The sequence below is a fragment of the Tenuibacillus multivorans genome (assembly GCF_900103915.1).
GTDB lineage: Bacteria > Bacillota > Bacilli > Bacillales > Alkalibacillaceae > Tenuibacillus > Tenuibacillus multivorans.
Genome location: NZ_FNIG01000001.1, coordinates 460,381 through 518,051, shown reverse-complemented (window position 1 = coordinate 518,051; position 57,671 = coordinate 460,381). Strand labels below are relative to the sequence as shown.

Annotated in this window: 54 protein-coding genes and 1 pseudogene (2 of these 55 only partly in view); 20 read left to right on the top strand and 35 right to left on the bottom strand. The window is 40.3% G+C overall.

Going from position 1 to position 57,671, the window contains the following annotated elements; translation table 11 throughout:
- From BLP77_RS02625 to BLP77_RS02595, 7 genes are all read right to left on the bottom strand, one after another.
- Nucleotides 1–193, bottom strand: partial view of a tyrosine-type recombinase/integrase gene (locus BLP77_RS02625; RefSeq protein WP_093855539.1) — the beginning only. Its footprint begins 647 nt before the window's first position; only the first 193 of its 840 coding nucleotides appear in the window; its start codon is at nt 191–193; the stop codon falls past the left edge of the window.
- Nucleotides 194–207: 14 nt separating this feature from the next.
- Nucleotides 208–1,089 carry a tyrosine-type recombinase/integrase gene (locus BLP77_RS02620; RefSeq protein WP_093855538.1) on the bottom strand — a complete coding sequence of 294 codons (882 nt, stop codon included), beginning with the start codon at nt 1,087–1,089 and terminating at the stop codon, nt 208–210.
- A 16-nt stretch (nt 1,090–1,105) separates the two neighbouring features.
- A complete protein-coding gene (gene xerA / locus BLP77_RS02615; RefSeq protein ID WP_093855537.1) occupies nt 1,106–1,939 on the bottom strand; it encodes a site-specific tyrosine recombinase/integron integrase in 834 nt (277 codons plus the stop codon).
- A gap of 6 nt (nt 1,940–1,945) precedes the next feature.
- Nucleotides 1,946–2,776 carry a site-specific tyrosine recombinase/integron integrase gene (gene xerA / locus BLP77_RS02610; protein ID WP_261753385.1) on the bottom strand — a complete coding sequence of 277 codons (831 nt, stop codon included), beginning with the start codon at nt 2,774–2,776 and terminating at the stop codon, nt 1,946–1,948.
- Nucleotides 2,777–3,113: 337 nt separating this feature from the next.
- Entirely contained in the window at nt 3,114–3,872 is a 759-nt protein-coding gene (locus tag BLP77_RS02605) for a hypothetical protein (protein ID WP_093855535.1), read from the bottom strand.
- A gap of 200 nt (nt 3,873–4,072) precedes the next feature.
- Complete coding sequence (locus BLP77_RS02600) at nt 4,073–4,432, bottom strand: hypothetical protein (RefSeq protein ID WP_093855534.1); 360 nt, start codon at nt 4,430–4,432, stop codon at nt 4,073–4,075.
- A 264-nt stretch (nt 4,433–4,696) separates the two neighbouring features.
- Complete coding sequence (locus tag BLP77_RS02595) at nt 4,697–4,996, bottom strand: hypothetical protein (RefSeq protein ID WP_093855533.1); 300 nt, start codon at nt 4,994–4,996, stop codon at nt 4,697–4,699.
- Between the two features lie 461 nt (nt 4,997–5,457).
- Between BLP77_RS02595 and BLP77_RS02590 the strand changes: the two genes are divergently transcribed.
- Together BLP77_RS02590 and BLP77_RS02585 are read left to right on the top strand one after the other, a co-directional pair.
- Nucleotides 5,458–7,095 carry an S-layer homology domain-containing protein gene (locus BLP77_RS02590; RefSeq protein WP_093855532.1) on the top strand — a complete coding sequence of 546 codons (1,638 nt, stop codon included), beginning with the start codon at nt 5,458–5,460 and terminating at the stop codon, nt 7,093–7,095.
- 5 nt (nt 7,096–7,100) lie between these two features.
- Nucleotides 7,101–7,355: a DUF3006 domain-containing protein gene (locus BLP77_RS02585; RefSeq protein WP_093855531.1), complete on the top strand. Its 255-nt coding sequence runs from the start codon at nt 7,101–7,103 to the stop codon at nt 7,353–7,355.
- 53 nt (nt 7,356–7,408) lie between these two features.
- Here BLP77_RS02585 and BLP77_RS02580 read toward each other — a convergent pair whose 3' ends face one another.
- Both BLP77_RS02580 and BLP77_RS02575 read right to left on the bottom strand, forming a co-directional pair.
- Nucleotides 7,409–7,708, bottom strand: a complete 300-nt coding sequence (locus BLP77_RS02580) for a hypothetical protein (protein ID WP_093855530.1) — start codon at nt 7,706–7,708, stop codon at nt 7,409–7,411.
- A gap of 161 nt (nt 7,709–7,869) precedes the next feature.
- Nucleotides 7,870–8,094 (bottom strand): hypothetical protein, encoded by a 225-nt coding sequence (locus BLP77_RS02575; protein WP_093855529.1) that lies wholly within the window; start codon nt 8,092–8,094, stop codon nt 7,870–7,872.
- Between the two features lie 214 nt (nt 8,095–8,308).
- On the opposite strand from BLP77_RS02575, the gene BLP77_RS02570 reads away from it, so the two are divergent.
- On the top strand, nt 8,309–9,049 hold the full coding sequence (locus BLP77_RS02570; RefSeq protein ID WP_093855528.1) for a hypothetical protein: 741 nt from the start codon (nt 8,309–8,311) through the stop codon (nt 9,047–9,049).
- Nucleotides 9,050–9,554: 505 nt separating this feature from the next.
- Here BLP77_RS02570 and BLP77_RS02565 read toward each other — a convergent pair.
- The 3 genes and pseudogenes from BLP77_RS02565 to BLP77_RS16215 form a co-directional block, all read right to left on the bottom strand.
- Nucleotides 9,555–10,163 (bottom strand): hypothetical protein, encoded by a 609-nt coding sequence (locus BLP77_RS02565; RefSeq protein WP_176752937.1) that lies wholly within the window; start codon nt 10,161–10,163, stop codon nt 9,555–9,557.
- 502 nt (nt 10,164–10,665) lie between these two features.
- Nucleotides 10,666–11,019 (bottom strand): hypothetical protein, encoded by a 354-nt coding sequence (locus tag BLP77_RS02560; protein ID WP_093855527.1) that lies wholly within the window; start codon nt 11,017–11,019, stop codon nt 10,666–10,668.
- Nucleotides 11,020–11,441: 422 nt separating this feature from the next.
- A pseudogene (locus BLP77_RS16215) lies at nt 11,442–11,744 on the bottom strand (SwmB domain-containing protein); the annotation flags it as partial.
- Between the two features lie 70 nt (nt 11,745–11,814).
- Here BLP77_RS16215 and BLP77_RS15580 point away from each other — a divergent pair.
- Nucleotides 11,815–12,171 carry a hypothetical protein gene (locus tag BLP77_RS15580; RefSeq protein ID WP_143001387.1) on the top strand — a complete coding sequence of 119 codons (357 nt, stop codon included), beginning with the start codon at nt 11,815–11,817 and terminating at the stop codon, nt 12,169–12,171.
- A 693-nt stretch (nt 12,172–12,864) separates the two neighbouring features.
- Here the strand turns inward: BLP77_RS15580 and BLP77_RS02550 are convergent.
- Complete coding sequence (locus BLP77_RS02550) at nt 12,865–15,861, bottom strand: S-layer homology domain-containing protein (RefSeq protein WP_093855525.1); 2,997 nt, start codon at nt 15,859–15,861, stop codon at nt 12,865–12,867.
- Nucleotides 15,862–16,341: 480 nt separating this feature from the next.
- Between BLP77_RS02550 and BLP77_RS02545 the strand changes: the two genes are divergently transcribed.
- From BLP77_RS02545 to BLP77_RS02510, 7 genes are all read left to right on the top strand, one after another.
- Nucleotides 16,342–18,291 carry an S-layer homology domain-containing protein gene (locus BLP77_RS02545; RefSeq protein WP_176752936.1) on the top strand — a complete coding sequence of 650 codons (1,950 nt, stop codon included), beginning with the start codon at nt 16,342–16,344 and terminating at the stop codon, nt 18,289–18,291.
- Between the two features lie 370 nt (nt 18,292–18,661).
- Nucleotides 18,662–19,393, top strand: coding sequence for a WecB/TagA/CpsF family glycosyltransferase (locus BLP77_RS02540; RefSeq protein ID WP_093855523.1), 732 nt, complete (start codon nt 18,662–18,664; stop codon nt 19,391–19,393).
- Nucleotides 19,390–20,949 carry a putative polysaccharide biosynthesis protein gene (locus tag BLP77_RS02535; protein ID WP_093855522.1) on the top strand — a complete coding sequence of 520 codons (1,560 nt, stop codon included), beginning with the start codon at nt 19,390–19,392 and terminating at the stop codon, nt 20,947–20,949. The genes BLP77_RS02540 and BLP77_RS02535 overlap by 4 nt, the downstream gene beginning before the upstream one ends.
- A 187-nt stretch (nt 20,950–21,136) precedes the next feature.
- Nucleotides 21,137–22,993, top strand: coding sequence for a DUF5693 family protein (locus BLP77_RS02530; RefSeq protein ID WP_093855521.1), 1,857 nt, complete (start codon nt 21,137–21,139; stop codon nt 22,991–22,993).
- 1 nt (nt 22,994) lies between these two features.
- Nucleotides 22,995–24,065: a polysaccharide pyruvyl transferase CsaB gene (gene csaB, locus BLP77_RS02525; RefSeq protein ID WP_093855520.1), complete on the top strand. Its 1,071-nt coding sequence runs from the start codon at nt 22,995–22,997 to the stop codon at nt 24,063–24,065.
- Between the two features lie 131 nt (nt 24,066–24,196).
- Nucleotides 24,197–26,062 (top strand): FAD-dependent oxidoreductase, encoded by a 1,866-nt coding sequence (locus tag BLP77_RS02520; protein ID WP_093855519.1) that lies wholly within the window; start codon nt 24,197–24,199, stop codon nt 26,060–26,062.
- A 493-nt stretch (nt 26,063–26,555) separates the two neighbouring features.
- Nucleotides 26,556–26,930 (top strand): hypothetical protein, encoded by a 375-nt coding sequence (locus BLP77_RS02510; RefSeq protein ID WP_093855517.1) that lies wholly within the window; start codon nt 26,556–26,558, stop codon nt 26,928–26,930.
- Between the two features lie 365 nt (nt 26,931–27,295).
- On the opposite strand, the gene BLP77_RS02505 is transcribed toward BLP77_RS02510, so the two are convergent.
- Nucleotides 27,296–29,203, bottom strand: a complete 1,908-nt coding sequence (locus BLP77_RS02505; RefSeq protein WP_093855516.1) for an LTA synthase family protein — start codon at nt 29,201–29,203, stop codon at nt 27,296–27,298.
- 280 nt (nt 29,204–29,483) lie between these two features.
- Between BLP77_RS02505 and BLP77_RS02500 the strand changes: the two genes are divergently transcribed.
- The 3 genes from BLP77_RS02500 to BLP77_RS02490 all read left to right on the top strand — a co-directional run bounded on the left by BLP77_RS02500 (nt 29,484) and on the right by BLP77_RS02490 (nt 33,266).
- Nucleotides 29,484–30,530: a Fic family protein gene (locus BLP77_RS02500; protein ID WP_093855515.1), complete on the top strand. Its 1,047-nt coding sequence runs from the start codon at nt 29,484–29,486 to the stop codon at nt 30,528–30,530.
- A gap of 243 nt (nt 30,531–30,773) precedes the next feature.
- On the top strand, nt 30,774–32,210 hold the full coding sequence (locus BLP77_RS02495) for an MBOAT family O-acyltransferase (RefSeq protein WP_093855514.1): 1,437 nt from the start codon (nt 30,774–30,776) through the stop codon (nt 32,208–32,210).
- Nucleotides 32,211–32,222: 12 nt separating this feature from the next.
- Nucleotides 32,223–33,266, top strand: a complete 1,044-nt coding sequence (locus BLP77_RS02490) for a hypothetical protein (RefSeq protein WP_093855513.1) — start codon at nt 32,223–32,225, stop codon at nt 33,264–33,266.
- 177 nt (nt 33,267–33,443) lie between these two features.
- On the opposite strand, the gene BLP77_RS02485 is transcribed toward BLP77_RS02490, so the two are convergent.
- The 9 genes from BLP77_RS02485 to BLP77_RS02440 form a co-directional block, all read right to left on the bottom strand.
- Entirely contained in the window at nt 33,444–34,013 is a 570-nt protein-coding gene (locus tag BLP77_RS02485; protein WP_245686784.1) for a DinB family protein, read from the bottom strand.
- 307 nt (nt 34,014–34,320) lie between these two features.
- The gene (locus BLP77_RS02480; protein WP_093855512.1) at nt 34,321–35,490 is read right to left on the bottom strand and encodes an acyltransferase; all 1,170 of its coding nucleotides are present in this window, start codon (nt 35,488–35,490) and stop codon (nt 34,321–34,323) included.
- A gap of 103 nt (nt 35,491–35,593) precedes the next feature.
- The gene (locus BLP77_RS02475) at nt 35,594–36,520 is read right to left on the bottom strand and encodes an LCP family glycopolymer transferase (protein WP_093855511.1); all 927 of its coding nucleotides are present in this window, start codon (nt 36,518–36,520) and stop codon (nt 35,594–35,596) included.
- 519 nt (nt 36,521–37,039) lie between these two features.
- The gene (locus tag BLP77_RS02470) at nt 37,040–38,059 is read right to left on the bottom strand and encodes a nuclease-related domain-containing protein (protein ID WP_093855510.1); all 1,020 of its coding nucleotides are present in this window, start codon (nt 38,057–38,059) and stop codon (nt 37,040–37,042) included.
- A gap of 914 nt (nt 38,060–38,973) precedes the next feature.
- Nucleotides 38,974–42,027 carry an efflux RND transporter permease subunit gene (locus BLP77_RS02460; RefSeq protein WP_093855508.1) on the bottom strand — a complete coding sequence of 1,018 codons (3,054 nt, stop codon included), beginning with the start codon at nt 42,025–42,027 and terminating at the stop codon, nt 38,974–38,976.
- Complete coding sequence (locus tag BLP77_RS02455; RefSeq protein WP_093855507.1) at nt 42,027–42,905, bottom strand: efflux RND transporter periplasmic adaptor subunit; 879 nt, start codon at nt 42,903–42,905, stop codon at nt 42,027–42,029. Before BLP77_RS02455 ends, BLP77_RS02460 begins: the two co-directional genes overlap by 1 nt.
- Complete coding sequence (locus BLP77_RS02450) at nt 42,902–43,738, bottom strand: TetR/AcrR family transcriptional regulator (protein WP_093855506.1); 837 nt, start codon at nt 43,736–43,738, stop codon at nt 42,902–42,904. Before BLP77_RS02450 ends, BLP77_RS02455 begins: the two co-directional genes overlap by 4 nt.
- A 43-nt stretch (nt 43,739–43,781) precedes the next feature.
- On the bottom strand, nt 43,782–44,216 hold the full coding sequence (locus tag BLP77_RS02445; RefSeq protein WP_093855505.1) for a hypothetical protein: 435 nt from the start codon (nt 44,214–44,216) through the stop codon (nt 43,782–43,784).
- A 53-nt stretch (nt 44,217–44,269) separates the two neighbouring features.
- Nucleotides 44,270–44,755 carry a competence protein ComK gene (locus BLP77_RS02440; protein ID WP_093855504.1) on the bottom strand — a complete coding sequence of 162 codons (486 nt, stop codon included), beginning with the start codon at nt 44,753–44,755 and terminating at the stop codon, nt 44,270–44,272.
- Nucleotides 44,756–44,954: 199 nt separating this feature from the next.
- Between BLP77_RS02440 and BLP77_RS02435 the strand changes: the two genes are divergently transcribed.
- Complete coding sequence (locus tag BLP77_RS02435) at nt 44,955–45,143, top strand: YjfB family protein (RefSeq protein WP_186807126.1); 189 nt, start codon at nt 44,955–44,957, stop codon at nt 45,141–45,143.
- Nucleotides 45,144–45,188: 45 nt separating this feature from the next.
- Here BLP77_RS02435 and BLP77_RS15575 read toward each other — a convergent pair whose 3' ends face one another.
- The 7 genes from BLP77_RS15575 to mreB all read right to left on the bottom strand — a co-directional run bounded on the left by BLP77_RS15575 (nt 45,189) and on the right by mreB (nt 49,728).
- On the bottom strand, nt 45,189–45,476 hold the full coding sequence (locus tag BLP77_RS15575; protein WP_143001386.1) for a hypothetical protein: 288 nt from the start codon (nt 45,474–45,476) through the stop codon (nt 45,189–45,191).
- Nucleotides 45,477–45,560: 84 nt separating this feature from the next.
- Nucleotides 45,561–45,710 carry a hypothetical protein gene (locus tag BLP77_RS15745; RefSeq protein ID WP_176752934.1) on the bottom strand — a complete coding sequence of 50 codons (150 nt, stop codon included), beginning with the start codon at nt 45,708–45,710 and terminating at the stop codon, nt 45,561–45,563.
- Between the two features lie 104 nt (nt 45,711–45,814).
- Nucleotides 45,815–46,255, bottom strand: coding sequence for a 3-hydroxyacyl-ACP dehydratase FabZ (gene fabZ, locus BLP77_RS02430; RefSeq protein ID WP_093855502.1), 441 nt, complete (start codon nt 46,253–46,255; stop codon nt 45,815–45,817).
- Nucleotides 46,256–46,274: 19 nt separating this feature from the next.
- Entirely contained in the window at nt 46,275–46,619 is a 345-nt protein-coding gene (locus BLP77_RS02425) for a DNA-directed RNA polymerase subunit beta (protein WP_093855501.1), read from the bottom strand.
- Nucleotides 46,620–46,661: 42 nt separating this feature from the next.
- The gene (locus BLP77_RS02420; protein ID WP_093855500.1) at nt 46,662–47,492 is read right to left on the bottom strand and encodes a flagellar hook-basal body protein; all 831 of its coding nucleotides are present in this window, start codon (nt 47,490–47,492) and stop codon (nt 46,662–46,664) included.
- Nucleotides 47,493–47,773: 281 nt separating this feature from the next.
- Nucleotides 47,774–48,595 (bottom strand): flagellar hook-basal body protein, encoded by an 822-nt coding sequence (locus tag BLP77_RS02415; RefSeq protein ID WP_093855499.1) that lies wholly within the window; start codon nt 48,593–48,595, stop codon nt 47,774–47,776.
- Between the two features lie 137 nt (nt 48,596–48,732).
- Complete coding sequence (gene mreB, locus BLP77_RS02410) at nt 48,733–49,728, bottom strand: rod shape-determining protein (protein WP_093855498.1); 996 nt, start codon at nt 49,726–49,728, stop codon at nt 48,733–48,735.
- Nucleotides 49,729–50,075: 347 nt separating this feature from the next.
- Here mreB and BLP77_RS02405 point away from each other — a divergent pair, with 347 nt between their 5' ends.
- Nucleotides 50,076–51,677 (top strand): acyl-CoA synthetase, encoded by a 1,602-nt coding sequence (locus BLP77_RS02405; RefSeq protein WP_245686783.1) that lies wholly within the window; start codon nt 50,076–50,078, stop codon nt 51,675–51,677.
- A 131-nt stretch (nt 51,678–51,808) separates the two neighbouring features.
- Here BLP77_RS02405 and BLP77_RS02400 read toward each other — a convergent pair whose 3' ends face one another.
- Nucleotides 51,809–52,366 (bottom strand): hypothetical protein, encoded by a 558-nt coding sequence (locus BLP77_RS02400; protein ID WP_093855497.1) that lies wholly within the window; start codon nt 52,364–52,366, stop codon nt 51,809–51,811.
- 112 nt (nt 52,367–52,478) lie between these two features.
- On the opposite strand from BLP77_RS02400, the gene BLP77_RS02395 reads away from it, so the two are divergent.
- The 3 genes from BLP77_RS02395 to BLP77_RS02380 all read left to right on the top strand — a co-directional run bounded on the left by BLP77_RS02395 (nt 52,479) and on the right by BLP77_RS02380 (nt 54,644).
- Nucleotides 52,479–52,688: a hypothetical protein gene (locus BLP77_RS02395; RefSeq protein ID WP_093855496.1), complete on the top strand. Its 210-nt coding sequence runs from the start codon at nt 52,479–52,481 to the stop codon at nt 52,686–52,688.
- Between the two features lie 545 nt (nt 52,689–53,233).
- Nucleotides 53,234–53,506, top strand: a complete 273-nt coding sequence (locus tag BLP77_RS02385; RefSeq protein WP_245686782.1) for a zincin-like metallopeptidase domain-containing protein — start codon at nt 53,234–53,236, stop codon at nt 53,504–53,506.
- A gap of 658 nt (nt 53,507–54,164) precedes the next feature.
- Nucleotides 54,165–54,644: a hypothetical protein gene (locus BLP77_RS02380; protein WP_093855494.1), complete on the top strand. Its 480-nt coding sequence runs from the start codon at nt 54,165–54,167 to the stop codon at nt 54,642–54,644.
- A gap of 76 nt (nt 54,645–54,720) precedes the next feature.
- Here BLP77_RS02380 and spoIIID read toward each other — a convergent pair whose 3' ends face one another.
- The 3 genes from spoIIID to spoIID all read right to left on the bottom strand — a co-directional run bounded on the left by spoIIID (nt 54,721) and on the right by spoIID (nt 56,952).
- Nucleotides 54,721–54,978: a sporulation transcriptional regulator SpoIIID gene (gene spoIIID, locus BLP77_RS02375; protein ID WP_143001385.1), complete on the bottom strand. Its 258-nt coding sequence runs from the start codon at nt 54,976–54,978 to the stop codon at nt 54,721–54,723.
- A gap of 175 nt (nt 54,979–55,153) precedes the next feature.
- Nucleotides 55,154–55,801, bottom strand: a complete 648-nt coding sequence (locus BLP77_RS02370; protein WP_176752933.1) for a M23 family metallopeptidase — start codon at nt 55,799–55,801, stop codon at nt 55,154–55,156.
- Nucleotides 55,802–55,959: 158 nt separating this feature from the next.
- The gene (gene spoIID / locus BLP77_RS02365; RefSeq protein ID WP_093855491.1) at nt 55,960–56,952 is read right to left on the bottom strand and encodes a stage II sporulation protein D; all 993 of its coding nucleotides are present in this window, start codon (nt 56,950–56,952) and stop codon (nt 55,960–55,962) included.
- Nucleotides 56,953–57,177: 225 nt separating this feature from the next.
- Between spoIID and BLP77_RS15570 the strand changes: the two genes are divergently transcribed.
- Nucleotides 57,178–57,537 (top strand): hypothetical protein, encoded by a 360-nt coding sequence (locus BLP77_RS15570; RefSeq protein WP_143001384.1) that lies wholly within the window; start codon nt 57,178–57,180, stop codon nt 57,535–57,537.
- A 72-nt stretch (nt 57,538–57,609) separates the two neighbouring features.
- Here BLP77_RS15570 and murA read toward each other — a convergent pair whose 3' ends face one another.
- Nucleotides 57,610–57,671, bottom strand: the final stretch of a protein-coding gene (gene murA, locus BLP77_RS02355; protein WP_093855489.1) for a UDP-N-acetylglucosamine 1-carboxyvinyltransferase. Its footprint extends 1,249 nt past the window's final position; only the last 62 of its 1,311 coding nucleotides appear in the window; its start codon lies off the right edge, out of view — the gene reads right to left on this strand; it ends in the stop codon at nt 57,610–57,612.

Genomic DNA, 57,671 nt, shown 5'->3' with positions numbered 1-57,671 from the left:
TTATTTTATATGCTCGACTCTCTAAATATTGCATCCAGTTTCGAATATCTCGTGTTTTTATTTTATCAAACGCCTTGTCACTATAAGAGAGAAATTGTCTGATTGCGATTTCATAATATTCAATTGTCGTTAGAGCTAATCGGTTACGATACTCATCTATAAATCTCTGAACGATTTCGTTTATTGCTTTCATAACTCACCTCTTATTTATCCCATAAATTTCCGGTAAAGAGCAACAATCTCCCGTTGTGGGAGTCTGGCATAAATCTGTGTGGTTCCGATATCAGCATGCCCTAATTCATCTCCAATAAATGATAGCTCAGCTCCTTTGCTTAAGAGTTCAGTTGCGAATGTATGGCGAAAACGGTGGGGGTACAGTTTTGTTGACAAGCCAGCTTTTTTACCTATTTTATAAATGGTTTCTTGAATCCCACGAATACTTAACCGATTGCCTTTCTTTAAGGTCACAAATAAGGCAGGTGACTGTTTAGGACAAGTATCCATATACCTTCCCAGGAGTAAGGCACACTTAGCTGTAAAATGAACGTAACGAATCTTTCTCCCTTTTCCCCTAACACAGGCTGTACGACTTTCCAAATCTACATCCTCTCGGTTTAGTTCATGGACTTCTCGAACTCGGCAGCCAGTGGTGAGGAAGAATTCCACTAGCACTTGATTTCTTAGTGTATTCTCACTTTCTTGACGAATTCTAGCAATATCTTCTTTATCTAAATATTTAGGTATGGATTTAGGTAAACGGGGAAACCATCGTCTTTTAATGGGGGATTGTTCAAGATATTCTTCTTGAATACAGAAATTATAAAATGAAGATAGAATGTCCAATTTATGTCTATAACTTGATTCTTTTAAATGGCTAACATGTGTTGTGAACCATTTTAAGATGGGCTCGGGTTGTAGTTGAGTAAAGGATTCTTCTTGTACACTAAAGAAACGTTCTAAAAATCTTCGGTAATATAGTATAGTATGCTTACTACAATTCGCTAATTTGAGACTGAGCAAAAAATCTTGGATCACCTCTTGGTTGAATGCATTTGGTAATGCCTGAGTCAGTTCCCAATACTTCTCCAATCATTTCATCTCCTTTTTATTGATAGCGATCATATTGTTTTTTTCGCGCATGTTCCATGAGTCTTGTATAAATTCGTGTGCTATTGATATTGACATGACCAAGTAATTCTTGAATGTAACTTTGAGGCATTTGTTTTTCAGCTAAATGGGCTGCAAAGGTATGGCGCATCGTGTGGGGCGTGACTTTAAATCCCAATTCTTTTGCAAATTCTTGAAAACGACGTTCAGTGGTCACCGAACTTAACGACCCACCTCGTCCATTAGTGAATAAATAAATACTCTCATCTTGGCGATGGTGTAGATAGGTTTTTAGGCGCTCCGCGCAGTCATGGGTAAACAACACAAAACGTTCTTTATTTCCTTTTCCCTTTCGAATCCATATTTGTCTCGTTTCCCACTTCACATCATCTAACCTAATATTCAATAGTTCACTGATTCGGACTCCCGTGGCATATAAGGCTTCAACAATTGCCCGGTCTCTCACATTCTTCTTTGTTAACTCTTGTAGGAGCGCAACCTGTCGTCTACTCAAATAATAGGGAAGAACATCGTCTTTTTTAGGTGTATGGACCGTCATAGTGGGATCTTTTTTTAATCGATTTTCTTCCTTGCAGTACTGATAGAAGGATTTTAGACCAACTAGTTTCGTATGAATGGTTCTCGGTTTTAATCCTTGTTCCTCCATCGAAGCGAGCCAAGATCGAATATCAGATGCTTTGACCGCATCATAATCCTTTGAGCAATTTGCAAAGAATTGTTTTAGGGATAATTGATAGCTCCGACTCGTTTCACGACTAAAACGAGCATGATGATCATCCAAAAACCTCTGTATGATTGTTTGATTTGTCATTGACATCTACCCCATTATATTTTGATAAACCATCTTCATATCTTCTGTGGGTATCCGGGCATAAACTCGGGTGGTATTTAAGTCGGCATGCCCCATCTCATCGGCAATAAATTCAAGTTCAGCTCCCCTGGCTAACATATTGGTTGCAAAGGTATGACGACAAATATGCGGATGTAAAGATTGACTGAGTTCAGCCATTTTCCCTAATTTTGTCGTTATATTATAGATGCCTGAGGATTTTAGGCTTTTACCAAACTTGTTCATAAACAGTGGATCGGTTGCCTCCCCTTTCCGTGTTTGTAAATAATCTTTTAAGACGATGGCACTTTCTTCTGAAAAATGAACATGGCGTATCTTATTGTTTTTTCCCATTACCTTTGCTGTTCTTTGCTCCAAATCGACATCTTGGATGTTTAAATTTGATACTTCTGACTTTCGGCATCCTGACGAGAATAAAAACATAACTAGGGCTCGATCACGTAGAGGTAGTTTCTCCGATTCCAATAACACACGTGCATATTCTTGTTCATTAAGGTATTTAGGTAATGCGTGAGGAATTTTCGGTCGCCACCGATTTTTAATAATAACATTGTCGACATAATCTTCGGCCAAACAGAAATGAAAGAACGAGGATAATGTAGATAAATACAAGTCCATTGTTCTAGGTTTCTTTCCCTTAGAACATGTATTCAGCCAATTCAATATATCATCAGAAGTTAACGTATCTATTGGTACTGGACATCCACTTAAAAAACACTCTAAGACTGATCGGTACTTTTTGATTGTAGATTCAGCTTTATTCGCTAGTTTTAAGCTTAATAGATATTCATTTAAAATTAACCGATTCTCCTTAGGTATTTTTTCATAGGTGCTTTCCCAAAATTTCCTCTTTACCCCAAACTAATTACCTCATTTCTGAAATTTTAGTGTTAGTAGCATTGTTAACTTTTTTTCCTTTTTTAAACCATAAATATTTATTTGTATAATAAAAATAGAGCTATCACTAATTAGTGATAGCTCAAAATATAATGCCGTATATATTCGACAGTCCTAAATCATGTGAAATATGAGATTGACTTTTATATATTCTATATTTCTTGGTAACTTGTTCTCTGTACATTTTGAAAATCTCAAAGTATAGGCACTTATATATGTCTTCCTTGTAATCTAAATATTAACCAACTTTTTGCACTTCCCAAGGACCATCAACAAATTTTTTACTATCCTCAATATGAAACTCAGCCTTGAAATAGAGTGTATTGCCAAATTGATCCTCACACTGAAAACTCCATATTATCGTTAAATCTAATAAGCTTTCATTTATTTTTCTTCCGGATTCAACTTTTTTAGATCTAAGTTCATCATTATGAAATTCTATAATTGCCTTATCACCTGGTGAAAGTGAAGATTCCTTGCTTCTGACTTCATGTGAAGTAGTTACAATAGCACTAGTATTATCATATACATCTAGCGAAACTGATTTTATCCCAGATACAATAATATTTGATACATTTTTTAATTCTGCCTGCAAATTCATATAATGTCCATTGCTGCTTTTATTTTTTATTTCAAATTTTGGAGTGTTTTTCTTGACTTCATTTAGCTTTTCCTTTTCATATCTCTGCTCTGCCATTGCCATACTCTTTTTTTGTAATTCAAGAGTTAATTTATTTATTTCATTTGTTTTTTGGTGTGACACATAATTTTGATATACCGTTATAATACCTAAACTTACTGTACCTATGAATGTCAATACAGCACCATAGTAGCCAAGTATAGATGATATTTTATACCCTACGTCATAAAAATCAGAAGGTGCTCTCAAATAATATATCCAGTTAAGTACAAAAGGCATTATTATTATAAAAAACAATAGGAAAAGTGTGATGACACCTATGCTCAATTTCCTATGATTTCTCATCCACTCAAACACATAAATCCCCCTTAAAGATAATGCTTTTTTATGCCATCAATTACAATATTGCAGACCACTTGTATAATTTTTTGTTCCATCAGAAGCAACTGCTGTTATAACAGTCATATTATAATTTGCGTCATCAATGATTACTGTACATTGACTTATTTAAAATTACTTCATCCTTCTTTGTTTGTAACAGAATCTAATTTCATTTATTATGGTTCTAAAACATAATCAAACTCATGTTCAAGGGTATTTAAATCAATTTCCAACTGATCTAATAATGTTATTTCATAACCATTAATGACTCTTTCATCTACGATAGGAACCCCATGCATCAACGTCCAGCCACTTGGTACAACTGCTACTTTGGAGAAAGATTCAATCATAAATTGTTGTATCGGAATAGATTTTGTTAGTGTAAACTTCCGATTTAAATAACGGCAAAAACCTTTAATTTTATTCTCTTGTACCGGAAATGCATTATTCTTTCTTAAAACGTAGTTTTCATTATTGTATCCAGATTTAACAGCAAAGAAGCATATTCCATCATAATATGCTGTTTCTTTCTCCACTGTAAAAGAAATTGTGGAATAATATACTCTTCCAAAAAGTGAGCTTGTTTATTTACAGTTATAATAGAACAAGCTGCAATAAGTGGCCAACATAAAAATATATGCTTTACTAATATTTATGAGATGATCTTCATTTGTAGCAGATAATATTGCTTTTCTATTCGGTTCCGATAGTATTTGGGGTGGATATCCAAAATGGAGTCTATTAAGACCATCCACTTTTTTGAAAGCAGAAGTATGAATACTATATAAATCTAACAATTGTTAATACATCTTCTCACCATTTAAAAAAGCTTCAATAATTTTATGGTCTCCAATATCTCTATTATCTCTATGATTTGTCCATCCCCTTCCTTTTTCTTGTTCATACAGAAAGTTAATTCTTTTATTTACAAATTTCCATTTCACCTTTCCGTCTTTAAAGGCCAAAAAGGCATCTACAATATTGCCTGGTGCCCTACGGAGATATATTCCTTTAGCAATAAACCAATCCTCTTCGGTTTCAATTACGGAATTTCCTCTATTAATTTGTAATAAAGTACTAAATAATTCTTCAAGTTTCATGCTATTATCACCATCCTTCACTTTTTTTAGTTTTTATAGATCAAGATGTATACAAAGTTAGTCCTTTCTTCTAAAAATACCGAGTAACAAGAATATTTATTTAGAGCATTATCAATGATTAACTTTATTTGGTCAGAAAAGTAAATTTTATTTTCCTTCAACAAATGCTCCATGTACACCTACTTAATAATTTTAGAACACTTCTATCTTTTTTATAAATGGGAAATTTCAGTGTTTCATGGTTTATAATTCCATTATTTTTCTATTCCCTTTCGTACCCACCTTCTCCGTTAATCATAATAACTGCATTGATAGATTCAGCGTTTAAATCTAGCTTTACGGTTAAATATTACCATAATAAAAGGGAAAATATAACTGTTTTATATTAGTCTAGTTTATTACAATTCTCCTGAGTTTCTGTTATAATTATTACATATTTTGTAAAGGAGGAGGAACTATAAATGAAGAAAATGATATCATTTTTGATAATGGTAGTTGTCAGTCTATCCATGGTTACGTCAGCTTCTGCTGCTAGTTATCCGGATGTCCCTGAAGACTATCAATTTAGTAAAGAGATTAACTATCTATCAGATGAAGGCATTATTAGTGGTTTCCCTGATGGAACGTTTCGTTATAATGCGACAGTAACGCGAGCACAAGCTGCTGTTATGCTTGGTAAAGTACTAGAGTTAGATGGAGAACTACAATCTACTGATTTTCCTGATGTTAGTCAAGATCACTATGCTTTTGGATATATTAAGGGAATGGCAGAATTAGATGTGATTACTGGTTTTCCTGACGGTACCTTTAGACCTGATGATCCGGTCACACGGGGTCAAATGGCTAAAATGTTAGCTGATACACTCAATTTAGAAGAAACATCAACTATTACATTTAGTGATGTTCCATCAGATCATTGGACCTATGAATATGTCCAAAAAATTTATACCGCTCAAATCACTGCTGGTTATCCAGACAACACTTATCAACCGAATAAAGAGCTCAATCGGGGTGAATTTTCAGCCTTTGTTTATCGCTCAGTGACGGATGACAAACCGGATGTGGTTAAACAAGGTGATTTAGAAGTTCATTTCTTAGATGTTGGTCAGGGTGATAGTTCATTAATCATTACACCAGATGGTTCTACAATTCTAGTTGATGCAAGTACGTCAACACATGGCGAAAAGATTGTTTCTTACCTTAAAAAGGCTGGTATCACAACGATAGACCATGTGGTAGCGACACATGCACATGCGGATCATATTGGCGGTATGGTTGACGTTTTACAAAACTTTGATATTGGTACTGTCTACGATAGCGGTGTATCACACACGTCTCAAACATACCTAGATTACTTAGAATATATTGATCAACAAAACATTAATTTTGTTGTACCAGAAGAAGGCGATTCTTTAATAAGTAATGACGATTATAATTTAAGTGGTGAGTTTATCAATGTTGGAGATGTTGATGAGGACTTAAATAATTCATCAATTGCTTTCCAATTAACTTACAAGGAATCAACCTTCACGTTTACGGGGGATGCTGAATCACAAGTCGAACAAGATATGGTTCAAGAAGGTAATCTTCAAGACACAGATGTATATAAAGTTGCTCACCATGGAAGTAACACCAGTTCTAGTGATACATTCATAGAATCAATTGACCCTGAATATGCTGTATTCTCGTATGGGGAAGATAATTCGTATGGTCACCCACATTCAAACGTCGTTGAAAAACTTCAATCAAGAAACGTGGAGTTATATTCTACAGCCGTTCAAGGTGATATTGTATTTACTACAGATGGCTATTCATACGATATTAATGTTCCAAAATGGGATCCACAAATCAATGAAGGACAAAACGAAGAACCACCGTCTGAGGATGGAGACCATTCAGTAAGTTACCCAATCAACATTAATACAGCTGATTATGAAACCTTACAAGCTATTACAGGTGTTGGACCAACCATTGCTCAGCGTATAATTGACTATCGTGAAGCGAACGATGGATTTGATACTATTGAAGAAATCATTAATGTTAAGGGTATCGGTGATGCAAGGTTTGAAGATATGAAAAATCAAATTACAGTGGAGTAATTCATATGATTTACACGTTAGACCGAATTGAAGATGATAAATATGCTGTTTTGTTGCCTCAAGACAATGAGGGTGACGAAGTGATTGTCCATGTGAAGACTTTGCCCGATGAAATCAAAGAAGGTGATGTTCTAGAAATTAATTGGAACAATGACAATTCCATCAAGCAAGTGACTGTTTTACATGACGAAACACAAAAACGTAAAAAACAAGCAACAAACCTACTGAATAAATTAAAAAATAAAAGACAGAAGGGTTAGTGCATAATCCTTCAAGTCTTTTTACAATTAGATTGTTTATTATAATTTAATACTTATTTTTTTGCTAATAGGCGATTCACTTTTTCCTGTGCCGATATTAATATGTCCTGGACTTCGTTTGGACTCAACTTAAACATCTTAGCAACCCTTTCTACTGGGCTTTCTTTGTTATTAAGTAAAAGATATTCTTTCAAATCCTTAGATTTTAACGCCATCGATTGATCAACACTTTCAACCGCACGAAGGATTTCTTTTTCTTTGTTAGGTAAATGTTGAATGGCATTTCGTCGCTCGAGTTCATCAATGAATTCTTGAGCTTCTCTATTCATTTCTTCATTATGACTATGATGCATATTAAACACCTCGCCTCATGGAGTTTAACAAATGACTATTAATAAATACTTTACACTATCAATTATAATAAAAAAGGACACTTCGTAAAGGCACTGTTTCATTTCGGTATGGCTTATATAAGAGTTATTATATAACCACTACTATAATGCATATTGTCAGCTTAATCTAACTTAGCACTATCATATGTTATATATGTCTGTCCCCAGCCCCAATCAGTTTCATTATTTAATGTTTGCAACCATTCATAATAAAGTAATTGCACATCCATATCGTCAGGATCCTCCTCAATCATTCGGAAGATACATTCTGGATGAAATAGTGCTCCCCATTCATTTGAATGAAATAATTCTTCAAACCTCTCACTGTAGCAATAGTCACAAAGCATGTTACTTTCTCCTTCCCAATATTATTATTCATAACTATAATCGACCACTTAAACTAATAGGTGGGGAAGGAGATGTAAATAAATAATTTTTATGATTTTATTTTTACATGTTACGTTAATTTACCTGATAATTTCGAGCAACACTTTATAGGTTACTCAAACAAGTTAATATTCTCGTGGAATGATACAATTATTCTTTGAAAGGGTGATATATATGAAACAATTAATTAAGTATCAAAAGTATATATTCTATAGTTGCATTATGTTTGTTTTTATGTATCGATTATTTCTTGCAAATATACCAGAGTTCTTCCCTTTAGCGTTTGAGTTAGGAGATATTTTTTATAGGTTTAGTTTTTCATTTTCAGCTGCATACATATTTTTCTTATTAGTTACTAAAATTCCTAAATCTCAAGAGAAAACTCACATTTATACTTACGCTAATCACAAAAAAGATATTATTGTTAATAGTTTCTTTCACTTGGTAGAAAAATTGATAGAGTATTCAAATGATGTCGCAAAAGATCCTCAAAAACCTATAGACATTAGGAAACATGCGATAGCTAAAGTTCTTCTAGAACAAAAATCTTTAGACAAATGGAATCTAAATGAATATGATTGTAAAATCATATTTAGTCTAATAGAGCCTTTGAATGATTCTCCTTTTTATAGAATTAGTAACCATGATGACTTTCCATTTAAACCTATTCCTTGGGCTAAACACCTAAATAGATTTTCTTACAATATAAGGAACGAAATACTAGAGCTTTTTTCAGTCATGCCACACCTTGAAGCTAAACATGTAGAAGTTTTGACCACAATATTAGAATCTGATTTTTTTAGAACGTCAAAAAACATCGACACATTAGAATACGGAGAAGATCTAGAATATTTACATTCATCTTTTTATATTCTTTATCAAACAGTTCAAGAATTAAATGAAAAATGGGAGTAAGAGTAATACTGCTTTTTTAGAACTGGGTTGTTATTTTCGTGAATCTCCCTTTATCAAGTGCATCAGTATACTTGTATATAGATTCCTATAAAATAAATTAACCTTACTTCCTAGGGATTAAGGTTAACTTAGGTATATATTGAATAAGCCACGAAGTTTTTATGTTCAATACTTGCTTTCCAGTTATTAGCTTTTGGTTATGTTATGGGACAGGTTACACATAATAAATGGGAATAGGGTTATCAGTTTCTATTGATGCAACTATTGAGCCCACTGTATTATTTGAAACAAAACAATTTTCTTATTCGGATAATAACAGACCATACTCTCTTGTGCTCAATCAAATGTCTATCTAATAAACATTGATAATTTCTCACACATTATTAAGAATAGTCTAGCAAAATGCTAACACTCACAAAACTAAGCTACCACAATGTGATAGCTTAGTTTTAATATATATAATTTAAAACCTGTATAGGATTCATTAGTCATTCCAATTTACCCACTATTTTGTGTATTGCAATATAGCCATCGCTGCTTTTATTTGGTGATCAGTATTGTCAGATTCCAATGCTTCTTCTAATATTCTAAGAGATTTTTCTTCTAATTTTACATTCACCTTTATTTGACGTTCCTTCTGTCCATATAACAATTGTTCAAGTTCAGACATTTCATAAGGATATTTAAATTGTGTTACTGTTCCACGGTTTCTAAGCAATTCTTGGATCTTAGAATTTAAATCATTCTGATCAACAACTTTTACCCAATTAACATCTCTCTGATGGCACATTCCATCATCATTATTGTCGTATTTATCTTCATAACGATATGGCCCCACAATTCCTATGTGTACTAGGTTGTTCTTATTAGAAGATAATAATACGATATCACCTTCTGTCATTGTATTAACAAATGCATTTACTACACCCAAACAATATCCAAGCTTCTGTCCTTCATATCCATACTTTTTTTGTAATTGTTCCTTAATTTCTTCACGACCTGAATAAGTTAAATCTCCAATCCCAGGCCACCCAATACAAATGAACTTATCATGAATAAACTGATTTTCTCTGTCAATACCATGTGGTTTAGATTTGATTTGAAACACTTTCATTTGATACCCTCCTTTACCCTAAGGGATTATTAGGGTTTAAATATATAATAAACCACAAAATAACATTTGTCAACCCTCAATATTCGTAATGGTTGTTTAGGGTTTATGAGGGTATTATATTATAATTTTTAATTCACACTACTTTGATACTATTATCGATTGAGGTTATTAAAGTGATAAAGGTAAAGCTATTTTAACTGTCATGAATTTGGTTTTATTTTGATTGGATAGATTACGAACTACAAGAATTTGGAGTATCATAATAAGGAGTGGATCAAAAGGATTGTTTAGATGATTCTTTATAAAACTTGCTTTCTAAAAGGATGTAATCATTCATATGGGACACAATTTGATGAAATTCACTGAAGGAAGTAAATGTCTAAGTATTTTAAGCTCTATAAAAAATTACACTAACTGCTTGATACGATTTTAGGTCAAATGATTATACAAGTGTTTATATAAAATGTATTAAGATGCTGTTAGCTTTGGGAAAGTGCATGTATTACAACTTCAACCTAGACAGTCCTATAATTAGTAAAATCACACTAATGCTTGTAGATAACATCCCAAATATATATATCCAATTAGGAACAGAATTCCGATCTTCGTCTGCAATTTCTACATCTTCGTCTATAACTTTATAAACCTGTGTATCTGTTGCTCCTATTTTTTCTAGATTATACACCCTTTCTTTATGCTTTTTCATTGTATTCATTGCTATGATATTTGGAATTGTTAATCCAATAATCAAATGAAGAATTAAATTCACTAATGCTACCCAAAATAATAGTGTGTATCCTGATATATATAGAACTAGAACTGATAGTATGCTAATTGCTAGAAAAATGATCCCCATATTAATTCACTCCTTGAGTTTCCCTTATCTCAAGGATATCATAACTACAAATTTGGAAAAGATAAAAGTAAAAGCAACTTCTGTGCTGAATGATCTTTACCATACATACAAAAGAGTTGCTTGAATGAACATACATTAATAGATTCTAATGACTTTGCCTTTTAGAATTCATCTTTTAAAAGGCTTTTTTGCCATGTCCTTTTTTATCTCTACCCTCTTCAATGTTATCCTTCAACAAACTTTTTCTATTTTTTTATCTGTATTTTCACTTTTTAACTTTAGAAAAATTAGTAGATTAATAACTTTATTTACAGATGGACTTTTTGAAGGGGAAAGGACAGTACAACACTTAATAATATCTGAGACAAAATAATACTCAGTCAAGAAAAAATCTTGACTGAGTATTTATTAAGACACTAATTTTAATTAGTAACGTTTTGTTCAGCAAAGTTTTCTACTGCGTTTTGACTAGAATCTTCTAAGTCATCTGTACTAGTAGCAGTGTAATCAACAGTAACTGTATAACCTGCAGTAGGTGCAGTATCCAATGTTAATGTAACATCTGTACCGTTTACACTAGCATCTTGTACATTAACAGTTTCAGGTGTTGATCCATCTGTAGAATTAACACTAAACGCTGCAGCGTCCGCAGTACTTCCAGCTAATGCTTCATCGAATGTAATAGTAAGTGATGTTCCTGTAACAGAAGCAGAACTTACTGTCGGTGCTGTAACATCATTTGCAACAACTTGAGTTGTTCCTGTAACAACATTGTAAGCATCAGTGTCATCTGGAGTGAATGTCCACTCAAAATCTGAAGTTGAATCTACTGTTTGTGAACCATCAGTCCATGCTAATGTTCCTGCAACTGGATTACCATTACCATCTTCAAATGAACCAGATAAAGTAGAGTTATCTAAAGTCTGTCCTTCATCTACTGCTGTTGCTGATACAGCTGTATCTTCAACAGGGTCTACGCTATTCTCGTCTTATACCACTTATTCGTGGCTTTCGGTTCGAGCCTACACCATACAAGCGACTTTCATCGCATACGGCGTGCCGTCAATAGGACAATATATTCTCTTTTCCAACAAATTTCGCCAACAGGTTGAAAGGAAAGGCTTACGCTATTTCGCAAGCCTATATAATTAGATTTCATTATAGGGAAATAAGTAATCAATTAAGAGATACCTACTGACTGGGTTCCTTCGCTCCTGCTAGTTTTATCCTCCTTGAATGTTACCACTCAAGTTCAATTGGCTAGCAATCGTCACTACTACAAACCCGCTGCCATCTTATTAGCGTCGTCGATGCTAACACATCTCGGTCCAATAAGACTTCAAACGTTCCATCATGACCATCCCTTGTTTTGATGACCTTAGACTCCCACTTTTCAGTATGAGAAGAAATAGTTTAACAACTCTAATTCCCTATTTCCTACTATACGATTTCAAGTATAGAGACCAATACTAAACTCCTAGCTTAGCAAACCATAGTATTGATTAGCTCATATTGGATCAACGTGGATTCGTTTACTAGTCATAGCCATCTTTTAAGGAGCCCCGCCTCAGACTCTCACTGAGTACGACTTCACCTGACTTCACCCCTTCGGCTTGTTAGAGCCTCACTGGATGCAGGAGGATTAGGCGCATGGTAAAAAGATGAGCTGTTACCATGTTTGGGGTTCACACCCAAATTTTGGTCACGATAGTTAAAGAATACCCCAAGAATGAGCAACTTGAAAAGAGCAATATTCTTAATCTATTCTTGAGTGTCATTCTTGAGGTGTATTCTTCACTTCTTTCGTTCACTTAGTGAACTTATGAAGTAACGTTTCGTTTAGTTTTATTCAGGAGCTGCTTCTAAATCAACTTCTAGATCGAAGTCAGAAATAGGGTTAGCTACACTTGATGCATCGTAAATATATTCGGCACCATCAGCAGAGATTTCTAACTCACCAGTATAGCCGTTAGTTACTGTGATTACTAATGTATTATCACTAGTGCCAACTTCGTAATCTGTTCCAGCTTCAAGTTTGTTATCATCTTCATCAATAAGCACTAGGTCAGTTTCTGCAAAAGTGTTATTGTGAGCTAAGTCTTCAGTAAATGTTAGAGTAACAACATTGTCTGCGACATAGTCGTCTTCATCAGTATTTAATTCTGGTGCAATGTGGTCTTCAACAGTTGTTGATCCATCAAGTAAAACACCTGTACCAAATTCACTGTGAGTGTCCTCAGTTTCAACTGCTTTATATACATCTGTTTCTGCTGAAGGATCTACAGTTCTTACTTCTAATGTGATATCAGTATCAGGAGCTTCAACTTCGTTTAGACCATCAGTTAAGTCTTCAGCCAATCTGAAAGTAACTTTATTAAGTTCGTTTTGGGTTACACTGCTTAAATCTAATTTTTGGAATCCATCAGTACCTTCATACCCAACAACAAACTCATCACCGTCAAAGTCAGTTAAGCCATCAGTAAATTCTACCTCAATAGTATCATTATCAACAACTTTCACAGATTCAGCACCAATTGAATTAGTTAATCCATTATTGATTTCAAATGTATCTGTGAAATCAGAACGGTTACCGTCAGCATCTTCAACTCTACTAATTTCTACTTCAACAGGACCTTCATTTTCTATGAAATCAATTTCTGTGCCTTCAGCTTCTTCAACAGCATCTTCATAGTCTTCATCATCAAAATTGATTTCTACACCTTGGTCGCTATTAACTGATTTGATGCTTACATCATCGATTTCATCTAATACTACGTCACCAATTTGGTACTTAGATAAATCAAGAACTGAATTGTTACCTTCAGTATTCATTTGACGATTAAAGTCAACGGTAATAGTTACATTACCATCTGCATCAGTTTGATAGAACTTACCCTCGAAGTCCTCTGAAACATCTAATGGTGCTACATTTTTCATTGTTAAATCATGCTCAGCATTAGCAGTAGCATTTCCTGCTGAATCTTCGATATCCTCAGTAACTACTGTAAATTCGCCAATTTGGTCGTCTTCAAAAGTAATTGTTACTGTTTTACCATTTAATTCAGCATCATCTAATTCAACTTCTTCATCATCACTATTAAGGACCGTGTAATTATCTAAGTCTTCAGCTGAGTCTTCATTTAGGTTTTCGTTGAATTCAATAGTGAATTGATCTTGCGTATCCTCTTTTTGTTCAACTTCTTCTACAGTTGGAGCTTCTTCATCTAGCTCTACACCTGCAGTGATTCTTTCTGTATCTTCTTGAACATTATCCCATAGGTCTTTAACTGTGTCTCCACCTACGTAAACATATGCAGAACCACTAGGAAGGGCATGTTCTTTATCGAAAGTAACAGTAACTTCATTACCGTCGATTTCTACTTTTGAAGCGTGGTTACTTGAGTTAGTATGATAGAATTCTTCAACTAAGTCGTCATTTTGAACAACTTCTTTTTCTTCATCTTCGAAGTCTTCTGACTCATAATAGTCACTGTGGTAAGCAACTAACGCATTTTCATCTTCAAATGCAATATCTTCATTAAAGACTAGAGTGATTTGAGATTTAGTTGCATTTCTATAGTCATCTAATACAGGTGCTTCTTCATCAGGTTCAACATCAACTTCAAATGTTTTTGGAGTTACGCTATAGCTAGCATAGTCCTCTAAATCATTTGTAACTGAAAGTTCATAAGTGCCTTCTTCGAAGTCTGAGTAGAATGATACACGTGCTTCTTTTCCACCATTCTGAAGAATAACATCATCAACATTATAAGATGAACCATCTTCATCAGTTAGTTCAAATCCATCTTCTAAGTCACTTTCTTCAGCATTTGTAATTGGTTCACTGAATGTAACTTTTACTGTGCGGATACCAATCACTTCTGCATCTTCAGCTGTTGGAATGTCAGTATCAGAGAATTGGAATTCTTTTTCTGTCTTTTCTGCTACTAATTTAGCAGAAACAGTTAAAGTTGCATTATCTTGCTGATCAACGCTTCCTTCAAGGACTAAAGTAGCTTTTGAGCCATCTACTTTAACATCTGCAAGGTCGATTTTATCGCCATTTGCATCTTCTAATGTGTAATTCTCAAGATTAGCTGCTTCAGCGTTATCACTCATGTCTTGAGTGAATTCAACTGTAACAGTTTTAAGGTTATTCGCACTTACATCTTCAACTTCTGGTGCATAACCTTCAGGCTTTTCAAGTTTGCTACCTAAAGCATAGTCAGTGTTTGCAGTTAATAGTGCAAAGTCACCGCGTTTCATGTTTTCTTGAGGAGCGAAAGTATCCTCATCTTGGCCAGCGATTAGCTCTTGTGCATATAGAGCTTTAAGAGCGTCACTATACCAAGTGTCTTCAACGTCGTCGAATGGAAGCTCAGTGTCTTCAGCATCTTCAACGTCATATGCAGCATAGATTAATTGTGCTAGTTCAGCACGAGTCATGTTGTCTTCAGGACGGAATTCATCGTCCTCACCAACCATAACTTCTGCTTCGTATACTGCTTTTACTGCTTCAGTGTACCATTCATCTTCTGGTACATCACTGAAAGGAAGCTCAGTGTCTTCGCTAGCTTCTAAGTCTAGCATACCCATCATTACTTGAGCTGCTTGACCACGAGTAACAGATCCTTCTGGTTGGAATTCGCCGTTACCCATACCGTTAAGTACTCCAGCGTCTACCATAGCCATGATTTGGTCATAGTAGTAATCACTAGATGAAAGGTCTGAGAAGTCTTGTGTGTCAGCTGATACTGCTGCAGGAGCAACTGCAGAAGCTACCATAGCAGCTGATACGGATGTCGCAAATACTTTACGACTATTCTTACGTAGATTAGCCATTAATCATTTCCTCCTTGAAACTATAAATTTATATATTTGAAAACTATAATTAAAAACACATTTAAATATGTAAAAATTATAGTTTTCATTGATACCTGACTGAGTTCATATGTATTTCTTGATGACTCTATGAAACTCATACTAAAAATATAACACTAGTAAATGGGAAAATCAATGAATTTTTACATTCTGATTTCATTTCCATCTTAATACTATTACAAATTTTGCAGAAAAATCAAGAAAATTTCTATATTCTTTTAACTATTATTAACAAATAGAATTTAAATGTCAATAATTTTTCTAATATATTGGCTAAAAATTTACAAAAGATTCATATTTATCTTCCTATATATTATCGGATGTGCCTTTGAATCTTTTAAATTTTTACAATATCCTACTAATTTATCTATTCTTTCTCGACTTTTTTTGATAGATTATTATGTATCAACATATATTTGTGAGAGGAGGATACATAATTCAATGAAGCGATCTCTTTTATTTAGTTTAATATTCGCTTTAACGTTTTCGTTTACCATTCCCGCTTCTGCTGATGAACATGATGATGTTTCAGGTCACTATTTTGAATGGGATATGCGTCAATTAATTGATCAAGGTATCTTAAATGGGTATGAAGATGGTACTTATAAACCTGATCGTGAAGTGACGCGTGCTGAGTTCACTGTTTTTATCGTGAATTCATTAAATCTATCATTAAATGATAGCAATGTTCAAAGCTTTAGCGATGTTGGTGAGAACAGTTGGTATTATGAAACAGTTTCGATTGCAAGTAGTCATAATCTAGTAAATGGTTATGATGATGGCTCGTTTAAACCGAATGCTAAGATTTCTCGTGAAGAGATGTCGGTTATGATTATGAATGCTTTAACGTTCAGTGGTGTTGATGCTGACAATGCTGAATTAACGTTTGATGATGTGGGTCAGATTCAGTCCTGGTCCAAGCCATCAATTGAGAAGCTCGTGACGTTAGATGTAGTTGCGGGAAAATCGTCTGGTGATGAAGTGAATTTTGCACCGAATGATAATACAACTCGTGGTGAAGCGTCGGCTTTACTTAATAGAATGTTAGGTTTAGTTGATGTGCCAGATGATTCTGATGATGGTGCTAAGGACCCTGATGCTGAGTACACAACTTCATCATATGATATTAGTTTTTCAAATATGATTAATATCCAGATGAATAAGACTCCAAAAGTGGATGGGGCTGGAATTTTTATAGCTAGTCAGCTGGTTGTTGAGTATTATGCCAATCCGGAAAATTTTGACCAAGATTCAAGTGAATTTTACCAATTCTTAGTTCTATCGGGTCAGTCCGGTTTATCGGCTGATGAAATTAATAACGACATTTTAGATGGTAAAGGCATTTTAGATGGAGAAGCTCAGGCGTTTATTGACGCGAGTAAGGAATATAATGTGAATGAGATTTATCTGATTGCTCATGCGTTCCATGAAACCGGTAATGGGACTTCGACATTAGCAAAAGGTGTCGGGGTTGATGAGAATGGTGAAGTTCCAATGGAAGAGAATGATGATGGTGAAGAAGAACCCGTCATTATTCGCGATTTAGATGACGAACGGATCGACCATATCGTTTATAATATGTATGGATATGGTGCGGTTGATAGTCAGCCAATTCGTGGCGGCGCGAAATATGCGTTTGATCAAGGCTGGTTCTCCCCTGCTGAAGCAATCGAAGGTGGGGCTGAGCACATTAGCCGAAATTATATTGGTATTGGACAAGATACACTGTATAAGATGCGCTGGGATCCTGAAGACCCAGGGGACCATCAATATGCGACTCATACACAATGGGCTACAGTTCAAGCCGAAGAAATTCATGATATGTTTACTGAATATGATTTAACTGATTCATATGCGATGCAGTTCGATGTTCCTGAGTTTGAGGACATGCCAGGTGAAACGTCGTTACCTCCAATTGAAGAACGTTATGCGGTGTTAGATACGTATAATGGTGTCATGATGGAGTCAACGGCTGAGCCGCACTTGAATATGCGTTCTTATCCGAATACTTGGGCGAATAATGAAGTTGGCGAAATTCCAGCAGGTGCTCCAGTTGAAGTCGTAGGATATAACGGCGGTTGGTACAAGGTTGATTACGACGGTACCACGGGCTGGGCGTCAGGTGAGTTCTTAGAATTTGCCGTTCCGCTTAAGGTTGATGTTGGTGAAGGCTATACATTAAATGTTCGTAGCGCACCTTCAACGAATGCTGACGATCTCGGTTCCCTTCAAAATGGTGAAGTGGTTCCAGGTATTTCAGATAAAGGCGATCAACCAGCGATGGACGGTGATTGGTACTTAATCACATATAAAGGTGAAACAGCTTATGTTCATAGTGATTATGTGATTGATGTGAAGGCTGAGGAAGTTGAAGATACTGAAGAAGAATAATAGATTTAGATGGAGGCTCGCCGCTGGTTGCGGCGAGCTTCTTTTTTTGTTTTGGTACGGGGGTCTGGATGGCCTATGATATAGGTTGAGTGCCCGGTGGATGTGTCTGATTCCCCGATTATGAGAGTTTTTTGCCCAATGTAGGGTGATGTTTCCCCAATCATGAGAAGTTTTTACCCATTGTAGAGTGATAATCCCCCATTGATGAGAGGTTTTTGCCCCATGTAGGGTGACGATTCCCCAATCATATTAGTTGATCACCCAATGAACTTTATTTTCTTACATGATTTCGTAACAGAAATGTTATTTCTAGCGACTATTAATGTATGGTATTATTTAGTCATATGTACTAGTTTAAAGGAGTATCGGTATGAGGCGTGTAACTATATTAGGAGTACCTTTTATTCATATAGATCAAGATGGATTTGTTTCCTTATTAGAAGAAAGGATTTCAGAAAAGAAAAAAACGTTTGTCGTAACAGCCAATCCAGAGATTGTGATGCTGGCTCAGGAAAATGATGAGTTTATGCGTCTAGCGCATGAGGCGGATTTTGTAACGGCGGATGGTGTCGGTGTCGTTAAGGGCGCTCAGTTGTTAGGCGAGCCGTTACCTGGTCGTGTCACGGGTTTTGACACGATTCATGAGTTGTTTAATCGTGGTGACGAGAAGGGTTATCGTTTCTATTTTCTTGGGGCTAAGCCTGAGATCATCGAGACGGCACAGGAGAAAATCGTGAGTCAATATCCGGGGCTTGAGATTGTCGGTTATCGGGATGGTTATTTTGACTGGGATGATCCGTCCGTAGCTCAGAATATTAGGGATGCGAATCCAGACATCGTGTTAGTCGGACTTGGTGCCCCGCGTCAGGAGAAATGGATCAGTGAGCATTTAGATGAATTTGATCATGGCGTGTTTATCGGGGTTGGTGGTAGCTTCGACGGAATTGCGGGTACGATGAAGCGTGCACCGAAGATTTGGCAGAAGCTCAACTTAGAATGGTTATATCGCTTATTCCAGCAGCCGAGTCGTTGGCGTCGGATGTTAGCCCTGCCTCGGTTCGGGTTAAAAATTTTAAAACAGAAAGTTAAGGGATCACGATGAGTCGGTCGACGTTTATTAAAAGTACGGTCATTTTATCAGTCGCGACGTTAGTGTCGAAGGTGTTGGGGAGTATTTTTCGTATACCGCTTCAAAACATCGCGGGTGATGAGGTGCTCGGGATTTTCAGTTTAGTGTATCCGGTTTATATGGTGGCGTTGATTTTGTCTGTTGCTGGGATTCCGATTGCGATTTCGAAGCTGATTGCGGAGGCGCGGACGAAGGATCATCAAGGGGCTATCCGGGAGATTTACATATCGGCGAGCATTTTAGGTCTGTTGTTCGGAGTGACGAGTTTTCTTCTTATATTTGCGTTCTCGGATCAGTTGGCTTATATGCTCGGTGGGCCTGAGACGGAGCTGGCGCTAGTTGTCGTGGCAGCAACCTTGCTAGTCGCACCTTATATGGCGGTTTATCGTGGGTATTTTCAAGGGTTTGAAAATATGACGCCGACTGCGGTGTCGCAGGTGATTGAGCAGTTCGTCCGTGTTGGGATTATTTTAGTGGCGGCTTATGTGTTGGTTCAGCAGGGGGCATCGGATGAAGTCATCGCTGGCGGTGTCATGTCAGGTTCGATTATCGGGGCGTTTATCTCACTCGTCTTTTTACGCTGGACGTATATGCGCTCGGATGTGAAGGCTGTGGCATCGGGCGAAGGTTATTCGTTTGCGACGTTTAAACACTGGGCGAAGCGTATTTTAAAGGTGTCAATTCCGATTGCGATTGGGACGATTACGATGGCTTTAGTCAATGTCGTCGATTCGTTTACCGTGCCATTGGGTTTGCGGACGGCTGGTGTTGAGACGGGTGACATCAATTATTTATACGGGATTTACGGTCGTGGGCTGGCGCTCGTTCAGATTGCGACGGTGTTCTCGATGTCGGTCGTCCTCCCCCTTGTGCCGCTGATTACGAAGAAGTTGGCGGAGCGTCAGTTTGATGAGACGCGCTCGGTTATTGAGCGAGCGTTTTACATGACGCATTTAGTCTCGTGGCCGGCTGCGGCAGGACTGTTTGCGTTGACGCTACCAATGAACCTCGCGCTCTTTACCGATTTAGAGGGGAACACAGTCCTTGCGATTCTAAATGTGAGTTCCGTGTTTACATCGATTGTAGTTGTTTCGATCGGGATTATGCAGGGGATCAACTGGGCTGGTCGTGCGGCGTTGGTTGTCCTCGGCTCGATGGTCGTGAAAACGGTGCTCAACGTCGTGTTGATCCAGCAGTTTGGCTTAGATGGTGCGGCGATGTCGACGTTAGTTGTTTATTTAATTTTAATGACAGCGACGTTCGTGTTCATTTACCGTGCAGTACCGTTTAAAGTGATGGATTTGAATGTAGTTAAAATTATGTTTTCTTCTATTGTAATGGGGGCGTTGATTGGCCTTCCAACGTTATACATGAATATCGCCTCATGGACAAGACTAGAAGCGATGGGCTATGTGGTCGCTGCTATTCTAGTCGGTGCCGCTCTGTATGCGGTGCAGATTTTCGTGTATAAAGCGATTGGGCGTGACTTATTAGCCCAGTTCCCAGTGATTGGGAAGTTTTTTAAATAGATAAGTGTTTAAGTTTAAGCAGTTTTTGTTTAAGTTGGCTTAAAAGTTGTGTAAGTTTTCCTTAAATCTATTTAAGTTACAAAATTTTTGTTTAAGTTCATATCATTTTTATTTAAGTTTGTCTCAAAAAACTTAAGCGCGGTATGAGGTTCGCGCTGAATATTACATACATAAAGGAGAGAAATGCATGTCTAAACGGATTTTACTTTTGGGGATTGTGATACTTCTGTTATTGGCTTCGCTGCCTGGGGTCGTGAATCGCTGGCAGGTTGAGGAATCGAATGCTACATATGAAACGGTGCTGCCTTATTTTGAGATTGAGGAGCTCACGTCTGAGAGTGGGATTTCGCTTGATGAGGCGTTGCAGGAATTAAAGGATGCGGGTTTAACGACGATTAGTGTTGAGCCGATTTCGCTAGATTCGATGGATGAAGATGAAATTATTGATTTATATTCGCCGACTGATTTAAAAGAGGCGCTTCGTTTTAGTGAGTATGATTTTGAGATTACGGAGGATACGGATGGCGTCTTTGTATCCCTTCCGGAGAATGAGTTTTATATGGATTTAATCTTCCAGCACTTTGAAATGGAAGAAGTAATGGTGGGATCAGAGCCATTATTACATCTTAAAATGGATAGTCAGATGTCGTTAAATACCGTTCTGGGTTATGACCAGCAGATGATTGAAAAGATTAAGTCGTATGGTTTTAATTATATCGCACGGGTCGAAAATACCGATCAATACGGGAATGAAACGACGATTGATTATTTAACGAATTTAGATGGTCAGCTTAACGGTTTACTCTTCTCGGGTGAGGAAGCGATTGGGTATCCGGATCTTGATGTGATGACGGAGCTGACGAATGAGCTTCATGATGCGGGTTATTATTTTTACGATATTGAGTTTACTCGTCAAAAAGGGAATGTGATGATTTCGCGGAATACGGGCTATGATTTTGTTCGTCTCCATAGCTTGACTCTTGATAACACTAGTTTAGAGGAAGATGTGGACCAGGCGATTCGTGCGGTGAAAGAGCGTAATATGCGTTCGTTGTTTTTACACGTGCCGGATGCGGAGCCGCATGAGAGCTTACAAGGCACGACTGAATTTTTAGATATGCTGTATGCAGAGATGCCGGACAAGTTTACGACGGGCTCCCCTGCCCCGTTTGAAGATGTCGATATTCCGTTTTGGAGCGTGTTAGCGGCGTTTGCGGCTGGGGTTGTGTTTATTTATATCGCGTCTGAAATTGTGCCGGTGATGATTTTACGTTTCGGTGTAACAGGACTGATGGCGTTATTAGCGATCGCTTACCTGCTCACGGACCGATTGTTATTTGCGCAGGCGTTTGCGTTAGGTATTGCGGTGGCGGCACCGTCCTATGCGGTTGTGAAGGCTTCGCAAAATCATGCGGGGTCTGTTCCGAACATGTTAAAAGGATTCCTGATGGCGACGCTTTATACGTTCGTTGGGATTTTAATTGTCGTTGCCGTTTTAAATGGTAACGGGTTTATTACCGGTTTTGAAATGTTCCGTGGCGTGAAGCTCGTTTATCTACTGCCGATTGCGTTTGTAGCGGTGTATTTCTTCTGGCAGATCGGCTTGCGGATGCTTAATACTGAAGCGAAATACTGGCATCTCGTCGTGATCGGTTTACTCGGTGCGGTAGGATTGTACTATCTAATGCGGACCGGAAACACGAACGAGGTCAGTCAAATCGAAATGACGATGCGCCAGCTGTTAGAAGAGTATCTATATGTCCGTCCGAGAACGAAGGAATTTTTACTTGGGTTCCCGGCGTTCGTGCTTGGTCTATATGTGATGCGTTACAGTAAGATTTGGGGACGTCTCCTGCTTATTCCTGGTGTCATCGGCTTTTTATCGATTATGAATACGTTCACCCATTTCCATATTCCGCTTGAAATTTCGTTATTGCGTACGGTTTATGGGCTTGTGTTTGGCTTAATCATTGGTCTCATCGCCATTGTTGTCTTTAATTTTGTTTATAATTATGCGCGAAAGTTTTTCCCGCGAGGTGAGTAAAATGCGAATTGTGATGTCGGGGTATTACGGGTTTGACAATGTTGGCGATGAAGCGATTTTGTTTTCGATTGTCAGGACGCTGCGCGAGCTCAAGCCTGATGTTGAGGTGACAGTGTTATCGAATAATCCGAGTCAGACGGCTGAGCTGTATGATGTTGAGGCGGTGAATCGGTTTGATTTAAAGGCTGTGCGTGAGGTGATTAAATCGAGTGATGGTTTGATTAGCGGTGGTGGCAGCTTGATGCAGGATGCGACGAGTATTAAGTCGATTCCTTATTATGCGGGGATTATTCGGATGGCGAAGTGGTTTGGTAAGTCGGTATTCGTCTATGCGCAAGGCGTCGGGCCGGTTAATCGGATGCTGTCTAAGTGGTTGTTACGATCGACGTTTAATAAGGTGGATCAGATTACCGTGCGTGATGAGGATTCGAAGGCGTTGCTTGAGCGGATGAAGGTTGCGCCAGGGGTGACGGTCGTGCCGGATCCGGTGCTCGGTCTAGATGGACGACGTTTTACTAGTGAATGGTTGGCAGATGTCAATGTGGTGGGGCCGATTGTGACTGTGAGTGTGCGCGAATGGCAGACGCAGGTGCCGTACCTGATTCGTATCGCGGATGCGCTCGATCAATTGGCTCGCGACGGTTATTCGATCGTGTTTGTCCCGATGCATGGGAAGCACGATTATAAAACGTCTAAGGAAACGGCGAAGATGATGCGCGAGAAAAGTAAGATTGCGCCGTATAACCTATCGATGGAAGAGAAAATTGCCTTAATTGGCGAGTCGGAGTTGCTCGTTGGTATGCGGCTGCACGCGCTCATTTTTGCGGCGATTAGTCATACGCCTTTTGCTGCGTTATCATATGATCCGAAAATTGATTCGTTTGCCTCGATGGTCGATCAGCCTGTTGTCGGTCATGTGCGTCAGGATCAATGGGGAGCTGAGGATATCGTGGAGGCGGCTCGAAGTTTGCATGAGCGTGACTTGTCGGCGTATGAAAAGCGTGTGGAGTCGTTGCATCGCGATGCGGTACATACGGCTGAGATGGCGGTTGATGTTTTTAATCGGAATTAATGAGTTTTCTAGCGGGAGATTTGTTTTGACAGTTATCTCCCGTTATTTATTGAGGTTTTAGGTTTTGATGCGTGTTTATGTGGAAAGATAGAGATATAGGCGTTTGGACGACTTAGGAGGAACATAACTCAATGAAAAAATACATTTATATAGCCCTGATTATTGTTGTGGTGGTTGGTGCTGTGGCGTGGGTGGGGAACTATGAGCAGTCGCTCAATACGGATTATGAACCGCCTGAGATGGACGAATTAACGGAAACTGAATACGATGTTGTTGTCGTTGGCGGTGAACCTGAAGGCGTGGCCGCTGCTGTATCGGCTGCACGAAATGGTGCTGAAACGTTGTTAATTGAGAAACGTGACGGGCTGGGCGGCCTCATGACCTATGGCATGCTGAACTACATCGATATGGTGAACGGCATTGGCGGTGAATCGGCTATCGGCGGAATTTTTGCGGAATGGCATGAAATCGTTGGTGGCGAAATTGCCTTTGATATCGAGCGTGGTAAAGATGCGTTTATGCATTTAGTTTTAAGCGAGCCGAATTTGACGCTGACGCTTGAGACGGATGTTCAGGATGCGATGGTCGGTGGCGATCAGACGGTGACGGGTGCCGTTGTTTTGCGAGATGATGAGACGTTTGAGGTGCAAGGTCAACGCTTTATCGATGCGACACAGGATGCTGATTTTGCGGTCAAGGCTGGCGCTCCCTATTTTAAAGGCGGCGGTGATATAAACATGCCTGATCGGAACATGGCCGTGACACTTATGATTCATCTAGAAGGTGTCGATTGGAGTGGCGTGAAACGCGCGGCTCAAGAGGAAGTGTTCGGCCCGGGCACCGTGACGGATAATGTTGCTTGGGGCTTTAGTGAGCTGCATTATGACTATCAGCCTGTTGAAGAGAATACGAGGCTGCGGGGTTTGAATCTGGTGCGTGTGAAGGATGTTGATGGGTCGGAGGATTTTTATATCAATGCACTGCAAATTTTTGATGTTGATGGAACCGATCCCGAAGAAAATGCAGCAGCTATTGAAAAAGGAAAGCGTGAAACTGAGCATGTGGTTGAGTATTTGCGTGAAAACTTCCCAGGCTTCGAAAATGCTGAAATTGCGAGCTATCCGAGTGAGTTATATGTACGCGAGACGCGCCATGTGATCTCGGAATACATGCTGCCGATGTCGGATGTGTGGACTCACCGCGATCATTGGGATAGCATCGCGTACGGTGGTTATCCGGTTGACGTCCAAGCAACGTCGGTGGACGACTACGGCTACGTCCTCTCCTCCCCGAATCAATATGCGATACCATTTCGGTCGACAGTGCCTTTAGAGGTTGAAAACTTAATCGTCGTCAGCCGCTCTGCTGGGTACTCGTCGTTGGCGGCGGGCAGTGCACGGATTATACCAAGCGGGATGGCCGTCGGTGAAGCTGGTGGTGCGGCCGCTCAGTTGTCGCTCGAACGCGATATGACCTTCCGCGAGCTGTCGCATTCGGAATCAGATATTGAGGATTTACGCGAAGGGTTGTTGGCGCAAGGTGCGAAGGTTGAACATTTTTCAATTGACTATCCTTATAAGGGCGAATGGTACGACGAAGCTGTTCAATTCTTGATGGATTACGGACTCGTAGTCGCAGGCTATGACAATGACTTGCAAGTCGATGAAGCGCTCAACCGCCAGCATTTCATCAATTTAATTTTAAATGGATTGAAGCGAATTAATGAAGATGCTTATAACCAGTACATTGCTGCCGTTAAGGCGCCGAGTGCTGCGGATGAATCGTTTGGCGAAGGAACGTTTACCCGTGATGGGTTGGCGGAGTATTTATTGGACGTGTTTATTGAGGGTGAATCCTTCGGTGAGCCTTGGAATCAATTGTTAGAGTTCGGCCTGATCGACGGGGACATTTACGAAATGATTCCGAATGACGCAGAGTTGGACCGCAAGCATGGCTACTACATCGCGGCACACGTGCTGCAGCAATATGTAGAGTAAAGAAATATGGAACGTTTCCAGCGTGGCTGGAAACGTTTTTTTGTTTTGGCTGGGGTGTGGGAGTTGGGTGGTTCGTCTTTTTATGGAGGTTAGGATAGATTCATTGGGGAATTATTGACTGTAATGGGGCAATTAGGGCGTTTCATTGGGGAATCAGAGCCTCTCATTGGGAAAAAACCTCTTGTCTATGGGGAATCAAACTGCCTCATTGGGGAATTATCGGCCATCATTGGGGACTCAGGGCGTTTCATTGGGGAAAAACCTCTCGTCAATGGGGACTCAGATTCGTTTATTGGGGAATCGTTGGTATTCATTGGGGAATTATCCGCCGTCATGGGGCACTCACCTTCATTCATTGGGGATTCAGCTCGCTCCATAGGCAATTCACAAGCCTGATGGGGGCATTCAGGCGAGGTGATTAGGGATTAAGTTTCAGAAAACATTGACTTTTAATAATATGTTTGATGAAATACATTAAAAGGGGGCGTGCTGTTTGAATTTTTTAAAACAACGACAAGATATCGTCTTGCTAGTCATTATGACATTGCTATTGGTCTATGATTTCTTCAACGGTGTCCGGCTTGACGGTGGCGTCAATCAGCTATCATTATTACTTATCATATTTGGTTTGTACTTGATTACACTGAACGCTAAAAAATCAAAAACGCAAAACGAGAAAGAAATATTAAATTGGCAAATATTTATAACGTGTTATTTAGTCGTACTGATCGGTCTGCTGACAGCCTTTGGTGGCGAGTCAACTTCAGGAATTTCCCTCAGCAATGTTTTCTTCTGGGCGGTTGTCGCCATATCGATTATTGAGATCATTGTTCAATGGAAAAAGGTTAAACATGTAGAAGCTACATAAGTGGTGCGTTTCCAGCTTAGGCTGGAAACGTATTTATTTTTTATTGGTGTTGCCAGCTCGATCGTGAGGAGCCCAGTCATGGGGTTGGAGTCAGCAATTTTGATGTTCATCCGCCAAAATCGGACGGCTATCCGCCGTTATAACTTGTCTATCCGCCAAAATTAAGCAACTATCCGCCGCAATCGAAGGGTGATCCGCCAAGTTTAGACTTCTATCCGCTAAGTAGATGCTGACATACCATCGTCGAACGTCATCCCCAGACCCAAGCATCCAATCCACCAAATCCCGGCAACCCTTCCGCCAACATAAGGGTGTAATCCGCCAAAATGCATAACTTCCCCCCATTCAACACAAAAAACGCAGGATTATTCCTGCGTTTTTTCCTTAATCTCATTAACTAAGTTGTGATAGATCACGTTGTCGGACATTTGTAGGAGCTCGCGAACTTTCTGGGCGTCATCGGCGCATTGTTCGACTGGGAGTTCTTGCTTTTCCTCCACGTTATAGCATGTGCCGTTTTCGATCTTGCCGTCGAGTGAGGCGTCGTAATAGATGGCGCCTTTTTTATATGAGCCGTACCGGAATGGGACGAGGTGGTCTTCCATATCAAAGACGTTGTTCCCAAAGTGAACGGGTGGCTCTTCTTTCCCCATTAAGTGCATAATCGTTGGCGCGATGTCAATCATGCCGACGCTGTGATCGAAGCTCTGGCCTTGGTTTTCCATGCCTGGCACGCGGATGATGAGTGGTACTTTGTGTTTAACGTTCATGAGTGAAATCGGGTCATCATCGAGTCCGAGTGCTTGGGCGTGTTCGGCGGTGAATTCGACGCCGCTGTCATGGTCGCCGTATAGGACGAGTATCGTGTTTTCCCAGAGTCCTTCTGCTTTCATTTTTTCGACTAGTTGGCCGACTGCGTAATCAACGTAATGCGTCGAGTGTAAATAGTTCGCAAATATCGTGCCGCCGAATGGGTCGGTGTTCAGGTCATAGTATTTCGACGGTATGTGCGTATACGGGTGGTGACTCGTTAGGGCGACGACGAATGAGTAAAATGGTTGCTGATCGACGTTGTCTTCCGTCATTTGTAGGAACACGCCTTCGTCACCGAGTGAATCAAACGGACCTGCTGTTTCGCCGGGTTCAAAGTCACCTTGCCCGATGAATTCGTCAAAGCCGTAGTTCGGGTAAACCGTTGAGCGATTCCAGAACGATTTATCGTACGAATGGTAAACCGACGTGCTGTAGCCGTTTTCTTTAAAATATCCCGGCATGCTATCAAACGTATTGGTTGGATAACGCACGTAGACTGAGCCAGTCGGTAATGGGTACAGTGATGTTTGTGTTAAAAATTCGGCATCGGATGTACGGCCCTGCCCGACTTGATGGTAAAAGTTCGTAAAACGATACGAGTCATCGAGTAAGTCGTTGATGTTCGGTGTGATCTCTTTTCCATTAATCGAGTTGCCGACGACGTAATCCTGGAACGATTCGAGCTGAATCATCATGACATTATAGCCCTCGCCAGTGCCAAAGTAATCGGTTTTCTCGGCTAGATCCTGATGATGCTCATCAAACCACGCTAAAATATCATCCTTCTCCCCTGGTTCTAGCTCTGGCGAATTGATAATATTTTCATCGATATATTTTTGTGTTTCGAAAACGTGGAAGCCTAGGTGCCCTGTCACGTTGTAGACCGACACGTTCGACCATGTGTTTTTAAATAAATTCGTGCCGTAATCGTCTACGTAGTTTTGAATCGGTGTGATGGTCATGTAAAGACCGGCGATGAGCCCCACCATAAATAACGCGAGACGCTCTTTCCACGCGATGTATTGCTTCACTTTTTTTACTTTCAAGAAAATGTAGGCCGCTAACACCAGAATGACGTCAAAGAAGTATTTCAAGTCTGACCAATTCATCAGTTCGGTAATACTGCTTGAAATATCGCCCATCTGTGTTGAATGAGCGAGTACTGGTGTTGTGATAAAGTCGCCGAAATAGCGGAAATACACGAGATCCGCATAGACGATAAATGCGCCGATTAGACTGATCAAGAAAAAAGCGAGCAGTCGTCTGACACGTGTGAACAATAAGCCAATTGAGAACAGCAAAATAACTTGTCCCATGTTAACCATGATGCGGTCCGTTGTCATAAAATAAATGCCCGTCTCTTGGGCAAACCAGACCATTTTTATAAATAATAATGAAGCTAAAATCGGAATTTCGATGTGTCTTAGGACGAAGAAACCGATGTTTTTGAGTATGTTCATTGTGTTCAATCCTTTATTTTAGTCTATTCTCCATTATATTATTTCAAATTTTTGTTATCAACTGGAGGCGTGTTAAAGTTTGGTTACAATTTTGCCATTCAGGAAAATATATAAAAACATATTCATTATTATTGTAAATGAATACATTTATTAATATAATAAACTAAAGAATATAGTCAATTACTATTTATATGACTATATTAATTAACCAAACCTGGGTTAACCCTGCATAAATATGGTCATAATAATTGTAAATGAATATGTTTTTTGGAGGCTCAATATGAGAAGATTTGAATATAGCTTACTCAAGCATTTAAGATTACCTATGGAAACGGTTAATTTGATTTCTAAAATTAATGAGTACAAAGGAAAACAGGACTTATATATCCAACAAGCGCCACAAATTCTTAAATCTCTGAAAGACGTGGCAGTCATTCAATCAACCAAAGCTTCAAATGCCATCGAAGGAATCTTCATCACTGATAAACGACTGAAGGGTTTAATGAAACTTAAAACAATCCCTAGCGATCGTTCTGAAGGAGAAATTGCAGGCTACCGAGATGTTTTAAACTTAGTTCATGCATCTCACCAAGCTATTCCGGTTAACACGAATGTTATTTTACAGCTACATAAAGAGTTGCATAACTACATCCCAGCTGAGGGTGGAAAATGGAAACACGCCGACAATGTCATCACTGAAAAATTGCCGAATGGTCAAAAAGTGATTCGATTTCAACCCGTATCTGCTTATGAAACGCCTGATGCGATGGACTCACTATGTAACGAGTTAAACGAAAGAGTAAGTAAGGAAGATGTCGAACCACTTATTTTAATCAGTGTTTTTATTTTGGACTTTTTATCTGTCCACCCATTTAATGATGGTAATGGTAGAATGGCCCGTATCCTAACATTATTACTTTTATATAAACACCAATTTGAAGTTGGCCGATATATAAGTTTAGAAAAAGTCATAGAAGACACCAAAGAAGGCTATTACGAGACATTACGTCAATCATCACAAGGTTGGCATGAAGGCAAAAATGACATATTCCCTTGGGTTAATTATATCTTAAGTACAATCGTTGCTGCTTATAAGGAACTAGAATCTAGAGTAGGATTCGTCCAAACAGGAAAAGGAAATAAAGCTGCTAGAATCAAGAAATATATCGAGAATAAGATCGGTTTCTTTACAAAAGAGGATATTCGAAAAGCCTGTCCTGATGTGAGTGAGTCTACGATTAATCGAGTCTTGAATGAGCTAAAAGACAAGGGGGTAGTTGAACCTACAGGATTAGGTAGGGGTGCGAAGTGGAAAAAAATACAATAGTTTTAGCTGTCAGGTAGCTAAAGATGGTCCCGATTTTGATTCGGGCCATTTTTTTAATGTCATCTATGGAAGTTTTTCTATACACTTTAAGGTTGATTAAAGGTATTATTGGATTAAACTATAAGAAAAACTAAGGCTTTCACCATTAATATTTGTGATAAGTCAAATTTTTCTATATTGTCCCCACGCAGATTTTGTCGTAATATTAAAGATGGTATTCTATTACATTTTAGGGGAATCATCATGCTATTTAATTCATTTGAGTTTATCTTTGTGTTTCTACCGGTGATGTTCATTGGTTACTATATATTTAATAGATTTAACTTTACGTTGGCTAAAATTTGGCTACTTTGTGGGTCGCTATTTTTCTACAGCTGGTGGAATCCGATTTACTTGCCGCTTCTATTGTCTTCGATTCTCGTAAACTTTTTGATCGGGATATGGATTTCGAAAACGGGCTATAAAAAATCGGTGCTTACGCTGGGGATTATGTTTAACGTATCCCTACTTGGGTTCTTTAAGTACTACGACTTTTTAATAGAAAACGTCAACTTTGCTTTTGGCGCGAATTTTAGTATATTACATTTGGTCTTACCGCTTGCGATTAGCTTTTTTACGTTCCAGCAGATTGCGTATTTGGTTGATTCGTATCGTGGGACGACGAAGGAGCGCAATCTATTAAACTATGCGCTATTTGTGTCATTTTTCCCGCAGCTGATTGCAGGGCCAATCGTGCATCATAGTATTGTCATGCCGCAGTATATGGACCGTAGTAATCGCAAGCTTAATCCGGAAAATATCGCGAAGGGCTTGTTTATCTTTTCTATCGGTCTGTTTAAAAAGGTTGGGATTGCAGATACGTTTGCGGTTTGGGCGAATCAAGGTTTTAGCTCAGCGGCATCGCTGACGTTTTTTGACGGCTGGGTGACGTCGCTAGCCTACACGTTCCAGCTTTATTTTGATTTTAGTGGGTATACCGATATGGCGATTGGGGCGGCGTTGCTGTTTAACATTCGCTTGCCGATCAACTTTAATTCGCCGTATAAGGCGGTCAGTATTCAAGATTTCTGGCGGCGCTGGCATATTACGTTAACGAATTTTTTAACGAAATATATTTATGTTCCACTCGGCGGAAGTCGCGTTCGGGCGTCGCGCATTTACGGCAATATTTTAATCATTTTCTTTATTAGTGGTCTGTGGCACGGTGCCGGCTGGACGTTTGTCGTCTGGGGGGTGCTGCATGGGCTTGCGAGTGTGATTCACCGGGCGTGGAATCGCATGGGCTTTCGTTTGAATAAAGTGATCGCGTGGTTCGTGACGTTTCAGTTCGTCAATGCGACGTGGGTCTTATTCCGTGCGCCTGATTTTACAGCGGCGACGCAAGTTCTTTCTGCCATGGTCGGTTTAAATGGTGTTCAAGTTCCGAGCATTGTGAACGCTCACCTGGGGCTTGGTTTGTCAGAGGAATGGCTTTATACGTTTACGTTGACCGAGGATCTGTCGACGACGATGCTTTATTTAATCGGAGCGTTTCTCATTGCGATTTTATGGAAAAATTCAAACCAGTTAACCGAAAACTTAAGGCCGACACCGCTTCATGCGTTGTTTGCGGCTGGACTGTTTATATATGCAGCCCTTCAGTTACAGCAGGTTTCTGAGTTTCTTTACTTTAATTTCTAAGGGTGATTGATGATGATGTCTTTTAAATTTTTCATCGCGACATTTATGATAACTGGAAGCGTGGCGCTTGGGTCATTCGCAGGCTTCAATTATTTTGTTGATCCGATGTGGACGTTTGATCATGAGCATGAGTATAACGACGTTCAGACGGTGATTGATGAGCGCCAGCAAAAAGTAAACCATATTTATTATTCTGATTTTGATTATGATACATTGCTCGTCGGCAGTAGCCGCTCGACTTATATTAATCAGCATGCTTTTTCCGGTATGGATGTATATAATTTTTCGGCTAGTGATTTGTCGTTCAAGGAATATCCAAGCATCATCAATTTTGCGAAGTCGGAAAATGAACGTGACTTTGAGCGGATTGTGATCGGCGTTGACTTTTTTAAAAGTGCCGTTTCGCAGAGCTCAGAGGATATGAACTTGGATGAGTATATTACGACGGTGGAAGAACCGTTTTATCGCTGGAAAATGTTATTGTCTGAAGATGTGTATGACTATGCGAAGAAAAACTATCGCCTGTCGAACGAGGATGAGATCGTTGAATTGCGCAATTATAATCGCGATAATGTTGCGTCAGCTAAAGATTTCCCTGAGGATGTGAAGCAACAGCAAACGAAGGATAAAATTGCGAAGTTCAAAAGTCAGTTTTACGGCGATGAATTTGAATACAATCCGGAATTTAAAGACGTGATGCAGGTAGTTGAGTCGAGCAATCCTGAGTCTGAGGTGGTTGTGTTTACAACACCGATTTCCGCTGAACTTTTCTCGGCATTAGTTGAGGAAGGAAACTTGGATGAGTATGAGACATGGCTCCGGGATATGGTCGCGGTACATGGTGAGATCTACAACTTTATGTACCCGAATTCTGTTACGAAGGACATGTCGAATTATTTTGACGGACACCACTTCTACCCGCATGTCGGTGACTTGATTGCTGAGCGGATCAGTAAAGGTGAGGATGCTACGGGCGTTCCGGAAGACTTTGGCGTGCTAGTGACCGAGGAAAATATTAATGAGCATATTGCTTGGATTGAGTCGTTGGTTGAGTAGATTTTACACGCGAATATATGTTCTATTTTTGCTTGTTTAGTTGGAAAAATCATGTATAATAAAGACAAGCAGTATTCCGTTTGAGCAAAGTAGTGGTTGTAACCTTGTCTATTCGTCTTTCTTAGGCGAGAGAGGGGGTGAATCCTCGATATGTAAAAGACTTGGGTGCAACGACTTTCATGATTTTGTCTCCTTTGTGTTGTTGTAGTAGGTCAAAAAGTACTTTTTCAGAATATTAAAATGATGTTGTTCGTGAATACCTAACAAATGTATGCTCTGTATCAGGTTCGGATTATGAGCCACTGGATCTGGATAATAGATTTGCCCCGCTAAATCCTGATCGATATCACTCAGCTTGGTTTCAAGTTTTTCAGTTTCAACCTCAAGTAAATCTTGAATGTCGCTAAATGTATATTTCCTCTCTAAATTTGATGGAGGTTTTAATAGAAACGGTGCATTCATCGGTTTTCTTTTCTTATGTTGATATTCTTCATAGATATTATGTATGTCGGTTTTGTAAGGCTTCTTTCGCCGTAGGTAGGCGACCGGAAGCATAGCCGGTACATAAACTCTTGAAAATCGCCGGAATAACCTCACCATTAAAATGAGATGATATAAGGTTTCGGCAGTTGACCATTTATCTGGCATTGGTCGTTGCCACGGGTTTTCAATATTAAATTCGTGATAAAAATGTTCTCGCTGCTCTTTTAAGTTTTTAAAATGGCGATCCATGTCTCCACTCTTCATGGATTCACCTCCTATTGTTCTATCAACATATTTATCATCATTCTATCATAATACCGTTGAATGAGCTGTTTTATCCTAATACTGATGAGCGAAACTTGGACAATCATGACGCTTACGATAAGTCTCGATTAACTATCGATGTTTGTGGATTTGATGGCCACGAGTTTGGATTTTCTCCCTTCTAGTTTGGATTCCCATCCTCTGAGTCTGGATTTTCTCCCTTCCAGTCTGGATTCCCTACCCCCTAGTCTGGATTCTTATTCTGGTGAATTTACACTAAAAAACCACGTGAATTCACGTGGTTTAGTTAAGCCGCCACTCTTTCTTCCCCTCGCTTCATTTGCTGTGGTGGTAGTTTTCCAAACACGATCCAATAGTGTGGTAGGAACTTGTGCGTTAACCGGACTGCCAACCAGCTTAGAACTGTGATCGAAATAAATACTCCGATTTGTAGTGCATGATAGACGTACGGGTTTCCTGGACTTAGCGTTATTCGGATCGCTAGTAAGATCAATGGGTGCAGGATATAGATACCGAACGATGTCGCGCCGATTTCCATAAAGAACATTTTTGTGCGTGGGCCAAATTTTTTCTCTGCAAGGTGCGCGAGATAGAATACAACGAGTCCTGCAAGTAAAGCATAGGTCGCCCACGTGAAAGTACCAAAGTATTTCGTGATGAATGCCGGAAGCGCCTCGTAAACGGGTCCCCACTGATTAATTCGAGCGAGGTACATATAACCCGTATATAAAACGAGCATAGCACCGAATGAGGTGAATATTATATTCATGATTTTTCCGCGATAGGACGCGTTTCTCATTTTTTCCCTAATCGAATCGTAATAGATTCCGAGATAGGCGCCGATAAAGTAAAATGAGAAATACGAAAATGAAATCGAGCCGGTATCCGAAATACCAAAGTAATTTCGGTTTAACACGACCCACAGCCATTGTAAGGCAAGGCCAATCCAGATTAAGTTTTTTCTAAGGAATGTCGATTTTTTAAACAGAATCATAAGGATTGGGAACATGATATAGAGCTGCACGCTAATAAACACAAAATATAAGTGCGTGTGTGCATCCCCCTTGGCCAGCTGTGTCAGAAATTTTTCTGCGGCGAATGCTAGACTTGGGTAATCGTAATAGATATACCATTTGACGCCAAAGTATATCGCGGAAAACAAGATATACGGAACTAATATATATTTTAACCGTTTAACGTAAAATCGCTTAATTAATGATCCATTCGTTTCACGCAGGTAGTAATTATAAAATAAAACAAAACTACTCAGCATGATAAAGGTCGGCGTCCCTAACTTTCCAGCGGTATTCAAAAAGGTGTACAACGGGTATAGGGTTGAATCAGGTTGTAAAACCGTGACACCATTTGAGGTCGAATGGACAATTATGACAGCGAAAATCGCAAACGCTCGAGCTAACTGGATCTCATCTAGATTCCTGCGATGATTTTGTTGCATCGACTCACCCTCGCTATTTAAAATTAATTCGTCCACAACCTCATCATATTCTATTTTTAAGTTTTATTGGGTTAAGTTTTCGTTAAGAATACATGACAGTGTTTTAACGTGCCTGCATATGGTCGCTGAGTACATTGCGCAAGCGGTAAATCTCTTCATTCGATACGACGTAATACCAGACGCCGCCCATCATACGACCGCTTCCTTCAATCATCTCTTTCGTTTGGTTATTTCGCGTTCCCCGGTAATCGAAGAACAGTCGGCGCAAGGTTTCCATTTCAACATTCGTCTGCGCGTTTTCGCCCGCTGCATCTAAAATTGGGTTGACTTTGGTAAATGATTCGACGGATACAGCTTTATCGATGAACGCATCAATCACTTTTTGCTGACGATCATTACGTCCAAGGTCACCGCGCGGGTCTTCTTTTCTAATACGCGTATAAACAAGGGCCTCTTCCCCATTTAACGATAGTTCACCTTTTGGAAAATCGTATTGATTACGTGTGAGGTGGATATCATTTTGCACGGTAATACCGCCCATCGCATCCACCACATCGACGAGTCCTTCCATGTTAATTTTTGCGTAGTAGTGAATCGTCGTATCAAGTAAGTTTTCAACTGTTTTGACGGAAAGATCTGACCCACCAAAAGCATAAGCGTGATTAATTTTATCCATACCAACCCCCGGGATTTCAACATACGTATCGCGCGGGATGTTAAACTTCAGCATTTCATTCGTATGCGGGTTGAGCGACAAGAGCATCATCGTATCCGAACGCCCTTTATCTCCCTCGCGCTCATCAACCCCGAGAAGTAACACGTTAATCGATTCCTTACTCTCGAGCGCGGTCTCCTGTTCACGCGAGGCGTCCGATTCGAGCGGCGTATACATCGCCTCGACCGTGTCGCCCACTTTCATATATAAATAAGTCGCAAACGCTATTAATCCAGCTAGTAGAATAGCCGAAATGGTTAATATGATTTTTCGTTTATTCTTTTTTTCCTTGCGACGTTCGATTCTTGAAGTCATAGCCATGTTCCTTTCGATAGAATAATAGCCTCACTTAACATTATATACCTTGGACCGTTGGGATAGAATTAAAGAGAGATTAAAATTTGGTGAGAAAACTGGATTTGGGTAAAAAGCTCTCGGTATTGGGGAATCAGGCCATCTCATTGGGTGAAAACCTCTCGTCATTGGGGAATTAGCTCGCCTCTTTGGGTAAAAACCTCTCATCATTGGGGAATTAGCTCGCCTCTTTGGGTAAAAACCTCTTGTCAATGGGGAATTAGCTCTCCTCTTTGGGTAAAAACCTCTCGTCATTGGGGAATTAGCTCGCCTCTTTGGGCGAAAAACTCCCGGCATTGGGGAATTAGTGCGCCTCTTTGGGCGAAAAACTCCCAACATTGGGGACTTATCTACCCTCATTGGGTGAAAAACGCTCACCATTTGGGGATTCAGCCCCACTGATAAGGCATTTAATGATGTTCGTTTCCGGCAACAGCCGGAAACGTTCCATATAAAAAAGCACCCGGATTAAAACAGGCGCTATAGTGCTAACTTTTCTATATATTGTTTTTTATTATATTCTAGTAAATAATTGAAATCCTTTTGTAAATCAAAATTTAAGATATAAACTGTCTGTCTACCTTTTCCAACCTGTTTATGAGCTATTTGTTGTAGCAAATATTTAGCGACATAACGTGATTCAATCCCCAGCCATTCCCTCGCCTTTTTGTTCGTAATTTCCGGTCCAAATATTAGAAAATACTCTTTTAAGGCTCGAATATGAGCATATTTATCCGTATGATGACAGCCGAGACATCGCCACTTATGTTTTTCTCGGACCATACCAATGCGATCACAATTCGGACAAGTCACACCTGGCATGAAGTCATTCATCTTTAGGTTGTAATTTTTTAATAAGGATTTATTAAAAAGACGTGTGTCATCTAAAATCTTGTTGATTAACTCATAGCGGTCATTCAGTACGGGATGATTGGTGTACTTTTTACTAATCTCCTCGTATTTTTGGTTAAGTTTGTAACCATAGATAATGCGCGAGTCGAGCTTCCCATTCTCCGGCCTTTTGACAACAACATTTTGATTTGTAAATACGGCCAAAATCTCAATCGGGATGTCATAGCCGTTGTTTTTTAGCCACATATCTAATAGCTGTGCTTGTTTTTCAGCCTGGAGGATGGGATCTTGATAAGTTTTTTCTCCTCTTCGCCCCTGTTGAACCATAACACCAAGCTCATGGTCTATTGTCACGACATCCCTATGATTTTTCACCTCGGTAATAAGCAAAAATTTATCATTCACAAGTAAGGCATCGATTTCGAAAAATCTACCGTAAATGTTTAGATAGATATTTTGAACCGGCTCAAAATTTTTGTTCACAATAGAATTGATGTAGTATGCAATTGATTTCTCGCCATAATAACCAGAGATGGATTTAGCGATATCGGCTTCGATCTTTTGAATGGATTTGTGATTAGAAGGCAAATGGATTTGATAAGCAATGATTTTCAATAATGTGGATGGAATCTTTTGTGTTTGAAACATTTTATCACCTACTTATGGATGGCTTTTGTACGGGGCCAAGATTAGAGAAGCGTAAGGAGATAATTTGTCAAACGACAAGCCGATATATGGTAATGCTAACCTTCCCCCAGTTAGTTTACCTGAAATCCTCAACCACCAGTGTGCTTCATCTAACCTTGACAATTTAGTTATAGCAAGTCTAAATGGGTTTGTAAAACATAGGAAAATCGCATTTTCTCTAGGAGGAAATTGAATTTTCTAGCCAAAATTTCATCGTTTTTCATATATAGGCGAGAAAATTAAAAAACACCATATTTTAAAAAAGTTTATATTTTTTTGTGAGTTGATTGTTCATTGGGGATTTAGCGCGCTTCATTGGGTAAAGCCTCTCATCTATGGGGATTCAGCTCACCTCATTGGGCAAAAATCGCTCATCTATGGGGATTCAGCTCACCTCATTGGGCGAAAAACACACGTCCATGGGGAATCAGCACGTCCCATTGGGCGAAAACCTCTCGTCTATGGGGATTCAGCTCGCCTCATCGGGCAAAAATCGCTCCTCAATGGGGATTCAGCTCACCTCATTGGGCGAAAAACACACGTCCATGGGGAATCAGCACGTCCCATTGGGCGAAAACCTCTCGTCTATGGGGATTCAGCTCACCTCATTGGGCAAAAACACACGTCCATGGGGAATCAGCTCACCTCATTGGGCAAAAATCGCTCGTCTATGGGGATTCAGCCCACCTCATCGGGCGAAAAACACACGTCCATGGGGAATCAGCACGTCCCATTGGGCGAAAACCTCTCGTCTATGGAGATTCAGCTCGCCTCATCGGGCAAAAATCGCTCCTCAATGGGGATTCATGCACCCAGCCCAAAAAAACAAAAAATCAGGCTCCCGCCACAAGCGGGAGCCTTCCTTCTTCAACCTTCTATGATTTTCTTAAAATTTTTCTTGATAGGTCGTCAAACAGTGTGTAGACAACAGGGATTAAGACTAAGGTGATCAGCATTGAGAACATTAAACCGAAGATGATGACCACGGCTAATGGTTGCTGCGCTTCGCCACCTTGCCCGAGTCCTAATGACAATGGAATCATACCTAACACGGTCGTTAGGGATGTCATTAAAATCGGACGCAGTCTGTTTCCACCAGCTTCGAGAATTGCTTCAAAACGCTCCGTGCCTTTTCGTCGTAAAATATTGATATAGTCGACGAGCACGATAGCGTTGTTGACGACAATTCCGGCGAGCATAATCACCCCAATGAACGCTGGAATCGATAACGGTAGTCCCGTGACGAATAGTCCGAGAATCACCCCGATCACCATCGTTGGTAATGAGAACATGATGATGAATGGGTGTAAGAAGTTTTCAAACTGAACCGCCATGACTGCGTACACGAGGAAAATCGAGAACACTAACGCTAAGGCTAGGTCGCCGAATGCCTCCATCATGTCTTCTGCCTGACCACCGATGGAATAGCTATAGCCTTCAGGGAATTCCATACCGCTTAATCGATCCTCAATATCGGTCATGACACTTCCTAAATCACGTCCGACTAGCCCACTCGAGACGACAACTTGGCGCTGCTGATTACTGCGGGTTAACGTCACTGGTCCTCTCACTTGTTCGAGTGACGCGACTGTTTCTAAACGGATTTGTTCGCCCGTTGGTGTCATGATCTTCAAGTTTTCGATTTCTTCAATGGTATCACGTTCTTCTTTTGGTGTTAAAACACGTACGTCTAACTCGTTGCCACCGGTTCTAAATTGCGTGGCGATTTGTCCGTTTAATTGAGAGCTCACCTGTCCCATCACTTGCTGATAGGTCATGCCAAATTCAGCGGCCGCTTCTCGGTCGACGACAATTTGCATTTCAGGTCGGCCTTCATCAGTTGATGAGCCTGCGTTATGCACACCTTCGACATCACTGATCACGGTCACGACTTGGTCTGCAATTTGCGATAAAACATCGTGATCCGGGCCTTGCAGTTGAATCTGGACTGGGTCACCAGTGCTAATGCCTGCGCCAAGGACATTGACCGAAATATCAGCTCCGGCGATGTCTTGAACTTGTGAATCCCATTTTTGCATGACATCTTCTGTCGTTAAATCGCGCTCATCCTGTGGTACGAGCTGGATCATATACGAAGCGGTGTTGGCGGTCATGCCCATTCCCATCGATCCACCGCCACCAACGGATACGTAGCTCGATTCAATGACATCTTCATCTTTTTCCATAATCGTATTGACTCGGTCAACCACATCAGATGTTGTTTCGAGATTGGTGCCTGATGGTGTTGTGACCGTAATCTCGATTTGGCCTTGGTCCGCTTCAGGAATAAACGCTAGGCCGAGTCGCGGAATTAGAGCCAAGCTACTCGCGATCACGATGAATGTTACAAGTATCGTTGTTTTTCTAAACCTTAGTGCGCCACGAAGTAGCCCTTGATAAACGCGAATCACACCATCTAATAAGCGGTCAAACCAATAGCGACGTCCGTTCCCGGCGCTTAATTTTTTCAGCATCTTAGATGACAGCATCGGGATTATCGTTAAGGATGCTGCGAGTGATGCGATTAGAGCAAACGCTACAGTAATCGCAAGCGGTGTAAAAATTTCTGATGCGATGCCTTCGACGAACACGATTGGTAAGAACACGACTAACGTGGTCGTCGTTGAGGCAATGACGGCTGGTGCAATCTCGGATGCCCCTTCTTTTGCCGCTTCAATCATCGAATAACCCCGCTCACGATACGTGACGATGTGCTCGAGTATGACGATGGCGCTGTCGACCATCATACCAATCCCGAGCGCGAGTCCGCCCATCGTTAGGACGTTCACCGTTTCACCGGTAAAATACATAAGCGTAAACGTAGTAATTACTGCAATCGGAATCGATAAACTGATAACGAGTGTCGCACGGAAGCTTTTTAGGAATAAAAGTAAGACTAATACTGCAAATAAAGCCCCAAGTAATAGGTTTTGTACGACAGAGTCAATCGACATGCGAATAAACTGTGACGTATCAAAAACCGTATTAAGTTTTACGCCTTCTGGTAAATTCTCGCGCACATCCTCCATGGCGCTATGAATTTCATCGGAAACGGCGACCGTATTGCCATCGGTCTTTTTCAAAATGTTCATGACGACGGATTCTTCACCGTTTACGAGAGACAAACCTGTTTGTTCAGTCTCTGCACGTTCAACGGTTGCGACGTCGTTCAAACGAATAAATTCGTTCTGCGGTGTTTGAATCAACGTTTGGCGGATTTCATCTAAGGAATCATATTCGCCCAAAATACGAATTTGGAGTTCCTGTGTTCCGCGTGAGACGACGCCACCTGATATGGATTGATTCGCACTTTGAATTGACTGCATGATTTGTTGCGATGACAATCCAAACTGATTTAGGCGCTGCTGATCGAGGACGACACGAACTTCTTCGCTCACACCACCCTCAATCGAGACAGAGCCGACACCCGGCTGTCGCTCGAATAACGGTTGAATATCGTTTTCGGCTACATTTTGCAACGTTGCTTTATCCGCTCCAGTTAACCCGACCCACATGACGGGCATTTGTTGCGGGTCAAAGCGTAGAACACTAGGTTCGTTAGCGCCGGTCGGTAAAAAGCCTTTAATCTGATCGACGCTTTCCCTGACATTGAGCAGCGCATTATCTAAATTCGTATCGGTTGAAAACATCATGATGACGAGTGAACTTCCAGGCTGTGATTGAGCCTGAATCGTTTCGACCCCTTCAATCGTTGCAACCGATGATTCAATCGGTTTCGTGACGAGCTCTTCTACTTCCTGCGGGGCCGCTCCCTCGTAGGAAGTCGCCACCACCGCAATCGGCAGGTCTATATCTGGATATAAGTCGACGGATAAATTACGGAATGATACGAACCCTAGCGCCAAAATAGCTAGGATGATCATCGTGACGCCGACGGGACGTTTGATGGATGTTTCGATGAGGCGCATTATTCATCCCCCTCAACGACGCGGACTTCTTGCCCATCTGAGAGTGTTAATTGTCCTCGAATGACGACATCTTGACCTTCTTCGAGAGATCCGTCATCGATTGCTTTGATCGCCGTATTTTCAGACTGCATCGCGACAACTTCAATTGGAACTTCAACGACTTGACCTTCTTCAACTTTAAAAATCACGCGTTCCCCACCGCGATCAACCACAGCTTCTGTTGGTACGGTCAACGTATCCTCAGCAATTACTTTTTCTAAGGAAACTTGAGCCGTAACGCCTGCGAGAATGTTTTGATCCGGGTTTTCAATTTCAGCTTCGATAGCAAACATCCCCGTTTCGCCTGCAGAGTCAGCGACGTGCGTAATCGTCGCCGTTCCACTTTCATTTAATTGGGATACGGTAAACTCTAGTTCATCGTCAACAGCAAATGAGTCCACTTCATTTGCTGGGACGTTAAAGTTTAATTTTAATGGGTCAATCGCAACGACGAGGGCAGCTGGATTTTCGTTTGTAATCGGGCGGCCTTCCACCATGTTGAGCTGCTGAATTTGACCGTCCATTGGAGCTTCGAGTTCTGTTCTACCATACTGTGGACTAAGAATCTCGGCTAATACGTCACCTTCTTCTACCGTGTCACCACGTTCGACGTTTAATGCATCGACTTCCCCTGCAAACTGTGGCATAACGGGCATCTGATCACTCGGCATCGTTCGCCCAATAAGTGAACGTTCTTCCGTGAAATCGGTTAAAGCAACTGATGTCACCTGAACGGGTGTTTCAGTTGTTTGATTTTCTGTTTCATCGTCATTTGTTTCTTGATTACAAGCGACTAATGTCATCATAGCTACTAATAAGAGCACTATTACTTTTTTCATTTGCCTTCACTCCATTGCTTTTCAAGTTTATCAATTTCATCATGCAACGCATCAAACTTTTTAAGCTGTTCAAACATGGATTCTAAAATGATGCGCTGCGGTTTATCCTTCTGAAATTCCGCTTCAATCACGTCAAGTGCTTCAAGCGCTTTTGCTTGATTGTCATTCACAAAGCTATAAATAAGCTGCCGGATTTTATTAAACTTTAAAGCTTCCTCTTTAAACAATTGTGGCAGCCGCTTAATCGACGGTTGATCTTGACTTTGGATTAACCCATGGCACACATGATCTAACCGGTTCATCATAAATTCCGGTAAATATTCAAGATCCAGCATTTCTTCATCGACGACAATACAGTTTGAATAGCTATGTAGCATCCCATCTAATAAAATGGCTGCGTCGTACTGATACGGTATAATCGCCTCACCATAAATCTCCAGGACATTTTCCTTCGCCCATTCAAAATTTTGCTGCCGCATCCGGAGCATAAACGTCTCGACGTCCTTTCCTAACGGCACCTGATCACGCAGGAACATCATAATCAGTGGCTTATTGTCTTTTAGTAGTTGGAATAAAATGCTGATTTGATTTGTGAGTGCTTCCCTCGGATTTTGAGCTTCACCCCTCGCCTCACTCATTTTTTCCATGATCATGACGAAATAATAATCATAGATGGAGACGATTAAATCCTCTTTCGATTGAAAATAATTATAAAACGAACCCTTTGCGACATTGACTTTATCGACAATCTCTTGAACGGATGTCGCATGAAAGCCTTTTTCAGCAAAAAGCTCGATACTGCTTTCTATTATAAGTTTTTCTTTTTTATTCATTAAACTCACCTTTTTAATGGAATGACCAGTCAGTCATTACCCACTATACTTTATTTTTATAGTGCTTACAATATAGTGAGTTTATCCAATTATGAACTTTTTTTGAATATGGATTCATAGAGTGTGGCGATGATTGCTCAATGTGGGGGTTGATTCCCCATTGAGGGGTGGTTTTTACCCAATGTAGGGTGATGTTTCCCCATTGAGGAGTGGTTTTTACCCATTGAGGCGTGATTTTTCCCCATTGAGGAGGGATTTTTACCCATTGAGAGGCATTGATTCCCCATTGATGGGAGGTTTTTCCCCATTGAGAGGCATTGATTCCCCATTGATGGGAGGTTTTTCCCCATTGAGGGGCGCTGATTCCCCATTGACGGAAATCTTTTCCCCAATGAGGGATGCTGATTCCCCATTGACGGGAGGTTTTTACACATTGAGAGGGGATGATTCCCCAATGATAAGAGGTTAAAGATCGCATAGCGGTCTATACATAAAAATCAGCAGCCCCAGCTTAATAGGCTAGGGCTGTTGTTACGAAATGTATTGGTCTTTAAGAAAGTGGCCAAAGACGTGGCCGGCAAGCATGATTTGATTTTGCGTACGATTTAAAGGTAAATCAACTAGATAGGTATCGTTGTTGTAAAATACAAGCTTCGTCTGGTTTTTCGAATCCTTGATTTGTTCATATGCCTTGATATGACAGTAAGCTATCCACTCGCAGTCCGGGTCGCGAAATTTTTTGGTGGGCATAAAAATAATCCCTTTACTCGGGTCAATCGGAATCGGGATCATCACCTTCTTTTTGGTTACAATTTCGACGGCACGTTTTCTCCCATCCATCGTTGCTCCGCCCTGGCGAATACAGGATGAGTCAATGATGTTGAGGGGCGTTTTTTTACATAAGAGAATTTGGTCTTTTTCACGGATTTTGGTTTGATAAATGGGATCATAGTTTGGTTCAATAACCATCGTTTGATTGCTAATAAAATAATCATCAACTTTCACAATCTCTCCCATAAGTGTCCTCCTAAATAATCTCTCATTTCAAATCTATACATAATTTTACAATATTTTAAAATTATTTGAATATAATTTCATCATAAAATGGTTCTTAAGATGAACTTTTGGGAAAATGTTCTAGTTCTTTGGCTCTATATGGTTCATGAAAATGAATTTTTGTCGATGTATTAAGAAAGGGCTTAGTGAGGTGATTTACATGGATGTAGCTGCTGCTTCAGTTGTGATGAGTCAGGCGCAGCTTAAACAGCAAGTGGGGGTCAGCATGATGGGCCATGCCAAAGACCAAATGGCGGTTCAACAGCAAGGCTTAGAAAAGTTGATTGAATCTGCTGATGTGAATGTTGACCATCCAACCTTAGGCAATCACCTTGATGTGAAGGCCTAAAAAAATGAAGCTTTCGTCTTTGGACGAAAGCTTCTTTTATGTTTTTTATTCTTCATCTTCGTTCTGGTTTCCACCATTATTGTTTTGATTTCCCTGATCCATTTCATCTTGCATTTGATCATCTTCACCGCCGCCATTATTGCCGCCGGTGCCTCCGTTACCACCATTACCACCATTGCCACCGTTACCGCCATTATCGCCGGTACCACCGTTATCAGTACCGCCACCATCTTGCTCTTCGTTATTTTGATCTGGCTCTTGTTCGTCAGTGGCACAGGCACCTAGTGTTCCTAAAACTAAAATAGCTGTCATCATTAATTTAATTAGTTTCATTTTTGAACCTCCTAATGTTGTATTCCTCTCGGTACTATTGTTACCATTTTTTGAAGTTTTATCATGACATTTGTAAAAATTTTATTATTCGTTTTTAATGTTATTTTTCTTTTTTTCAGACCGTAAATATCCCATAGAAGCGGCAAAGGCTGATGCCCGTTTTGGTACGCCTTCTTTCATTAGCTCCTTTGTTACCTTATTTATTTTATCTCCTGGATTATTATTATTCTTCATAAAAAAACCTCCTCAATATTAGTATTTTAGAGGTTGTTAATATCATTCCTTGCAAAAAATGGCTAGTAAAATAAAAAAACTTGCCGCACGCTGCGACAAGTTCATTATTTTTCTTCATTTGGATCGACAACTGCAAACATAATTTCTGCTTCGCAAGCAAGGTCACCATCAACGGTTGCGACAGCTTTTCCTTTTCCAATTGGTCCTTTTAACCGAATGATTTCAACCTCAAGCTTGAGGCGGTCACCTGGTTTTACCTGACGTTTAAAACGACATTTATCGATACCGGTAAACATCCCTAGCTTACCTTGGTTCTCTTCTTTTTGTAAAATGGCAACGGCACCAACCTGGGCTAAGGCTTCCACGATTAAAACGCCTGGCATGACCATGTATTCCGGAAAATGGCCTTGAAAGAATGGTTCATTGGCCGTGATATTTTTATAACCGACAGCGCGCTTACCTTCTTCTAGCTCTTCGACTTGATCGACGAGTAAAAACGGATAACGATGAGGGATAATCGATTTAATCTGTTCGATATCTAACATGGTTTTCCTCCTTATGTAGCTACTTTCCACGCATATATTCCAACATACCTTGCCAAAAGTCTAAGTCCAAAACGGTATTCGGGTCTTCACCTTCACCGATACCAGCATAGCCAAATGAAAGTCCACCAAAAAAGGCAGCCATACATATGAGGATGATGAGAATGACTCTTAGCCATACCGGAATATAACGAATCCGGCCTCTAATTCGGCCTAGTTTTCCTTCTCGTTTTTTGCGCCGTTCTTTTTGCTTTTGACGCTTGGCTTGCCGACGCTTAGTCGGTAGGTTGGTGGTTTCGGCTTTTTTCGGCTTTAATTCACCTTTATTAAAAACTCTTGTATCGTTATTTTGATCTTCTGAAGTCATGTGGTAAACCTCAATTCTATGAAACGTTTTAACTGTAATAGCTTAAGAGCGCATACTTCCGATTAAGCCCATCATTTGATCACCCATTGAAATCGAACGAGCATTAAAGGAGTATGCCCGTTGCGCTTCTATTAGGTCTGTAAATTCTTTCGCCATATCGACGTTGGACGACTCAAGAGCACCAGGATGGAGGTTTGCCGCTTGAGGCGCGATGTCATTGACAAAGTCGGCGATCGGCACACCAAGCTCAGCTTCATCTAAGCGATACGTGTTCGCACCAACAGCTTCTAGAGTACGTGTCCGTTCGATATCCACGACTTGAAGTGTCGCTTCTGTTTCCGTTTGGTCACCACGTGTAACACGGACATCTCCGTTTTCGTTCAATCCAATATCATCAAAGCCACCATCGATCAAAATTGGACCGTCCTGCCCTTGAACTGGTACACCTTGGTTTGTCGTTAACATGACTTGCTCGTTGTCATTCACTGGCTGTAAATAAAAATTCCCTGCGCGTGTATAGCGTAATTCACTTTCACCATTTTCTAAAGGGGCATTAACGACGAAGAAACGATTGGCATCTTGAATGGCAATATCTAACGCGCGATCAGTTTGCTGGAGCGTCCCGACGTCAAGGTTCATACTCGTATGAGCCATTCTTGCACCAGAGCCGACACGAATTCCCTCCGGTGTCAGACGTGGTGATTCCGCATCTCCCCCAGCCATATTATCAATCTGTTGGAAAAGCAATGACGAAAACTGTGCTTGTTTTGATTTGTAGCCATATGTATCTGTATTCGCTAGGTTGTTCGACGTTAAGTCAATCCGCTGTTGTAGCTGCCCCATCGTCGTTGCAGCATTTAACATGTTACGCATAGGTTTGCGCCCCCTTTATTTTTTTAATGCAAAGTTCAGCCGTTTTGGAACATTTTTAAGCACTTATGAGAACTCTTCATGTATTTTTGAGAAATCTTCGGCCACTTTTGAGAACTCTTCAAGCTTTTATGAGAAAACTTCGGCCACTTTCGAGAACTCTTCATGCATTTTTGAGAAAACTTCGAGCACTTTTGAGAACTCTTCATGCATTTATGAGAAATCTTCGGGCACTTTTAGGAAATCTTCAAGCACTTATAAGAAATCTCAAGTCGTCCTCCAAATTATCTCAATCGCCCGATCTGGTTAGCGGCGATGTCCATGCTTTGGTCATACGTTTTCACAACTTGTTGATTAATCTCAAATAGTCGATACGATCGCATCATTTCTGTCATTGTTGCCTCTGGGCTAACGTTTGAGCGTTCAAGCCGGCCTTGAGCGACCTGGAAGTTCACACCCGCTTCAGCACGTGCATCGACAGCAGCAACATCCCCTTCATTAGCGAAAAGGTTCGCGCCTTCTTTGACGAAGTCATTCGCATTCGGATGATACGCGACACCGATCATCGTGTTATCAAATGGTGAGATGACTTCACCGTTTTCGGTCACCTGAAATTCCTCTGTTCCAGTTTGAATCCGGTTGTTGTTCTCATCTAAAACGTAGTGACCGTCCGATGTCGTTAAGTAGCCTTCTGCATCAACGGTGAAATTCCCGTTACGAGTATAGCGTATGTCACCGTCTTCGTTTTGAACCGTAAAAAATAGAAAGCCTGTTTCTTCAGGTAAATCACCATTAATCATTGCTAAATCGGTTGATAGGCCTGTCTCACGCACATCACCTTGTTGAAATAATGGTACACCTTCCTGCATGTAAACCCCGGTGTTGATCGAGCCAACATTTTGGTTTCGGGCGAGATTTAGCCCCTGGGATGTTGGGATATCATATGATTCCATCCGGCTGATTAACATCTCAGGGAAAGCGCGAAATGTTGAACGGTCGGCTTTGTATCCTGGTGTTAATGCGTTAGACATATTATTTGATAGTGCTTCTTGGTATCGTTGCTGCGCAATCATGCCGGCTCCTGCTGTGTAATAGCCTCTTAGCATTTAAAGCGCCTCCTTAAGTTTATGTAAGGCCAAGGCTGCGTGACTCCTTCGTTCCCACAAGCGGGTTAAGTCCTCGCTTGCCTTGGTTAGTCTTTGTGCTTCTATGAAATGGCTTGCAAAACTTTTCAAAAATATAATTAGCCGATTTTTGCGATTTTGTCGATGTTTTCGAGCATGATGCCTGTTCCTTTGGCGACACAGTGCATCGGTTCTTCGGCCATAAAAACGGGTACTTTGAGTTCTTCGGACATGAGCTGGTCGAGTCCGTTAATTAGGGCACCTCCGCCTGTTAGGATAACACCGCGGTCGATAATGTCGGCGGATAGTTCTGGTGGTGTGTTTTCTAAGACGGTCTTCGCTGCCTGGACGATGAGCGCGACGGATTCGCGTAGTGCGCCTTCGATTTCTTCTGAGCCAATGGTAATGGTTCGTGGTAGTCCTGAAACTAGGTCTCGGCCTCGGATGTCAATTGTTTCGTTACGTGCGCCTGGGAAGACAGTCGCGACGTTAACTTTGATGTCTTCTGCGGTTCTGTCCCCGATTAGTAATTTATATTTGCGTTTAATGTATTGCAATATTTCTTGGTCGAGGTTGTCACCGGCTAGCTTGATGGATTCTGATGTGACGATATCGCCCATGGATAAAACGGCAATATCGGTTGTTCCACCACCGATGTCAATGACCATGTTACCGCTTGGCTGGAAAATTTCCATTCCAGCACCTACTGCGGCTACTTTGGGTTCTTCTTCTAAGTATACTTTCTTTCCACCGCTTTTTTCAGCAGCTTCTTTAATCGCCTTTTGTTCTACTTTTGTTATGTTTGTTGGGCAGCATACTAATATGCGTGGCTTTGAAAACATGCCTTTAACATTTATTTTTCCGATAAAGTAGCGTAGCATCGCCTCAGTGACGTCGAAGTCTGCGATGACGCCGTCTTTTAGCGGACGAATGGCTGCAATATTTCCAGGTGTACGGCCGACCATGCGACGTGCTGCATGTCCGACTTCTAGGACCTGGCCTGTATTTTTATCCATAGCAACTACGGATGGTTCATCTAGTACTATTCCTTTCCCTTTAACATGAATCAGTACATTGGCTGTACCTAAGTCAATTCCAATATCTCTCGCGAACATGAATTAATTGATCCCCCTGACACGTACGAAAATATAGTATTCTATTGTAGTATTTTATCATTTTTTGGGCAGAGTGTCACTTTCTTTTTTAAGGCTATTTTCTCAATTAATATTGTTATTGGCTACCGCTGTTGAAATACACTTCGCTTTCTTTATGAGCATCAATAGTAATTTGCATTTTTTTAATCAAGTTTGTACGATGCCGTGAAATGTTCGTTTTCAGCGGGGCTCTTCTGACTCAACATTTTTCGACTAAATAAGCTAATTTACAGTCATTGTGGTTATGGGTCAATAAGCTTACACTTAAATTACTGAATATTCTTAAATTAATTAGAAAGGATGGTTGAATGCAAACGGATACGAATGTGGCTGAGGATTTAAATCAAATGTTGATGCGTGCCAGACGCAATACGCTTGGGGATTTACTGGTGCGAACGAGAGAGCGTGTTCCGGATAAGTTTGCATTGGCATACAAGGATGAGCGTCTGACGTATGCGGAGTTGGATGACCGGGTGAATCAGACGGCGCATGCTTTCAGGGAAAACGGGATGAAAAAAGGTGACATGATAACGGTCATGTCTAAAAACAGCATGGATTTTGTCGTGGTTAATTTTGCCCTTGCGCGAATAGGTGCCGTCATGATTCCAGTCAATTACATGTTAACAGCTGAGGATGTCGCTTATATTTTATACCATGCTGGTGTAACGGGCTTTATAGCATCTGAAGAATATGCGGCTGTGTTAGATCAATCGGCTGGGGAGCTTGATATTCAGTTCCGTTATTTAATGGATGTATCTGAATATTCGCCTGAATTAGATGACTGGATGCCTTTATCAATGGCGAGAAGTGGACAACCTACTGATTTTGTGGAGACGGAAATTGCTGACGATGACTTGGCACATGTGCTTTATACGAGCGGGACTGAGTCAAAGCCAAAAGGGGTAATGCTTAGTCACAAAAGTATTATTAATGAGTATGTGAGCTGTATGGTCGATGGTGATATGGCTGAAAATGACGTCTGTATCCATGCGCTTCCGCTTTATCACAGCGCTCAGCTGCATTGTTTCTTGGGACCGAGCATTTATCTTGGTTCAAGTGGGATTATTTTAGATGGAGCAACACCTGAAGTGATTTTAGAAACAATTGAAAGGGAGAAAACGACACAGCTTTTCTGTCCACCGACGGTATGGATTGCTTTATTACGCAACCCTGATTTTGACCGTCGCGACCTTTCAACGCTTGAAAAATGTTACTACGGGGCTGCGATTATGCCGCGTGAAATTTTAAAGGAATTATCCGAGCGCCTTCCGAATGCCCGCTTCTGGAATTTTTATGGGCAAACGGAAGTCGCACCGCTTGCGACTGCGCTACAGCCTGATGAACAATTGTCTAAGCTAGGGTCTGCTGGAAAGCCGTCATTAAACATGCAGACTAAGATTGTCGATGACCATGATGTCGAGGTGGCTCGTGGTGAGGTTGGTGAAATCGTCCACCGTACACCTCATGCGATGAAAGGCTATTTGCATGATCCAGAAAAAACGGCTGAAGCTTTCCGTGGCGGATGGTTTCATAGCGGTGACCTCGGTGTGATGGATGAAGAGGGATACATTACAATTGTAGACCGTAAAAAGGACATGATTAATACGGGTGGGGTCAACGTTTCGAGTCGTGAGGTTGAAGAGACGATTTATCAGTTAGATGGTGTGTCAGAGGTTGCCGTTATCGGCATTCCAGATGAATATTGGATTGAGGCGGTTACAGCGATTGTCGTTCCAAAAGAGGGTGTAAGGCTGACGAAGGAAATGGTGATTGGATTTTGTGAGGATCGATTGTCTAAGTTTAAAGTTCCAAAGTATGTAGCTTTTACCGATGCGCTACCGAAAAATCCAAGTGGGAAAGTATTGAAACGTGACTTGCGAGAGGCGTATAAGGATTTAAATGAATCATAATGGTTAAGACCCCGAGTTTTAAGGCTCGGGGTTTTTGTTCTGTACATGCGTTTCGAGGGCAAGTTTTCAGTTTCCCCCTAGTTTTTCCTTTGCACTCCCCTAACCTATAGCTTGTCCTCTTAGTAGATAAACTATTGCATTTCTACTTCCAATAGTTCATATTCAAAGCGTCCGTTATCATAACTAAACTCTCCTGCCCAAGGATGAACTACCCATTCTTCACCCCATGCTCCATGATCTCTGTGTTCTATACGAACTGGAATATCATCATCTGTATATTCTCTTATATCGCTAGCTAAATCCGCTGCTGCTGCAGAACTGTGTGCACCAAATGTTGCAATATGTTTACCTACTCCAGGTATAAAACTTGTTAATACCCCAAAAACAGCATCTTCCATAGATGGGTTTACTTCAGCAGCAAAATCTTCAGCGTTATCAACCGACATATAATAATCTTCTACTATTGATGGTGACCCATTAAAATTGGCAAAACCTTTTACATAAATGTCAGAAGAACCACATCCGCAAGGGTCTTCAGGTTCTGGGAACTGATTATTTAATCCATTGTCAGATTCTTTTTCATCTGACCCATTTTCAACTTTTTCATCTTCATCAGTATTATCTGTTTCTGCTAGAGTTGTCGTACTAAACGTAACCAATAATCCTAAGACAGCAATCAACGTAATCAAATTTTTTGGTCATTTAATAACACTCCTTTAATTTATTTACCATTATGTTACAATAAAAGTAATCTTAATACAATGAATTTTTGAAATATTTTTAAAAAAAGGAGATTTATGGATGGATAAAATTGAAAAACGTAGTGCAACAAAGTGGAAAAAAATTAAGAAGCAATGGATTATATCTACTATTAATTTAATGGTATTTCTCTTGTTTATTTATGTCATAACACCAGGGAATTTCGTTGTCGCTTTTACAATTTTTGCTGCTTTTTATCCAATTTCTTATATAACATGGAATGTAGTAGAAAGAAGAAAAAAGGAAAATTAATTACACTTTGGGTGCTGCGATGTGAGCCTGTAATGCTCATTTCTTCGCAAACAGGCTCATCATCGTCGCTTTGGCACTAAACGGCCCGATAACTACAGGCTGTAAGCTCATTCTTCGCTAACACCCTGTAAGTTCCTGTTCCGTTTACCTATCGGCCGTACCAAACGAGCACTATTGATTGAATACTCATAGAAGCTTTTAATAAGGATGCCTGGTGTAACCACCAGGCTTTTTTGTTTGCTTTATTTTTGCCCTTTTGGGACTTAATCAATGCGAAATGCAAAATATTCAAAGGAGCGTGTTTAGGAATGACCAATGAAGAAATCCTCAATCCATTAATTAAAAAGACCAAACACAATGAGGTCATATTAGCTCAATATATGTTCATGTACAAGGAAGGAAACAAGTATTACTACAAGCATATTGACACTAGACAATATGTTGTTTTAAGCAAAAGTGGCCGTGTAACAAGAATCAAAAACCTTTGACAATAATCCTATCGAAGAAGCCGAAACAATCATAGAATGTTATGAGGATAAGCAAAGTTGGCTTTTGCACCAGGTGGGGCTTATTATCAACCAGCTATTGATAAAGTGAATGTACCCCCATTAAGTCACTTTGAAAATCCTGAAGAATATTATTCTACTTTTTTTCATGAGATAGTGCATAGCACAGGCCATAAAAAGCGTTTGAATCGAAAGGGCATTGAGGAAATTGCTGCTTTTGGTGATGAAACTTACAGCAAAGAAGAACTCATAGCCGAAATGGGAGCTGCTATGCTTTGCGGACATGCCGAATTGAACAAAAACCTTGGATAATAATGCATCATATCTTAATAGTTGGATTCGTACTTTAAAAGGTGATTCCCGATTGGTTGTTATCGTAGCAGGACAAGCTCAAAAAGCTCCAAATTATATATTAGGTGAAACCAATGCTGAATAAATCAGCATTGGTTTTTCTTTGCTTGGATCTAAAGCCGTATTTTCCTTTCTTTTAGTGATAAATGGCCTTTTATCCCTTTTTAATCAAGTTTATTAAGTTGTATCGTGAAGCGTTATAAAACCGCTAAAAGCCTTGCTTTTTTACGGTTTTTTCTTAATTATAACGCCGTAGCAAAACCGCCCCAAGACCGTATCCCAATGGAAGAAAGCTGTTTCCATGCTTTTTTACTCTACGTTGATCATCTTTTTATGTGATGGAAAAATGTACTCAACACCTTTCGCTTGGAAGCCCTCACTCACGGTCACGATGAAATCTCTGATTGGAAATCCCCTCGCTCCCTTTAGGGAGTGAGGGTTTCTCCACTGATTTAAACGTTCATCTTTTCCCCTAATGACAATCCGATAAACTACAAATATTTTTCATTTTTTTCAAGCCGGATTTGTGCTAGTCTTTTAGATAGATTAAAAGCAGTACATATTAAATCAATCGTTTGTTTTAATCAAACGATTGTTCAACCAATGGAGGTCATACATCATGGATCGTAAAACCATAATTGTCATCGGGTTAATCGTTGTTTTAGCCATTGCGACTTTTTTCTTAAACCAAGATGAAGAGGATCAATCTAATCATTATTATATTTTTACGCTTGAGGGACAGAGTGAGAATTGGGAACTATCAAACTATACTGTAGAGTTTGTCCCAACCCACCAGTATGCTGGTAATGGACAGTTGGATTACCTAGGTGATGAAGCCATGACGGCCCAGGACTTTAACTTCCGAGTATATGCAATGATCGATGGTATGGGGACATCATTGCAGGGTAAGTCGATTACATGGAATGAGTCGACGGAATTATCGAATATGGCAACTGGCCATGTAGAAGGTTCGATTTTTAAGCCTAATGGTGACCCTGTTCTGTTTGGCGATATTGAACAAATTTATGCGACGATTCATTGGCGGGATGCAGATGGACAAGTCGTTGAAGAACGGATTGACCTGTACCAACAGCGGTAGGTATGCCCGTCACAAGTATGATGGCTACTGGATGTTATAGTACGGTGGTCTATATAGGTGACAGGCAATGTTTGTACTAGACTTTTGTTTGTTCTCTGTACTTCTTCCGTGTCGCCTCCCCACCGCGGATATGGCGGATAGACTTATGGAAAGTTAAAATCTCTTTCACTTCTTTTGATAAAGCTGGGTTGATCACGGGAAGTCGTTCGGTGAGATCTTTGTGGACCGTACTCTTCGAAACCCCAAACTCTTTTGCGATTACTCGTACCGTTTTTTTCGTATCAATAAGGTATTCCGCAATCTTGATGGTTCTGTCTTTGATGTAATCGTGCAAACTCCTCGCCTCCTGATGTATCTCTAAAGATGTGATGGTACAGTTTATTCAGGAAAACGAGGAAATATGTTAAGAAAGAAAAACTTACCGTGGTAGTTCTGTTTTATAACATATGAGGTGAAAACGGAAAAAATCCCCGCTCATCATATTGAGCGAGGAATTTTCTTTTTTTGCATTAGTGAAATTCTGGCTTGACTGGTGTACCGTTTTCTAGGAGTCTGAAATGAACTTTAGTGACTTCAGAATCTCCGTAGACGTTTGTTCCGGAAACGCCGATGACATCTCCTTGCGTGAGCTCGTCACCCTCTTCTACGCTGACATCTGATAGACTTGCGTAGAATGTAGAAGTTTCTCCTTCATGCTCCATTTCAACAACTTGACCTAGTAAGTCGTCATTATAAACACTTGATACTGTTCCGCTGTATGCTGCGACGACTTCAAATTCTTTGCCATCCTTAGACGTTATGTCGACACCTTTACTTTGATAGTATTGATTGTTGTAGAAATAAATCGCGCTTTCTTGATCTTCAGATGATGCTTCGGCGTCATAAAAGTTTGTAATAATTTCAGCTTGATCCCCTAATAGAACCGGCATAACGAGATCTTCTTGATCGGACATAACTGGCACAGCATCACCGGTCTCCCCAGTATTGTCCACCACTTCAGCGGGGTTTTCTTCACTTTGTGAATCGTCTGTCACATCAGTTGCGGTATTGAACTGATAGACCATCACCCCTGCTAGAACGACAGCAACAAGTGTAATGTAAAGTGCCGGGTAGAACCAGCGTTGGCGCGTCAAGCGTTTCCATTTGGATTGGCGCATTAATTTCCTTTCTTTTTCATTCATATTTCATCACCTCAGCAACATTCTGAACGAAAAGAAAGGAATATATACGTGGAAAATACAAAATTTTTTTAAAAACTTGCATAAAATTGGTTTTTTTGTTGTAAAGTCCACATTTTAGGGTAAAATACAGGATTTTAGTTCATGGCGCTAAGTGTTCCCATGACTTCCTGAACGTTTGCTATTTCGACACCTTGATAGTAATGTTTGACGATATCCTTATAGGTTTGACCCTCTTCTGCCATGCCGTTTGCACCATATTGACTCATGCCAACACCATGTCCATAGCCTTTCGTCGTAAAAATAATATGATCGCCTTTCGTTTCAATCGTAAAATCATTTGATCGTAATCCTAATAATTCACGAACTTCTCTTCCAGTAAACGTTTTATTGTTAATTGTAATTTCTTTAATTCGACTGCTCTCGGTTCTTACGGTATTGGATACTTGAATAGAACTTGATTCTAATCCTAATTTGTTCACAACCTCCGTTAATGGAATGACCTGTTGCTCTAAAAACTCTGGCGATTGTTCATCCCATGGACTGCTAACACTTTTTAAGTAGGGTATCTCGTTTTGCCAATAATCTTCAGCATTTTCGGTATAACCATTGCTCGTTGAGAAAAATTGTGCCGCAATTGGCTTACCACTATATGTGATAATTTGCCCATTGGTTTCCTGTACGGCCTGTTTGATTTTATTTATGTTCTTAGAATAATCGACGCCCCAAGCACTCCTTAACTCATCAAAATTTTTATATACCTGATGATTGACCGTATCGGTTACGTCAAACTCTTCCTCACTTGATTGGTTGAGGTGCTGAATGACAAAGGTACGTGCAGCAAGTGCCTGTGCCTTAATCGCCTCCATTTCAAAGTTAGCCGGCACCTCCGATGCGACAACAGATACGACATACTTTTCTAAAGGGACCTCCTCAATTTCGTCCGTTTCACTTCTTTTGACCCGCACCACCGGCTGATCGGTTAAGTCTAATTCCGTTTCTTGTGTTTCATTTAAATTGACTGGGTCTGATGTTGCTTCTGAAAATGGAATGACGATTAATGCAGGTATGACGGTTATAACTGCCAACAGAATGACAACGACGATGAGTCCTTGACGTTTTATAGGCATAGCGACAGCTCCTTCTTGATTTTTTCTGTATCTATCAATAACATTATTCCCAAAATGCTTTTAATAGAACCAAAAAGTAGATTTTCTTTTGATGAGAATTGTGAAACGTGATGGATACTGGAATTAGGGGCTGTCTATCTTTCCTATTAATTGGTGTTAGGTGTTGGTTGGAAAACGTATTCCTAATTGGTGTAGCGCCATCGATTGGGGATTAAGCGTGACTCTATGAGTGAAAATCTCGTGTTATTGGGGAAACAGTGCGCTTCATCGGGCGAAAAGTTCACGTCTATGGGGAATCAGCACCTCTCTTTGGGCGAAAAACTCTCATCATTGGGGATTCAGCACCCCTCTTTGGGCGAAAAACTCTCATTATTGGGGAATCTGAATGTCTCATTGGGTAAAAATCCCTCACTATCGGGGATTCTGAGCCCCTCTTTGGGCAAAAATCTCTCTTCATTGGGGAATCAGCACCTCTCTTTGGGCAAAAATCTCTCTTCATTGGGGATTCAGCACCCCTCTTTGGGTAAAAAACTCCCATCATTGGGGATTCAGCGCCCTTCATTGGGCAATCAGACCTTCCGATAGGGCAATTATCGCAACCCAGTAGGCAATAAAAAAGAAAAAAAGCGGCCTCAGCCGCTTTTTCACTAATCATAATTAACTAGATTGTAAATATGAATCATTTATAACTTGATCGACTTCATTCGTTTCCTCGGACA

Excerpts from the sequence above, each read along its gene's own strand:
- xerA (WP_093855537.1), bottom strand. The coding sequence starts at position 1,939 with ATGACAAATCAAACAATCATACAGAGGTTTTTGGATGATCATCATGCT.
- BLP77_RS02595 (WP_093855533.1), bottom strand. The coding sequence starts at position 4,996 with ATGAAACTTGAAGAATTATTTAGTACTTTATTACAAATTAATAGAGGA.
- BLP77_RS02590 (WP_093855532.1), top strand. The coding sequence starts at position 5,458 with ATGAAGAAAATGATATCATTTTTGATAATGGTAGTTGTCAGTCTATCC.
- BLP77_RS02585 (WP_093855531.1), top strand. The coding sequence starts at position 7,101 with ATGATTTACACGTTAGACCGAATTGAAGATGATAAATATGCTGTTTTG.
- BLP77_RS02580 (WP_093855530.1), bottom strand. The coding sequence starts at position 7,708 with ATGCATCATAGTCATAATGAAGAAATGAATAGAGAAGCTCAAGAATTC.
- BLP77_RS02575 (WP_093855529.1), bottom strand. The coding sequence starts at position 8,094 with ATGCTTTGTGACTATTGCTACAGTGAGAGGTTTGAAGAATTATTTCAT.
- BLP77_RS02570 (WP_093855528.1), top strand. The coding sequence starts at position 8,309 with ATGAAACAATTAATTAAGTATCAAAAGTATATATTCTATAGTTGCATT.
- BLP77_RS02565 (WP_176752937.1), bottom strand. The coding sequence starts at position 10,163 with ATGAAAGTGTTTCAAATCAAATCTAAACCACATGGTATTGACAGAGAA.
- BLP77_RS02560 (WP_093855527.1), bottom strand. The coding sequence starts at position 11,019 with ATGGGGATCATTTTTCTAGCAATTAGCATACTATCAGTTCTAGTTCTA.
- BLP77_RS02550 (WP_093855525.1), bottom strand. The coding sequence starts at position 15,861 with ATGGCTAATCTACGTAAGAATAGTCGTAAAGTATTTGCGACATCCGTA.
- BLP77_RS02545 (WP_176752936.1), top strand. The coding sequence starts at position 16,342 with ATGAAGCGATCTCTTTTATTTAGTTTAATATTCGCTTTAACGTTTTCG.
- BLP77_RS02540 (WP_093855523.1), top strand. The coding sequence starts at position 18,662 with ATGAGGCGTGTAACTATATTAGGAGTACCTTTTATTCATATAGATCAA.
- BLP77_RS02535 (WP_093855522.1), top strand. The coding sequence starts at position 19,390 with ATGAGTCGGTCGACGTTTATTAAAAGTACGGTCATTTTATCAGTCGCG.
- BLP77_RS02530 (WP_093855521.1), top strand. The coding sequence starts at position 21,137 with ATGTCTAAACGGATTTTACTTTTGGGGATTGTGATACTTCTGTTATTG.
- csaB (WP_093855520.1), top strand. The coding sequence starts at position 22,995 with ATGCGAATTGTGATGTCGGGGTATTACGGGTTTGACAATGTTGGCGAT.
- BLP77_RS02520 (WP_093855519.1), top strand. The coding sequence starts at position 24,197 with ATGAAAAAATACATTTATATAGCCCTGATTATTGTTGTGGTGGTTGGT.
- BLP77_RS02505 (WP_093855516.1), bottom strand. The coding sequence starts at position 29,203 with ATGAACATACTCAAAAACATCGGTTTCTTCGTCCTAAGACACATCGAA.
- BLP77_RS02500 (WP_093855515.1), top strand. The coding sequence starts at position 29,484 with ATGAGAAGATTTGAATATAGCTTACTCAAGCATTTAAGATTACCTATG.
- BLP77_RS02495 (WP_093855514.1), top strand. The coding sequence starts at position 30,774 with ATGCTATTTAATTCATTTGAGTTTATCTTTGTGTTTCTACCGGTGATG.
- BLP77_RS02490 (WP_093855513.1), top strand. The coding sequence starts at position 32,223 with ATGATGTCTTTTAAATTTTTCATCGCGACATTTATGATAACTGGAAGC.
- BLP77_RS02485 (WP_245686784.1), bottom strand. The coding sequence starts at position 34,013 with ATGAAGAGTGGAGACATGGATCGCCATTTTAAAAACTTAAAAGAGCAG.
- BLP77_RS02480 (WP_093855512.1), bottom strand. The coding sequence starts at position 35,490 with ATGCAACAAAATCATCGCAGGAATCTAGATGAGATCCAGTTAGCTCGA.
- BLP77_RS02475 (WP_093855511.1), bottom strand. The coding sequence starts at position 36,520 with ATGACTTCAAGAATCGAACGTCGCAAGGAAAAAAAGAATAAACGAAAA.
- BLP77_RS02470 (WP_093855510.1), bottom strand. The coding sequence starts at position 38,059 with ATGTTTCAAACACAAAAGATTCCATCCACATTATTGAAAATCATTGCT.
- BLP77_RS02460 (WP_093855508.1), bottom strand. The coding sequence starts at position 42,027 with ATGCGCCTCATCGAAACATCCATCAAACGTCCCGTCGGCGTCACGATG.
- BLP77_RS02455 (WP_093855507.1), bottom strand. The coding sequence starts at position 42,905 with ATGAAAAAAGTAATAGTGCTCTTATTAGTAGCTATGATGACATTAGTC.
- BLP77_RS02450 (WP_093855506.1), bottom strand. The coding sequence starts at position 43,738 with ATGAATAAAAAAGAAAAACTTATAATAGAAAGCAGTATCGAGCTTTTT.
- BLP77_RS02445 (WP_093855505.1), bottom strand. The coding sequence starts at position 44,216 with ATGCGATCTTTAACCTCTTATCATTGGGGAATCATCCCCTCTCAATGT.
- BLP77_RS02440 (WP_093855504.1), bottom strand. The coding sequence starts at position 44,755 with ATGGGAGAGATTGTGAAAGTTGATGATTATTTTATTAGCAATCAAACG.
- BLP77_RS02435 (WP_186807126.1), top strand. The coding sequence starts at position 44,955 with ATGGATGTAGCTGCTGCTTCAGTTGTGATGAGTCAGGCGCAGCTTAAA.
- BLP77_RS15575 (WP_143001386.1), bottom strand. The coding sequence starts at position 45,476 with ATGAAACTAATTAAATTAATGATGACAGCTATTTTAGTTTTAGGAACA.
- BLP77_RS15745 (WP_176752934.1), bottom strand. The coding sequence starts at position 45,710 with ATGAAGAATAATAATAATCCAGGAGATAAAATAAATAAGGTAACAAAG.
- fabZ (WP_093855502.1), bottom strand. The coding sequence starts at position 46,255 with ATGTTAGATATCGAACAGATTAAATCGATTATCCCTCATCGTTATCCG.
- BLP77_RS02425 (WP_093855501.1), bottom strand. The coding sequence starts at position 46,619 with ATGACTTCAGAAGATCAAAATAACGATACAAGAGTTTTTAATAAAGGT.
- BLP77_RS02420 (WP_093855500.1), bottom strand. The coding sequence starts at position 47,492 with ATGCGTAACATGTTAAATGCTGCAACGACGATGGGGCAGCTACAACAG.
- BLP77_RS02415 (WP_093855499.1), bottom strand. The coding sequence starts at position 48,595 with ATGCTAAGAGGCTATTACACAGCAGGAGCCGGCATGATTGCGCAGCAA.
- mreB (WP_093855498.1), bottom strand. The coding sequence starts at position 49,728 with ATGTTCGCGAGAGATATTGGAATTGACTTAGGTACAGCCAATGTACTG.
- BLP77_RS02405 (WP_245686783.1), top strand. The coding sequence starts at position 50,076 with ATGCAAACGGATACGAATGTGGCTGAGGATTTAAATCAAATGTTGATG.
- BLP77_RS02395 (WP_093855496.1), top strand. The coding sequence starts at position 52,479 with ATGGATAAAATTGAAAAACGTAGTGCAACAAAGTGGAAAAAAATTAAG.
- BLP77_RS02380 (WP_093855494.1), top strand. The coding sequence starts at position 54,165 with ATGGATCGTAAAACCATAATTGTCATCGGGTTAATCGTTGTTTTAGCC.
- BLP77_RS02370 (WP_176752933.1), bottom strand. The coding sequence starts at position 55,801 with ATGCGCCAATCCAAATGGAAACGCTTGACGCGCCAACGCTGGTTCTAC.
- spoIID (WP_093855491.1), bottom strand. The coding sequence starts at position 56,952 with ATGCCTATAAAACGTCAAGGACTCATCGTCGTTGTCATTCTGTTGGCA.
- BLP77_RS15570 (WP_143001384.1), top strand. The coding sequence starts at position 57,178 with ATGAGTGAAAATCTCGTGTTATTGGGGAAACAGTGCGCTTCATCGGGC.